This window comes from Streptomyces sp. NPDC085944, from assembly GCF_040686295.1.
Taxonomy (GTDB): Bacteria; Actinomycetota; Actinomycetes; order Streptomycetales; family Streptomycetaceae; genus Streptomyces; species Streptomyces salinarius.
In genome coordinates this window covers 336119-392448 of record NZ_JBFBJX010000002.1, presented here as the reverse complement: position 1 = coordinate 392448, position 56330 = coordinate 336119, and the positions used below count along the sequence as shown (strand labels likewise).

Sequence of the window (56330 nt, the reverse complement as noted above, 5' to 3'; positions counted from 1 at the left end):
CCTGGAGGACGACGGCCCCCGCGTTCCCGTCGAGCGCTCGCCGGGCCGGCTGGAAGGGGCGGCGGAGGCCCGGCGGCGCGGTGGTCCTCCGCGCCGCCGGGCGGGCGACTGCTGACCCGCCGCCGCGGGCCGGCTCCTACTGGCTGATCCTGAACTGGGAGCCGGGTTCGATCCGGATGTCCTCCTTGGCCGAGTTGGTGATCGTGACGTCGGTCAGGGTGGCGCTGCCGCGGGCGCCGCCCATCGCGAGGATGCCGGAGCCGTTGTTCGACTTGTCGATGCGGACGTTCTCGATCTTCACGTCCGGCATCGCACCGCCTCCCGTCTTGAACTGGATGCCGTCGTAGGTCGAGTCGAGGATCTCGGTGTCCCGGACGGTCACGCCCGGGATGTCCTGCCCCTGCGCGAAGAGGGTGATGGCGCCGAACTCCTGCGCTTCGCCCCAGAACGCGCCGCCCGTGCGGTGCAGGGCGTTGCCCGCGACGAGGGTCTGCCCGGAGAAGGGCAGCGGGTCGTGGTCGGTGGCGAGCATGATGCCGGGGTAGTTCATGGTGTCGGAGACGACGTTGTTCTCGATGGTGTTGCCGTAACCGCCGTACACCGCGATGCCGTTGGCCCGCCACGGCAGCTGGATCGTGTTGTTGCGGAAGTGGTTGTCGTGGCCGATGTCCACGGCCGGGTCCTTCACGTACTTGTTGGCCCAGACCGCGAGCGAGTCGTCGCCGGTGGTGCGGAAGGAGGAGTTGTAGACGGTGGAGTTGCGGGTTCCGTTGGAGAAGTTGATGCCGTCCGCGTAGGTGTCGCGGATGCGCATGCCGGTGAACTCCAGACCGTCGGCGGGGCCCCACAGTTCGGGGATGTTCGAGTAGTCGCGGCCGACCCAGACGCCGACGTTGGCGTGCTCGATCCACACGTTGCTGATCCTGGTGTCCTTGCCGAAGCGGCCGTTGAGCCCGACACCGCCCTCCGCGTTGCCGTCACCGCCGCGGATGGTGCCCGAGCCGAAGATGGCGAGGTCGGAGATCTGCGTGTTGTCGTCGATGTCGAAGCCGAAGTTGCCCTCGTGCGGGTGGTTGATGCCGCCGGCCTCCTGCGGCGGGGTCAGCGTGTAGAGCTGGGAGTGCCACATGCCGGCGCCCCGGATCGTGACGTCGCTGATACCGACCTGGTTGTACTGGCCGCGGTCGAGCGGGTCGTCGGTGAGGATCTTCTGCTCCTGGCGCCACTGTCCGGCGGGGATCCACACGCAGTCGATCCTGCCGTTCTGGTCGTCGGTGACGGCGCGCTGGATGGCGTCGGTGTCGTCGAGTCCGTCGCCGGGGACGGCCCCGTACTCGGTGATGGAGGTGCACTCGGCGGGCTTGGTCTTGGCGGGCGCGACCTGCTCCAGGTCGATCAGGTCGATGACGTAGAAGGCGGCCGCGTCGCCCGCGTCGCGCTGGAGGCGGAACTCGGTGCCCTGCGGGAAGGTCCGGTCGAGCAGCGCGTGGGACTCGTCGAAGAGGCGCCGGGCGTCGCCGCCGGGCCGGTTGGTGAGGCCCTCGGGGTCGTCGGTGCTGCCGTAGAGCCAGCTGTGCTTGGACGAGAGGGTGAGCTTCTGCACGAACTCGCCGTCGGCGTAGAGGCTGATGGTGGCCTCGGCTCCGCCGCCGCCGGGGGCGTCGGGGACGGAGTTGCGCACCACGATGGAGTTGGTGGGCGTGGTGGAGGTGAACTCGACGTACTGGCCGGTCGAGTCGAGCCGGACGGACTTGCGGCCCGAGGACTCGGTGCCGAAGTTGGTGTGCCCGAAGGTGCGCTTGGCGTCGGTGGTGAGCAGGGTGCCGGTGTAGCGGCCGTCCTCCGCCTCGTACTCCGTGTACGGGACGGCGGCGCCGCGTCCGACGACGAGGGACTTGGCGAGCACGTTGTTGTTCTCGTTGGTCTCGGTGATCCGGGCGGTGGCGTCGGCGGTGGCGGTGAGGGTGACGCCGCCACCGGTCGCCTTCCAGGTGCCGCCGATCGGCACGTTCACCGTGGCGCCGGCCTCGACCCGCCCGGTGGTGCCGTCCAGGGTGGTGGAGCCGGCCTGGACCCGGGTCACCGAGCCGGCCTCGACGGCGCTGGTGCCGCGGTTGTGCACGGCGACGGTGAAGGAGACCGCGGCGCCCACCGCCGGGTTGGCCGGGTTGGTGGTGAGGGAGCGCACTTCGAGGTCGGGTCCGGGTGCCCGGTCGACGACGAGGCGGTCGGCGGCGGAGCGGCTGTTGTTGGTGTCGTCCAGTTCGGCGACGGTGTCCTTCGGGTCGGCCACGGCGGCGACCGCGTAGCTGCCGGCCGCGTGGGTGCCGGTGGTGACGGCGACCTCGGCGGACTCGCCGGGGTCGAGGGCGGGGACCGCGGCGCTCCCGGCCGTCTGCCCCTCGACGGTGACCTCGGTGGTGGTCGCGGCCGAGGCGGCGGTGCCGGCGTTGCGGACCGTGGCGTTCACGGTGACCTCGTCGCGCTCGTTCGGTGCGGCGGGCGTCCAGTCGAGGCCGGTGACGGTGAGGTCGGGGGCGGGTGCCGCGGTGCCGAGGACCTGGAACTCTGCGACCTGTCCGCCGCCGGCGCCGGTGTTGGAGAAGAACCTCAGCCGTACGTCGGAGACCCGGCCGCCGACCGGGATGGTCACCGTGTTGTCCTGGCCGGGGCTGAAGGCGTAGTCGGCGCGGTCGCGCAGCGAGGTGAAGTCGCTCTCGCCCTGGGCCCGTCCGAACACCTGGATGCTCTGGGTGCGGGCGGACCACACCGGGTCGGGGTTGAGCTTGACGACGACACCGCTGACGTCGGCGTCGGCGCCGAGCGCGACGGTGAGGTCGGCCGGGTTCCCCGCGGCCTCCCAGTACGTGGAGGTGGAGTCGTCGGTGGCGTTGGCGGCGACGTAGTTCTGGGTCGTCGAGGTGGCCTCGACCGGCTTGTTGCGGGCGAGGTTGGTGCCGGTGGGCGGCGGGCCGGTGTCCACGTCGCCGCCGTAGACCTCCAGCTCGGCCAGTTGCGCGGCGTTCCAGCCGGTGTTGCCGGTGATGTCGACGCGGACGTAGCGCGCCTCGGCGGGCGAGTCGAGGTCGACGGTGACGGTGCCTGCCTGCGCCGGGCCGAACGCCCGTCCGTCCGAGGCGTCGAGGGTGCGGAAGGTGGTGCCGTCGGTGCTGCCCCGCAGGGAGAGCGTCTGGGTCCGGCTCTCCCAGCCCGCGGGCAGTTTGAGGACCACCCGGTCGACGTCGCGGGCGGTACCGAGGTCGACCTGGAGCCACTCGGGGAAGGTGCCGGCCGGTCCCTCCCAGTAGGTGGCCTGCTGCCCGTCGGTGGCGTTGCCGGCCGGATAGGCGCCGTGCGAGCCGCCCGCCCTGGCCGGGCGGCCGAGGGCCAGATTGACGTCGGCGGCGGCCGTCACCGGCGCCGGCGCCGCCTGCGCGGTGGCGGCGAGGGGCAGTGGCAGCAGCCCGGCCGTCAGCAGCCCGGCGACGGCGGCGCCCGTGAGCGTCCGCCGGCCGAGGGATCTCCGTCTCATGGGGTCCTCTGTTCGGTGGGGAGTCGGGGAGGGCGCGACGGTCCGGCAGTTGAGGGGGAGCACCGAATCTGCGCGCCAATTGAGCAAGACAGTCGATTCTTTGCGGAAACTGCGTCATCAGGTTTCTAGCGCGTCACCTGTTTGTCAACGGTCGCGGTTGGGGCCGAAGTTGGAACGCAAACCGCTTGCTCTGCTTGCGATGCCATTGCGTAGCGCTTGAACTGGCAGTCAGACCTATGAGGAGGTGGACCGAGTCGCGGAAAGCTCGCAACACACGCAAGTCATGCACGGTGAAGAGAAAACAGAAGGGCCGGCCCGGCGCCCTGAGGCGTCGGGCCGGCCCTTGCCGGTGTGCCGTCCCCTCGGAGCGGGGACGAAGGGGATCAGTCCGTGCCGGACTCCATCGCGGCGCGGTCCAGCAGCTCGTCGTCGCCGGAGACCTCGCCGCGGGAGGCGATGGCCTGGGCGCCACCCTCGGGCATGGCGCCGATCAGCCCGGTCGCGGCGGCCTGCGCGGCGCCGATGGCGGGGTTGGCGGTGCCGATGAGGCCGAGACCCGCGTACTGCTCCAGCTTGGCGCGGGAGTCGGCGATGTCCAGGTTGCGCATGGTCAGCTGGCCGATCCGGTCCACCGGGCCGAACGCGGAGTCCTCGGTGCGCTCCATGGAGAGCTTGTCCGGGTGGTAGCTGAACGCCGGGCCGGTGGTGTCGAGGATCGAGTAGTCCTCGCCGCGCCGCAGCCGCAGCGTGACCTCGCCGGTGACCGCCGAGCCGACCCAGCGCTGCAGCGACTCCCGGATCATCAGCGACTGGGGGTCGAGCCAGCGGCCCTCGTACATCAGCCGGCCGAGCCGCCGTCCCTCGGTGTGGTACTGGGCGAGCGTGTCCTCGTTGTGAATCGCGTTGACCAGGCGCTCGTAGGCGGCGTGCAGCAGGGCCATGCCGGGGGCCTCGTAGATGCCGCGGCTCTTGGCCTCGATGATCCGGTTCTCGATCTGGTCGGACATGCCCAGGCCGTGCCGGCCACCGATGGCGTTGGCCTCCATCACCAGGTCGACGGCGGAGGCGAACTCCTTGCCGTTGATCGTCACCGGGCGGCCCTGGTCGAAGCCGATGGTCACGTCCTCCGGCGCGATCTCGACCGACGGGTCCCAGAACCGCACGCCCATGATGGGCTCCACGGTCTCCACGCCGGTGTCGAGGTGCTCCAGCGTCTTGGCCTCGTGGGTGGCGCCCCAGATGTTGGCGTCGGTGGAGTACGCCTTCTCCGTGGAGTCCCGGTAGGGCAGGTCGTGGGCGACCAGCCACTCCGACATCTCCTTGCGGCCGCCGAGCTCCGTCACGAAGTCCGCGTCGAGCCAGGGCTTGTAGATCCGCAGCTGCGGGTTGGCGAGCAGGCCGTAACGGTAGAACCGCTCGATGTCGTTGCCCTTGAACGTGGAGCCGTCGCCCCAGATCTGGACGTCGTCCTCGAGCATCGCCCGGACGAGGAGGGTGCCCGTGACGGCACGGCCCAGCGGCGTGGTGTTGAAGTAGGCACGCCCGCCCGAGCGGATGTGGAACGCGCCGCAGGTGAGCGCGGCCAGCCCCTCCTCGACCAGCGCCGCCCGGCAGTCGACCAGGCGCGCGACCTCGGCGCCGTACGTCTTGGCACGGTCGGGCACCGAGGCGATGTCGGGCTCGTCGTACTGGCCGATGTCGGCGGTGTACGTACAGGGGACGGCGCCCTTGTCACGCATCCACGCGACCGCGACCGAGGTGTCGAGGCCGCCCGAGAAGGCGATACCGACGCGCTCGCCGGCGGGGAGGGAGGTGAGGACCTTGGACATAGGAAGAGTATGCATGATTACGCATGACCATGCAAAGCCTCGTCCGGCGTCGCCCGCGTCACCCGGTCGGCAGCGCCACGTACTGGTACTCCAGGAACTCCTCGATCCCGACCCGGCCGCCCTCCCGGCCGAGCCCCGACTGCTTGACGCCGCCGAAGGGTGCGGCGGGGTTGGAGACCAGGCCGGTGTTGAGCCCGACCATGCCGACCTCCAGGCGCTCGCTGACCCGCAGGGCGCGGTCCAGGCCCTCGGTGAAGACGTAGCCGACCAGCCCCCAGGGGGTGTCGTTGGCCCGGCGGACCACCTCGTCCTCGTCGTCGAAGGTGAGGATCGCGGCGACCGGGCCGAAGATCTCCGTCGCCATCAGGCGGCTGTCCGGGGCGACGTCGGTGAGCACCGTGGGCGGGTAGAAGCAGCCGGGGCCGTCCGGCGTGGTGCCGCCGACCAGTACCCGGGCGCCGCGCTCCACGGCGTCGGCGACCAGTTCCTCGACCTTGGCCCGTCCGGCGGCGTCGATGAGCGGGCCGACGTCGACGCCGTCGCCGGTGCCGGGGCCCACGACCAGCGCGCCCATCCGGCGGGCCAGCCGGTCGGCGAACTCCCCCGCCACCGAGCGGTGCACGAAGAAGCGGTTGGCTGCGGTGCACGCCTCGCCCATGTTGCGCATCTTGGCGACCATCGCGCCGTCCACGGCCGCGTCGAGGTTCGCGTCGTCGAAGACCACGAACGGCGCGTTGCCGCCCAGCTCCATCGAGGTCCGCACGACGGTGTCCGCGCACTGTGCCAGGAGCAGCCGCCCCACGGCCGTCGAACCGGTGAAGGACAGCTTGCGGATGCGCCCGCCGCGCAGGAGCGGTTCGCACACCTCCCCCGCCCGCGAGGTCGTGACGACGTTCAGCACCCCGTCGGGCAGCCCCGCCTCCTTGAGGATCGCGGCCAGGGCCAGGCTGGAGAGCGGGGTCTGCGGGGCCGGCTTGAGCACCATGGTGCAGCCGGCCGCGATCGCCGGGCCGATCTTGCGGGTGCCCATGGCGAGCGGGAAGTTCCACGGAGTGATCAGCAGGCAGGGGCCGACCGGGCGCCGGGAGAGCAGCATGCGGTTGCGGCCGTCGGGCAGGACGCCGTGGCCGCCGTCGATCCGGACGGCCTCCTCGGAGAACCAGCGGAAGAACTCCGCCGCGTAGGCCACCTCGCCGCGGGCCTCGGCCAGCGGCTTGCCCATCTCGGAGGTCATCAGTCGGGCCAGCGCGTCCGTGCGCTCCAGGACGATCTCGTAGGCGCGGCGCAGGATCTCGCTGCGTGCCCTCGGTGCCGTACGGGCCCACTCCTCCTGCGTCTGGACCGCCGCCTCCTCGGCGAGCCGGGCGTCCTTGGGGCCCGCGTCGGCGACGTGGGCCAGGATCTCGCCGGTCGCGGGGTCGTCCACGGGCATGACGGCGCCGTCCGCGGCGTCCACCCAGGCACCGCCGAGGAAGAGCCGCGTGGGGGTGTCGGTCATGGGGTCCCTCCTGAGTGCCTGTGTGTCGTCCCCGCTGGGCGGGTCGTGAAGCGGTGCGCGGCGGCCGTCATCGGCCCGCCGCTCCCGACGTACCGGCCTCGACGGCGGCGGCCCACGCCCGCAGGCCCTCGTCGACGGCCGTCTCGTCGATCACCAGGGCCGGGATCATGCGCACCACCTGGTTCCACGCCCCGCACAGCAGCAGGAGCAGCCCCTCGTCGACGGCGGCCCGCTGCACCCGGGCGGCGGTCTCCGGGTCCGGCTCGCCGCCGGCGGTGACGAACTCGCTGGCCAGCATCAGTCCCATGCCCCGTACGTCGCCGACGGCCGGGTTCCGCGACGCCACCGCCTCCAGGCCGTGGCGCAGCCGGGCGCCCATCGTCTCGGCGTTCTCGACGAGCTTCTCGTCGCGTACGACGTCCAGCGTGGCGCAGGCCGCCGCGCACGCGACCGCGTTGGCGCCGTACGTCCCGCCCTGCGAGCCCGCCCAGGCCCTGCGCATCAGCTCCTCGGGGGCGGCGATGCCGGACAGCGGGAAGCCGCTGGCCAGCCCCTTGGCGGTGACCAGGATGTCGGGGGTGACGCCGAAGTGCTCGTGGCCCCAGAACCGGCCGGTGCGGCCCACGCCGGTCTGCACCTCGTCCAGGATCAGCAGGAAGCCGTGCCGGTCGGCGCGTTCGCGCAGGCCCTCGACGAAGGCGCGGTTCGCGGGCACGTACCCGCCCTCGCCCAGGACCGGCTCGACGATGACGGCGGCGGTGTCGGCGGGCGAGGAGATCGTCTGAAGGGTGTAGTCCAGCTCCTGGAGCGCGAAGCGGGTGGCGGTCTCCTCGTCCCAGCCGTAGCGGAAGGCCGTCGGGAAAGGGGTGACGACCACGCCGCTCATCAGCGGTGAGAACCCGGACCGGAAGCGGGTGCCGGAGGTGGTCATGGAGGCGGCGGCCACCGTACGGCCGTGGAAGCCGCCGTGGCAGACCAGCACGTTGGGCCGTCCGGTGGCCTGGCGGGCCAGGCGCAGCGCGGCCTCGACCGCCTCGCTGCCGGAGTTGGTGAAGAAGAGGCTGTCCAGGCTCTGGGGCAGCACCTCGCCGAGCCTGTCGACCAGGCGCCGCAGCGGCGGGTGCATGACGGTGGTGTACTGCCCGTGGACCAGGGTGGCGACCTGCTCCTGGGCGGCGGCCACGACCCGGGGGTGGCAGTGGCCGGTGCTGGTGACGCCGATGCCGGCGGTGAAGTCCAGATAGCGGCGGCCGTCCTCGCCCTCGATGTGGACCCCCTCGCCCCGGACCGCCACCACGGGGGTGGCCTGGCGAAGGTGCGGCGACAGTGCGGTCATGCTCGTCTCCCGGCCTGCTCGTCGGTCTCCTGCGGTCTTGCGAGCCTTCCCGTCCCGGCGGGCGCGGCAACGCGTGATGTGTCCGGCCGGGGCAGCGTGTCCGGACGATGTGTCAGGCGTTCGGCGTAACGTGAGTTCCCATGGAGGCACAGTGAGCGAGAACCCGGAGCCGGGCCCGGCGGGCCGGTCGCCCACCGTGGCCGACGTACTGGCGCTGCCCGTACTGGCGGGGGGCGAGCCGCGGGTCGTCGCCGGCGAGGAGCACGTGGACCGTGCGGTCCGCTGGGTCCACATCACCGAACTGACGGACCCCGCCTCCTTCCTCAAGGGCGGCGAACTCGTCCTCACCACCGGCATGCCGCTGCCCGACGACCCCGCCGGGGTGCGCCGCTACGTCGACGAACTCGCCGCCGTCGGTGCCGCCGCCCTGGTCATCGAGCTGGTCCGCCGCTATCACCGGCCGCCCGACGTCCTGGTGGGAGCCTGCCGTGCGCGCGGTCTGCCGCTCGTCACGCTGGGCAAGGACGTCAACTTCCTGGAGGTCACCCAGGTGGTCCACACCCTGATCCTCGGCCACCAGGCGGAGGCGATGCGCCGGACGCAGGGGGTCCACGAGGCGTTCACCGCCCTCACCCTGCGCGGCGCGGGCCCGGAGGAGGTGCTGCGGGCCGCGGCCGGGATGAGCGGCCGCACGGTCGTGCTGGAGGACCTGGTGCACCGGGCGCTGGTCTGCGAGGCCCCGGGGTCCGCGGCCGGGGCCGCGCTCACGGACTGGGAACGGCGCTCACGCACCACTCCGGTCACCGACCGCGCGGGGGTCTCGGGCCCCGAGGGGTGGCTCACGGCTCCCGTGGAGTACCAGGGCGAGCGGTGGGGGCGGGTGGTCATGCTGCCCGCCGTGCCGTCCGGCCGCGCCTTCGGCCCCGAGGACGTCACGGTGCTGGAGCGGACCGCGATGGCGCTCACCATCGCCCGTCTCACCCGCCCCACGCCGTGGGAACGCACCGCCCACCGCAACGTCCTGCGCGACCTGGTGGAGCAGCGCCACCGCTCTCCCGGGGAGGCGCGGGCCCGGGTCGCGGCCCTCGGGCTGCCCGTGGGGGACGCCCGCTTCGTCGCCGTCCTGGCGGACCTGCTCGCCCAGGAGGACACCGGGGCGGCCGAGACACGGCTCTCCGGGGCACTGAGCGCGACGGGGGCGCGGGTCCTGGTCGGCCTGCTCTCGCCCACCCGGCTCGGCGTGCTGCTGGCGCTTCGCCCGTCCCGGCCGTGGCGCGAGGCCGTGGAGCAGGTGAGCCGCACCGTCCTGGACGCGGCCCCGGGCGCGACGGTGTGCGTGGGCTCACCGGCCGGCGACCTGGCCGACGTGGCCCGGTCGTTCCGCGAGGCGGCCCGGGTGGCCGAGGCCACCGCACCCGGCCTGCCCCTCCCCTTTGGCCGCTCCTTCCACGAGCGGTCCGACATCGGCCTGCGCGGCCTGCTGTTCGCGCTGCGCGACGACCTCCGCGTCCAGGACTACGCGGAACGGCAGCTGGGCCCGCTCCTCGACCACGACGCCCGGCACGGCACCGATCTCGTGCCGACCCTGCGGGGCTACCTGGAGGCGGCGGGCAACAAGACGGTCGCCGCCCGCGCGACGGGGCTTTCCCGGGAGACCGTCTACCAGCGGCTGCGCACCATCGAGCGGCTGCTCGGCCATGACCTGGAGTCCGGCGAGCAGCGCACCGAACTCCACGCGGCCCTGCACGCGGTCGACGCGCTGCGGGCCCGCCCGCACCCCGGCGACCGCGACCGATGAGTTTTCCACCGGCCACCGGTCGTAAGGGTGGACCGACCGCACACGAGACATCGAGGAACCCCGCATGCGCACTCTGATCAGCACCGCCTTCGTCTCGCTCGACGGTGTCGTGGAGGCCCCGGGCGGCGAGCCCGGCTACCGGAACACCGGCTGGACCGTCAAGCTGGTGGACTTCCTCCCCGAGGCGTACGAGATCAAGGGCCGGGAGCAGGAGGAGGCGGCGGCGCTGCTCCTGGGCCGGGTCAGTTACGAGGCGTTCAGCCCGGTGTGGCCGGACATGGCGGAGTTCCCCGGGTACCGGGCGATGCCGAAGTACGTCGTCTCCACCACGCTCGCCGAGGACGACCTGGTCACGAACTGGGGCGAGACGACGATCCTGCGCTCGCTCGACGAGGTCGCCGCCCTGAAGGAGACCGAGGGCGGTCCGATCATCGTCCACGGCAGCGCCGCCCTGAACCGGAGCCTGTCGGACGCCGGTCTGATCGACCGCTACCACCTGCTGGTCTTCCCGCTGCTGCTCGGCGCGGGCAAGCGGCTGTTCAGCGACTCGGACACGGACGCCCGGAAGCTGAGGCTCGTCGAGCACGAGGTGTACGCCAACGGCATCCAGAAGAACGTCTTCGACGTCGTCCGCTGAGCCGGCGGCGGGCGGTGGTGCCGCGACCACCGCTCGCCACCGGTGGTGGCTCAGACGCCTTCGACAGCCTCCTGGGTGAACACCGCGTGCAGCTGCCGTGTGTGGTCGACCTGCCGCACCGCTCCGGTGAGCGCGACCGTCGCCGCCAGGCGCGGCTCGGTGCTGGACGCCGCGAACCGCAGCTCCAGGTCGCCCGGTTCGACGACGCGGCGGCCGTCGCGGCCGGTGAAGGAGGCGAGGTCGGCGGGGACCTCGACCCGCACCCTGCGGGCCTCGCCGGGGGCCAGCGGCACCCGGGTGTAGCCGATGAGGCGCTGTACCGGCTGGACGACGGAGGCGACCGGGTCGTGCAGGTAGAGCTGCACCACCTCGGTGCCGTGCCGTTCGCCGGTGTTGCGGACGGTCAGTTCCAGCGCGAACGCGCCGTCGGTCGGCGCCTCCTTGGCGTGCGCGACGAGATCGCTCCAGGCGAACGTGGTGTACGTGAGCCCGTGCCCGAAGCCGAAGGCCGGTGTCGGGTCGATGTTGGACACCTCGCTGGCCTGGGCGAGCCGCGCCCCGAGGTAGGTGGTCGGCTGGGCACCCGCGCTGCCGGGCACGCTGACGGGCAGCCTGCCGGTGGGGCTGGTGCGTCCGCTGAGCACGCCGGCGAGCGCCGCGGTGCCTTCCTCGCCGGGGAAGAACGACTGCACGATCGCGGCGGACTCGGCGGTGGCGCGGCCGAGTGCGTAGGGCCGTCCGGCGAGCAGCACGGTGACCACCGGGGTGCCGGAGTCGAGCAGCGCGTCGAGGAGCTGCTGCTGGGCGCCGGGCAGGGTGAGGGACTCGGCGTCGCAGCCCTCGCCGCTGGTGCCGCGGCCGAACAGGCCCGCGCGGTCGCCGAGTACGGCGACGACGACGTCCGCGCCCCGGGCCGCGTCCACGGCCTCGCCGATGCCGGCGACCTCGCCGTCGTCGACGCCGGTGCCGCGGGCGACGGTGATGTCGGCGTCGGGGAACTCGGCGGTCAGGGTGTCGTACAGGGTGGGCAGGTCGATGCCGACCGGGACCTCCGGGTGCCGCACCCCGACGTGGCGCGGGAAGGAGTAGCAGCCGAGTACGGCGGTCGCCTCGGTGGCGTTGGGGCCGATCAGGGCGATGCGGCGGGGCCGGGCGAGCGGCAGGGTGCCGTCGTTGGTGAGCAGGACGACCGCCTTCTCGGCGATCTCGCGGGCCAGTTCCCGGTTCTCGGGCCGGTCCAGGTCGATCCGGCCGCGCAGCGCCTCCGGGTCCGAGACGTCCACCCCGTCGAGCGCGGGCGGGACCGGGCTCCAGTCCGGGTCGAGCAGTCCGAGCTCCGCCTTCTGTCCCAGGACGCGGCGCAGCGCCCGGTCGACGAGGGCCTCGGGCACCCGGCCGTCGGTGACCGCGTCGACGAGCGGGGCCCCGAAGGTCTTGACGGTGGGCAGCTCGACGTCGAGGCCCGCCTTCAGCGCGGCTCCGGCGGCGTCGGCCCAGTCGGCGGTGATGCCGTGCAGCGTCTTGAGGAAGGCGATGCCGAAGTAGTCGGCGACGACCGTTCCCTCGAAGCCCCAGGTGTCGCGCAGCAGCCCGGTCAGCAGCGCCTCGTCGGCCGCGGCGGGCACGCCGTCGATGTCGGTGTAGGCGGACATCACGGAGCGCGAGCCGCCCTCGCGGACGGCCATCTCGAACGGCGGGAGCAGGACGTCGGCCCGCTCGCGGATGCCCACGGAGGAGGGGGCGAGGTTGCGGCCGGCGCGGGAGGCGGAGTAGCCCACGAAGTGCTTGAGGGTGGCGACGATACCGGCGGACTCCAGGCCCTGCACGTACGCGGTGCCGATGGTGCCGACGAGGTAGGGGTCCTCGCCGATGGTCTCCTCGACCCTGCCCCAGCGGGCGTCGCGGACCACGTCGAGCACGGGGGCGAGGCCCTGGTGGATGCCGACGGACCGCATGTCGCGGCCGATGGCGGCGGCCATCCGGCGTACCGCGTCCGGGTCGAAGGTGGCGCCCCAGGACAGCGGGACGGGGTAGGCCGTGGCGCCCCAGGCGGCGAAGCCGGCCAAGCACTCCTCGTGGGCGACGGCGGGGATGCCGAAGCGGCCGGCCGAGGTGATGCGGGCCTGCGTGCGCATGAGCGAGAGGGCGCCGAGCGCGGGGTCGACGGGGACGGTGCCGAAGGGCCGGGTGAGCTGGCCGAGCCCGGCGGGCACGAGCGCGTCGAGGTCGACGGCCTCCTCCATGTCGTGCTGGTGCGGGGCGACTTCGCCGCCCTCGTCGGAGGCGCCCACCCACACTCCGTAGAGCTGGGCGATCTTCTCCTCCAGGGTCATCGCGGCGACGAGCGCGTCGACTCTGGTGGAGACGGGGTGGTTGGGGTCGTTCCAGAGGGGGATTTCGGGGGTGGTCTCTACAGCCACGTCGGCAGTCACTTTCCTCCGACACCCATCAGCCCCTGGACCAGGGCACGACGGGCGAACAGGTAGACGAGCAGGATGGGCACCATGGACAGCACCACGGCTCCCAGCAGACCGGGGATGTCGATGCCGTGCGCGGTCTGGAAGTTGTACAGGCCCAGGGTGACCACCTTGGTGGACTCGGACTGGGTCAGCACCAGCGGGAACAGGAAGCCGTTCCACGCCTGGAGCGCGGAGAACACCACGATCGTGGAGAGTCCCCCGCGGGACAGCGGCACGACGAGCTGGAAGAACATGCGCCGCGGGCTCGCGCCGTCCATGGCCATGGCCTCGTACAGCTCCGGGGAGATGTCCCGCATCGCGCCGCTGAGGATGAGCGCGGACATCGGCAGGCAGAACGCGGCCGTGGGCAGGATGACGCCGAGCAGGTTGTCGTACAGCCCGGCTTCGCTGATCAGGTAGAACATCGGCACGATCACGGCCTGGGCCGGGATGGCGAGGCCGAGCAGGAAGAGCCGGAAGATCGCCGACGTGGCCCGGCCGCGGCTGCGGACGATGGCGTAGGCGAGCGGCGGGACCAGCAGCAGCACGATGCCGATCACACAGGCGGTGACGACGAGCGTGTTGAAGAAGTACTGGCCGAAGCCCGAGTCGAAGGCGCCGGTGTAGTTGTCGAACGTGAAGCTGTCCGGGATGGAGACCGGGCCGTTCTCGGCGTAGTCCTGGCGGGTGCGCAGGGTCGCGGCCAGCATCACGTACAGCGGCAGGCCGACCAGGACGAGCCAGACGAGCGAGCCGGCGCCGGCCAGGTAGTTGGGGCGGCGCCTCATGACACACCCTCCATGGAGCTGCGCATCTTGTCGTAGCCGGAGACCCGGACGACGATCAGCGAGATGATCGTGGCCGCGACGACCAGGGCCAGGGCGATCGCCGAGCCGATGCCGTAGTCGAAGCTCTTGAAGGCCTTGTCGTACATGTAGTAGGCGCTGATGGTGGTGTCGGTGCCGGGGCCGCCCTGGGTCAGGATGAGGACGGTCTCGAACGTGGTCAGGCCGCCGACGATCATCAGGATCATCGAGGTGATCATGGAGGTGCGCAGCTGCGGCAGGGTGATGTGGAAGAACTGCCGGTAGCGGCCCGCCCCGTCGATCTCCGCCGCCTGGTAGAGCACCTGCGGGACGGCGCGGGCGGCGCCCTGGTAGATCAGCGTGTGGAACGGGGTGAACTGCCAGGTGCTGACGAACGCCAGCACGCCGATGGCGGTGGTCTGTTCACCGAACAGGTTGCCGTCGCCGAAGAGCCAGGTCGCCTCGGCCGGGATGCCGAAGTTCGGGTCGAGCAGCGCCCGCCAGAGCACGGACACGGCCGTCGCGGACAGCAGCAGCGGGATGAAGTAGATGACGGACAGGACGGCGCGGTTGCGCTGGTGACCGGCGGCCCAGACGCCGAGCAGGATGCTCAGCGGGGTCTGCAGGACCACGCCGAGCGCGGTCAGCAGCAGGGTCAGCCAGATGCTCTTGAGCATCACCGGGTCGTCGATGAGCCGCGACCAGTTGTCCGTGCCGACGAACTCGGGCGAGCTGATCCCGTCCCAGCTCATGAAGGACAGCACCGCCACCATGATCAGCGGGACGATCGCGAAGAGGAAGAAGAACACTGCGGCGGGCACCGCCCAGCCGAAGCCGGGGCGGCCCACCGTCGTCGCGGACGAGGCGGGCGGCCGCCGCCGGGACTCCTTGCGGGGTCCGGCGGCGGGCCGTGCGCTCGTGAGGTGTGTGGTCATGAGCCGTTCGTCACTCGGTCGGGAGGGCCTGCATGGCCTTGATGAAGCCGTCCGTGTCGAGCTGTCCGTTGAAGAACTGCTGGATGGCCTTGTGCAGGTCCGAGCTGGCCTTCTGCGGGTAGGCCTGGTCCCAGGACAGCTGGAAGTTCGGGGCGTCGGAGACCAGGTCGTACTGGAAGCGCGAGTACTCGGGGGTGCCCGAGCTGTCGATGAACTTGTCGGTGTTGGTCGTGGTCGGCAGGTTGCCGATGTCCAGCTGCGCCTTGACGAACTCGTCGGAGTACATGAGCTTCAGGAACTCGGCGACGGCCTCGGGGTGCTTGGTCTTCTTCATCACCGAGTAGTAGTTGTTCGTGTTGCCGGCCACGTTGGCCGGGTCGCCCTTGCCGCCCTCGACGCTCGGGAAGGCGGTGTAGCCGAGGTCCTTCTCGGCGAACTCCTTGTGGTCCGTGAGCTGCTGGGAGTAGTACCAGGAGCCCATCAGCTCGAAGCCGGCCTTGCCGGAGGCGACCAGCTGGACCGAACCGCCGTTGGTGTACTTGACGGAGTCGTAGTTCTTGCCGAAGGCTCCGGTGTCGACGAGGTCCTTGATCATGCCCAGGGCCTTCTTGCTGTCCGCGCTCTCCCAGGCGCTCTTGTCGCCGCCGACGGCCTTCGCGAACAGCTCGGGACCGGCTATGCGGTCGTAGAGGTACTGGAACCACATCTGGGTGGGCCAGACGTCGCCGCCGCCGAGCGCGATCGGGGTGACCCCGGCGTCCTTGAGCTTGTCCACCGCGGCGAGCAGCTCGTCCCAGGTCTTCGGCGGCTGGACGCCCGCGTCTTCGAGGACCTTCTTGTTGTGGAAGAGCAGGACGGGCTGGGTTCCGCGCATCGGGATGCCGTACGGCTTGCCGTCGACGACCGCGCTGTTGAAGACGGACGGCAGGAACTTGTCCTTCAGGTCCGGGTTCTTCTTGATGAAGTCGTCGAGCGGCAGCAGCAGGTCCGCCTTGACGAACGGCTTGATGCTGCCCCCGCCCCAGTTGAAGAAGACGTCCGGGGCCTGGGGGGTGTTGATGATCGTCTGGAGCTTCGTCTGGTAGTCGGCACCAGGGATGGTGTCGAGTACCGCCTTGACGTCGGACGTCTTGTTGAAGGTGTCGACGATCTGCTGTTCGACCTTGTTGCTGGCGTCCCCGTAGACCAGGACATGGATCTTGCCGTCGTCCGACGACGCCCCGCCGTTCCCGTCACCGCAGGCCGACAGGCTCAGCGCCAGGGCGAGCGTCGCACCGGTGGCGACCAGTCTGGGCAAGCGCGCACGTGTCTTCATCGTTCGCCTTTCGAAAGTTTCGGCACCATCGCCGAAAGTCCATGCTGGTCGGACAGTAAAGTGAGACCCGATTTCTGGTCAATGGCCGTGCGGCTGCCGACTCAAAACGTTATCGATCGCATGACCTATCCTGCCTGCATGCACGATGAAGTTGAGGTGAGCGCCAGAGTGACCCTGGCCGAGGTTGCGAAAGAGGCGGGGGTCTCCCCACCGACAGTTTCGAAGGTCCTCAACGGTCGTTCGGATGTCTCCAGCACCACGCGGGCCCGGGTGGAACGGCTGCTGGAGCTGCACGGCTACCGCCGCCGGACCGCGGGCCGGCCGCGCACGCCACTGGTCGAACTCGTCTTCCACGAGCTGGACAGCGTCTGGGCGATGGAGCTGGTACGGGGCGTGGAGGACGTCGCGAAGGCGCACCGGACCGAGGTCGTGCTCACCCGCAGCGGCACCCGGCACGCGCCCGCGCCGGACTGGATCGAGGGCGTGCTCAGGCGCAGGCCGCTGGGTGTCGTGCTGGTCTTCTCCTCGCTCCCCGGGGAGGTCAAGCAGCGGCTGCGGGCCTGGGACATCCCCTTCGTCATCGTCGACCCGGCCGGCGATCCCGACCCGGACGTCCCGTCCGTGGGCTCCGCCAACTGGGCCGGGGGCCTGGCGGCCACCCGCCACCTCACGGACCACGGACACGGACGCGTGGCGATCATCACCGGGTTCGAGGACATGCTGTGCTCGCTGGCCCGACTCGACGGATACCGCTCGGCGATGACGATGGCGGGCCTGCCGATCGACCCGGCCCTGATCCGCTACGGCGACTACAGCATGGAGAGCGGCTTCGAGCACGGCACGGACCTGCTCGCGGGTCCCGACCGGCCCACGGCGATCTTCGCCGGCAGCGACCTCCAGGCGCTCGGCGTACTGGAGGCGGCCCGCGTCGGCGGCCTGAGGGTGCCTCAGGACCTCTCGGTCGTCGGCTACGACGACGTGCCGCTGGCCCAGTGGTCCAGCCCGCCGCTCACCACCGTCCACCAGCCGCTGCGGCACATGGCGCAGGAGGCCACCCGCATGCTCTTCCGCCCGGACGACCCCGGCCGGGCGGGCCGGCGCATCGAGCTGGCGACGCACCTCGTCGTGCGGCAGAGCACGGCGCCACCGGGCGGCGCACGGCAGGCACCCGGTGGCCAGGTCGCGTGAGGGAGTCCCCGGCGGACCCCCTACCGGGCGGGGCCGGCGGGCACGTCGGTCATGCGCGCGTCGTAGCCGGTGTCGGGGTCGACGACGCGGCCGGCGGCCCACCAGTTCTCCCGCGCCGTCTCGACGACCATCAGCATGACGTCCTCCTCGGGGACGCCCGCGCGCAGCCGGAGGTTGGCCACGATCGCCCGGAAGAGTTCCGCCTTCTGCTCCGCGCCGCGCTCGTTGAAGGCCAGTTGGATGAACAGGGTGCGCCGGCTGCGCGGTATGCCGAACACCACCGGTTGCATGACGAAGTTGTCGTCCGTGACCTCGTGGAAGACGTGGAACTGGTCGTCCCGCGGGATCTTCAGGACGTCGAGCCGGCCCGTGCGGTCTCCGCCGACGTCTCAGGGGCGGACGTCGTCCGCCTGGTGGTCACGGACGCCGGGGACGGCAAGGACTACGACCACGCGGACTGGGCGGACGTGCGGGTCACCTGCGTCTGAGTCACCGGCACGGGGTGCTGCCGCCCGTGGGCACGCCCCGTGCGGTCAGGCGGAACCGGCGGGCTCGAACCACGCGGGGGCGTCGGACAGGGCCTGCTTGACCCTGGTCTGCCCGAACTCCTTGATGTCGGGCAGCGCGTCCACCGCGAACCAGCCCACCTCCAGCGACTCGTCGTCGTTGACGCGGGCCTCGCCGCCCACGGCCCGGCAGCGGAAGGTGATGTCCATGAACTGGCAGACGTCACCGTTGTCGTACGTGACCGGCTTCAGCGCCTGCACGAGGACCAGCCGCTCGACGACGCACCGGACGGCGGTCTCCTCCTCGACCTCGCGGACGGCGCAGGCGGCGGGCTGCTCCCCCGGTTCCGGGATGCCCCCGATCAGCGACCAGCGCCCGTTGTCGGACCGCCGGCCGAGCAGCACTCTGCCCTCGTCGTCGAAGACGACGGCGGTGACTCCGGGGAGCCACAGCAGCTGGTGTCCGGCCGAGGCACGCAGGTCGCGGATGAAATCGGGAGTAGCCATGGGCCCGACCCTAACGGGGCGGGCGGACCGCTCCTGCCGAAGTCACGGGGCGTGCGGCGGGCGTACGGCTACACGTCGCGGGCGCGTCGCCCGCGCACACCGGCGCCGATGGCCCAGCCCAGCCCGCCGGCGGCGACCAGCACCAGGGCGATCTCGGGGGCGATGCCGAGCCGGGTGGCGGGCGTCTCGGAGGAGCGCAGGGGCACCTCCTGGACCAGGGAGTCCGCCACGAACATGCCCGTCTTCTGGGTGATCCTGCCGTCCGGCATGATGATCGCACTGACGCCGCTGGTCACCGGGACGGTGACGGTACGGCTGTGCTCGACCGCGCGGATCCGGGACATCGCGAGCTGCTGGTAGGTCATCTCGCTGCGGTCGAACGTCGCGTTGTTGCTGGGCACGGAGATCATCTGGGCGCCGTCGGTGACCTCGGAGCGCACGGCCCAGTCGAAGGCCGCCTCGTAGCAGGTCACCAGGCCGACCTCGGTGCCGGCCATGGTGAAGACACCGGGCTCGGTGCCCCGGCTGAAGTCCCGGCTGACCATGGTGGTCCAGGTGTCGTTGATCGCTCCGATGAGCGAGCGCAGGGGAAGGTACTCGCCGAAGGGCTGGATCTGTCGCTTGTCGTACGTGTCGACGGGGCCCTTGTCCGGGTCCCAGAGGATCTGTTCGTTGAGCAGCTTCCCGTCACGTTCCACGACGCCGCCGACCGAGATGGGCACCCCGACGGCCTGGGCGGCACGGTCGACGGCCGCGCGCGCGTCCGGGTTGGCGAAGGGGTCGATGTCCGAGGAGTTCTCGGGCCACAGGACGAAGTCGGGGCGTGCCAGCTTGCCCGCCTTCACCTCGGCGGCCAGCCGCAGGGTCTCGCGCACGTGGTGGTCGAGTACGGCCCGGCGCTGGGCGTTGAAGCCGAGACCCGCGCGGGGCACATTGCCCTGGACCACGGCGACGGTCGCGGTGCCGTCCTCCGCCTCGTCGCTGACCAGCGGACGGGCGGCCACGGCGCCCACGACGGGGACGGCCAGGCCGAGCAGCGCCACCGCCGCGGCACCGCGTCGCACCTCGCCGCCCCGGCGGGCCCGGACGGCCAGGCGGACGGCGTCACAGAGGCCGAAGCCGCACAGGACGACCGCGAAGCCGAGCAGCGGGGTGCCGCCGACCGCCGCGAGCGGCAGGAAGACACCGTCCGCCTGACCGAACGCGATCTTGCCCCAGGGGAAGCCCTCGAAGGGCACACGCGCGCGTGCGGCCTCCCCCGCGATCCACAGCGTCGCCGCCCAGACCGGCCATCCGGGCAGCTTCGACACCGCGGCGACGCCGGCGCCGACCGCCGCGACGAAGAGCGCCTCGATCGCGACGAGGGCGAGCCAGGGGCCGGGTCCGACCTCCACGCCGGTCCACACCAGCAGGGGCAGCAGGAAGCCCAGGCCGAAGAGGTAGCCGAGGCCGAGGCCCGCCTTCCAGCCGCGGCCGCGCAGCACCCGGCCGAAGACGGCGAAGGCGGGCAGCGCGAGCCACCACAGGGTGCGCGGCGGGAAGCTGACGTAGAGCAGCACTCCGGAGAGCGCCGCAGCGGCGGCCGGGAGGAGGCGCAGGAGCCGCGCGGCGGCCCGGGAGGCGGGCGTGGTCTGCGGCTGCGTACGGTCCGACTCGCCGACGGAGGTTGCGGTGGCTGTCACCCCCCGGAGTGTACGGCGGGCGCCCGGCCTGCTGACAGGACGGTCCCGGGAGGTCGCGGGGGTGTGGGCGGCCCGTGCCGCGTCGTCCGCCACGCCCGCCCGCCGGCGGCCCGGGTGCGCCGGGTCAGTGGGCCGGGCCCGGTGTCTTCGGGCGCAGCCGGTCCTTGATGACCTGGACGGCGGCCTCCGCGTCGTCCACGGTGACCGTGAAGGTGTGGCCGTCCCACATCCGCAGGATCAGCCCCTCCCCGCGTCGCACGACGACGGCGGTGCCCCGCTCGGGCCGCCACCGGTAGCCCCAGCCGCCCCAGTGGCGCGGGGTGACGTGCGGGGCGAACTCGGCGCCGGCGACGTGCGAGAGGGGGATGCGGCGGCGGGGCACGCCGATGTGGCCGCAGCGCACTTCGAGACAGTCCTCGTCGACTCTCAGCGCGACGTGCACGAACGCGAGCGTGCCGAACAGGACCAGCAGTCCCGCCGCGATGCAGCCGACGACGGCCATGGCGAGCGGGGCGACGCCGGACTCCCAGGCCGATTCGACGGCCAGGGCGATGCCGAGCGCCACGCAGGCGGCGCCGATGAGCGCCAGGAACCACTGGATCCGGCTGGTGGCACGGCCGGTCCAGACGTTCGACTGGGGGACGGTCTCGCCGTGGCGATGCCTCATGGATACGAGGTTACTCATGTTTCGCTGCGCGGGTACCTCGTCGCGCAGGGTGACTGGGCCGACCGGGCGGGCGCGCCCGTCAGCGGGCCGGCGTGACCGCGTGCAGGAGCCTGCCCTCGTCGTAGGCCAGTGCCGGCGCGGGAAGGGTGCCCTCCCGTCCGCTGAGCAGCACGGTCAGGGTGCCCGCCGCCGGGGCGCCGGGGTCGGGCCGGGCACCGATGCGGCGCAGCGCCTGGGCGGCCACGGCCCCGGCGGAGCCGTGCAGGACGAGACGCGGGGCGCCGGGGCGCTGGACGGCGGCCCGGATGCGCTCGGCGACCAGTTCGTAGTGGGTGCAGCCGAGGACGACGGTCGTCACGTCGTTCGGGGTGAGGGCGGCCGCGGCGCCGACGGCCGCGGTGATCGCCGCCTCGTCCGCGTGCTCGACGGCGTCGGCGAGTCCCGGGCACGGCACCTCGGTGACCGTCGCCCCGCCCGCGAACTCCTCGATCAGCCCCCGCTGATAGGGGCTGCCGGTGGTGGCCGGCGTCGCCCAGATCGCCACGGGGCCGCCACCCGCCGCAGCGGGCTTGATCGCCGGGACGGTGCCGATGACGGGGACCCCGGGTTCGAGGTGGGCGCGCAGCGCGGGCAGCGCGTGCACCGTGGCGGTGTTGCAGCCGACGATCAGGGCGTCCGGACGGTGGGCCGCGGCGGCCTCGGCCACGGCGAGGGCGCGTCCGGTGAGGTCCTCGGGGGTACGCGGGCCCCAGGGCATGCCGTCGGGGTCCAGGGAGAGGATGAGATCGGCGTCCGGTCGCAGCCGTCGTACCGCGGCGGTGGCCGCCAGCAGACCGATTCCGGAGTCCATGAGCGCGATCTTCACCCGGCCACCATAGACGATGCGCCGCCACCGGCCGGTGCCGTGGGGCAGACTGCGCACGTGAGCGCCGATGCGTGGACTTTCGTCGTGACCGTCGTGACCTTCGGGTCAGCCCTCTCCCTCGCCGCCTGGCTGTGGCTGCTGCTCGCCCGGGGCTTCTTCTGGCGTACGGACGTCAGACTCCCGGCCCGGGAGGAGCCCGGCGTGTGGCCCCCCGTGTGCGTCGTCGTTCCGGCGCGCGACGAGGCGGCGGTGCTGCCCGCGAGCCTGCCCTCGCTGCTCGCCCAGGACTATCCGGGGCGGGCCGAGGTCTTCCTGATCGACGACGGCAGCACGGACGGCACGGGTGAGCTGGCCTGCGAGCTGGCCCGGCGGCACGGCGGACTGCCGCTCACCGTGGCCTCGCCCGGGGAGCCGCCCGCCGGCTGGACGGGGAAGCTGTGGGCGGTGCGGCACGGCATCGACCTGGCGCGCGCGCGTGAACCCGAGTACCTGCTGCTGACCGACGCCGACATCGCGCACGCGCCGGACAGTGTGCGCGCCCTGGTGTCGGCGGCCGGCACCGGAGGGTTCGACATCGTCTCCCAGATGGCCCGGCTGCGGGTGGAGAGCCTCTGGGAGCGGCTCGTGGTGCCGGCCTTCGTCTACTTCTTCGCCCAGCTGTATCCGTTCCGGTGGATCGGCGGTGGCCGCGCGGGGAGCGGGGGGAAGAAGGGGACGCGGACGGCGGCCGCGGCGGGCGGGTGCGTGCTGCTGCGGACCGAAGCCGCCGAGCGGGCGCGGATCCCGGACGCCATCCGGCAGGCCGTCATCGACGACGTGGCCCTCGCCCGCGCGGTCAAAGGCGCGGGCGGCCGGGTCTGGCTGGGCCTGGCCGACCGGGTGGACAGCGTGCGCCCCTATCCGCGGCTGCACGACCTGTGGCGGATGGTCTCGCGCAGCGCCTACGCGCAATTGCGGCACAACCCCTTGGCACTCGCCGGAACGGTGATCGGCCTCGCGCTGGTGTATCTGGTGCCGCCCGCTGCGGTGGTCGTCGGCCTGGCGGCGGGGCAGGGCACGACGGCCCTGCCGGGCGCCGCCGCCTGGCTGGTGATGGCGGGGACGTATCTGCCGATGCTCCGTTACTACCGGCAGCCCCGGTGGCTCGCGCCGCTGCTGCCCTTCACCGCGTTCCTGTACCTCCTGATGACGGTCGACTCGGCGGTGCAGCACTACCGGGGGCGCGGCGCGGCCTGGAAGGGCCGCACCTACGCCCGTCCCGACGCCGTGCCCGAGGAGGGCTGAGCGCCCGCCCCGGAGCGGGTCACTTGCGGCCGGGGGTCCAGTTCATGCCCCAGCCGTAGGCGTGGTCGACCGTCCGCTGCGGGCTCACCCCGCGATCGGGCACCAGGTAGCGGGCCTCGCGCTGGACGACGAGGTCGTTTCCGGTGTTGGTGATCAGCGCGAGGGCGCACACCGTCGAGGGCACGGTGCACTCGTCGAGCGAGAAGTCGACCGGGGCGCCGTACTGCGGCTGGAGGGTGACCGTGGCGTGCAGGTCGGCGAAGGAGCGGGCGCCCTCGTAGATGGTCACGAAGACGAGGATGCGCCGGAAGTACTGCTTGTGGTCGAGGCTGATGGTGAGGTTCTCGCCGGTCGACACGGCGCCGGTGCGGTCGTCGCCGTCGAGGTGGATGAACGGCGGCCGGTCCAGCGCCCCGAAGGCGTTGCCGAGTGCCTGGACGACGCCCTTGCTGCCGTCGCTCAGTTCGTACAGGCAGCACAGGTCGAGGTCGAGGTCGTCGTGCATCGCGACCGGGCGGCCGAGCTTGCGTCCCCAGCCCGAGAACTGCTTGCGCACCTGCCAGTTGAGGTTGACGCGCATGGCGCCCGAGGTGCCGCCCTGCTTGGTCAGCGAGACGGAGGGCGCCGACTTGGTGAGCGTGACCTTGGTCAGGCGGACCGGCGCGGCGGAGGGCGGCGCGGCGGCCGACGGCCGTGCCGCGGGTGGAGCGGAAGGCGGCATCGTGACCGGCGGAGCGGGAGGTGCGGGAGGCGGCATCGTGACCGGCGGAGCGGGGGGTGCGGGTGGTGTCACCGGCGCGGGAGGCGCGGCCGACGGTGCGTGCTGCGGCTCGTCCACGGCGATGCCGTAGTCGGTGGCCAGGCCCTCGAGTCCGCTGTCGTACCCCTGGCCCACGGCGCGGAACTTCCAGGCGCCCTGCCGGCGGTAGAACTCGCCCAGCACGAAGGCGGTCTCGACGGTCGCGCCCGGGTTGTCGAAGCGGGCGACGACGGTGTTCCGCGCGGCGTCGCGGACCTCGATGTACAGATCGGGGACCTGTCCGAACGGCCCGCCGTCCGAGGAGGCGGCGAGGATCACGGTCTCGATCGCGGGCTCCACGCGCGCGAGGTCGACGAGGAGGCTGTCGGTCACCCGGCCGCCGGCGTCCCGCTTGCCCTCGTGGCGGACCGAGCCGGAGGAGTGGGCCGGCTGGTTGTAGAAGACGAAGTCCGTGTCGGAACGGACCTTGCCGCCCACCAGGAGGAGGGCGGAGGCGTCCGCGTCGGGCACGCCCGGGCCGGATCGCCAGCCCAGTTCGACCCGCAGTGCCGTCGTCGGCACCGGGGTGTTCGATCCTTTCGGCATTGACATGCCCGCCCCCATCACGTGTCACCGAGCCGGGCCGCTTCCCGGCGAATCGTCGAGTTCTCGACGCCCAACCTATTCTCCGGGCCACCCGCCCTTGGAGAGGAGTGCCGCAGAAGGTTCGGTCAACCGCCGGTAACCCTCCCGGAACTCCGCCTTTACCGCAAAAACTCGCGGCATGACGCCCCATTTTGCCAAGTTCGCTCGCATTGAGGATGCCGGGTCACTGCGGACACGGAAAACAACCCTCTTATCGGTCTCCCCAACCAGCACATCGTGGGCTTAACTTATGGCCATGACCTCCCCCCGCTCCACTTATGGCGGCGGCTACTACTCCGCCTCCTTCCCGGACACTCCGATCTACGACTCGCTCGTGGCCGAACGGGGCACACCGCAGATCGCCCCGATCCGGGTCCCCGCCGCGTACGACATGCCGAGCAGCAGCCATCTGCCCGCGCTGCCGTCCGCCCTGCCCGCCCTCCCGGCGGGCCCCTCGCAGCCCTCCTACGGATATCCGCAGCAGGCCCCGCAGCCCGCCCCGTTGCAGCAGGCCCAGGCCGCGTACATCCCGCACCAGGCGACCGCCCCGCGCGGATACCCCGGCCCCCAGCAGCCGCAGCAGCCCCGCCCGGCCGCGCCCGGCCCGGCGGGGTACGAGGCGATGCGTCCCGCGGCTCCCCGGCCGGCCCCCGCGCCGTACCAGGATCCGTACAACCAGCAGCAGTACCGCGGTTACTGAGCCGTCCTCGGGGCTGTCGGTGCCACCTGGCACCATGACACCATGGGATACGCGCGACTGCAGTCGATCCACGTCCATCCGGTCAAGGCCTTCCGGAGCCTGCCGCTCCAGGAGGTTGTCGTGGAGCCCTGGGGGCCGGCCGGAGACCGACGCTGGATGCTGATCGACGACGGGGGAAAGGTCGTCACGCAACGCACGCAGCCGCGCCTCGCCCTGGCCGTCGCCGAGCTCCTGCCCGGCGGCGGCGTACGGCTGTCCGCGCCCGGCATGGCACCGCTCACGGTGCCGGTCCCGCGCGCGCCGGTCAGCGTGACGGTGCGGATCTTCCGCGACAAGGTCGAGGCGCTGCCCGCCGAGGACGAGGCCGCGCACGCCTGGTGCAGCGCACTGCTCGGAGCCGACGTCCGGCTGGTGCACCTCGACGATCCGGCCACCCGCCGCCCCGTGGACCCGGAGTACGCCCTGCCGGGCGAGACCGTCTCCTTCGCGGACGGCTTCCCGCTGCTGCTGACCACCACGGCCTCGCTCGACGCGCTCAACTCACTGATCGCACGGGGCGAGCACGCGGACGAGGGCCCGCTGCCCATGAACCGCTTCCGGCCGAACCTGGTCGTGTCCGGCACCGAGCCCTGGGCCGAGGACACCTGGTCGCGCGTCGCCGTCGGCGAGGTCGTCCTGCGGGTGGCCAAGCCGTGCGGGCGGTGCGTGGTGACCACCACCGACCAGGAGACCGCCGGCCGCGGCGCCGAGCCGCTGCGCAGCCTCGGCCGGCACCGGCGCGTCGACGGCAGGCTGGTCTTCGGGCAGAGCCTGGTCCCCCTCGGCGGCGGCACGGTCAGGGTGGGCGATCCCGTGCGGATCGTCGAGTGACGTGCGGCCGTTCGCGCCGGACGCACGGCACCGGACCACGTTTCGGACGAACGGCCCTGTGACGGGAACCCGTTGCGGGATCGGCGCGTTGGGCTTGATGAGAGGTCCATGAGAACCGGTCCGGCCCGGGCCGGCGAGCGGGGGCGGCACGTTCCCGCGGCCCACCGGTCCGGCCGGGGTCGGCGTGGACGGCTCGGCGGGGGGGATGCGGAGCAGAGCGGGAAGAGGGCGTGGGCGTGCGAGCGATCAGGGGTCTCTGGCGCTGGCGAGGCAATCCCCTGTGCCGCGCGAGCGACCTGGCCGAGGCCTGGGTGGCGCTGACGGCGCTGCTGCTGATGCTGTCCGTGGCCCCTCTGATCGGCGCCCTCGTGGGCGGCGCCGCGCAGCACGCGCTGCAGCGGTCGGTGCGCGAACAGCACGAGTCCCGGCACCGGGTGACGGCCACCGTGGTCCGTGCCCTGGAGCGTTCGCCCCTGAGTGTCGACCCGGAGGGCAGTTCGGGGGAAGGCCTGCGCAGCCGTGTCCTGGCCGGCTGGACGGGGCCGGACGGCTCACGGCACGAGGCCCCCGTCCTGGTGGGCCTCGACGACCCGCGCAGCGGCGACCGGTTCGCGCTCTGGACGGACGCGCGGGGCCGTGAGGTGGCCCGCCCGCTGGACTCCGCCACCGCGACCACCCACGCCGTGCTTGCCGGGTTCGGCACCGCGGTGGCGGCCGCGGCCCTCGTGGAGGCCGTCCGGCGGATCGTGGTCTGGCGCCTGGTCCGCCGCCGGTACGCACGCCTTGAGCGGGAGTGGGAGCGGGCGGGCCCGGACTGGGGCAGGACCGGCGCGGGCAGTTGACGGGCTTGAGCCTCCGGTCAACTCACCGCCTGCGCGCACGCTACGGTGGACCGGCCGAACCGAATCGGCGACGACCCGCGTACGACGAGGTGGGGGCACAGCAACGCCATGGCACAGGGCACGGTCCAGGTGACGCACACCGGCACCTCGCGGTGGCGGCGCCGCACGGGTGAGTACGCATCGCTCGCCGCCGCCCTGGAGGCAGCGGCCGACGGTGACGTGCTCACCGTCGCCCCCGGGACCTACCGGGAGAACCTCGTCGTCCAGCGGGCGGTGACCCTGCGCGGGCCCGACGGCGCCCAGGGCTCGGTGCGCATCGCGCCCACCGACGGTGTCCCGCTGACCGTGCGCGCCTCGGCGGTGATCCAGGACCTGCACGTCGAGGGCCAGGACGCGGCGGCCCCCGCGGTGCTGGTCGAGGACGGAACGCCGGAGCTGCTGGGTCTGCGCGTCGTCGCGCGTTCCGCCTCCGGGATAGAGGTGCGCGGCAGCGCGCGTCCCACGGTGCGGCGCTGCTCGGTCGACAATCCGGCCGGTGTCGGCATCGCCGTCCTGGACGGCGGCGGCGGCGTGTTCGAGGAGTGCGAGGTGGTGGCGGCCGGGCAGGCGGGCGTCGCCGTGCGCTCCGGCGCCCACCCCCGGCTGGACCGCTGCCGGGTGCACCACGCGGCGGGTTCCGGACTGACGGCGACGGGCGAGGGCTCCGCCCTGGAGGCGGTGGGCTGCGAGGTCTACGAGGTCCGGGGCAGCGGCGTCCAGGTGACCGGCCGGGCCACGGCGCACCTGACCGACTGCGACGTGCACCGCACCACCGGCGACGGGGTCACGCTGGACACGGACGCGGTGCTCACCCTCGCCGACTGCCGCATCCACGACATCCCGGAGAACGCGGTCGACCTCAGGTCCCGCTCGGTCCTCACCCTGACCCGCACCAGCGTGCGGCAGTTCGGGCGCAACGGCCTGTCGGTGTGGGACCCGGGCACGCGCGTGGACGCCAACCAGTGCGAGATCTTCGACAGCACCGGCGACTACCCGGCGGTCTGGGTCTCCGACGGTGCCACCGCGGTGCTCGACTCCTGCCGGGTGCACGACGTGCCGGACGCGTTGTTCGTCCTGGACCGGGGCTCGCGCGCGGACGTCGTCGACAGCGACCTCTCCCAGGTGCGCAACACCGCCGTCTCGGTGAGCGACGGCGCCACCGCGCAGCTCGACGACTGCCGCATCCGGGACGCCGCCACCGGCGCCTGGTTCCGCGACCACGGCAGCGGCGGCACCCTGAACAACTGCACCCTGGACGGCAATCGCACCGGTGTGATCGTCACCAAGGGTGCCGACCCCACCATCGAGCGCTGCACGGTCGACTCCCCCTCCGAGGCGGGCGTCTACGTGTCGGCCGGCGGCCGCGGCAGCTTCCTGAACTGCCGGGTCACCGGCAGCGCGGGGTACGGCTTCCACGTGATCGACGGGTGCCGTACGACGCTGCGCAAGTGCCGTACGGAGCGGTGCGCGCGCGGTGGGTTCGAATTCGCGGAGGGCGGCCCCGACGCGGCGTACGACTCCGGGCCGCTGGTCGAGGACTGCACCAGCGACGAGAGCACCGGTCTGACGACGCCCGCCGCGGCGCCCGAGCCGGTGGTGCAGACGGCGGCCCAGTCCCCCGGTCTGCTGGGCTCGATCCCCGGGCAGCGCACCACCGAGCAGGAGCCCCTGGTCGCGGCCGCCGCCTCGCCGGAGCCTGCCCGCACCTCGAAGGCCGTGCTGGGAGAACTGGACGCCCTGGTGGGCCTGGACAGCGTCAAGCGCGAGGTGCGGGCGCTGACCGACATGATCGAGGTGGGCCGGCGCCGGCAGCGGGCGGGCCTGAAGGCCGCGTCGGTCAAACGGCACCTGGTCTTCACCGGCTCCCCCGGCACCGGCAAGACGACCGTCGCCCGGCTGTACGGCGAGATCCTCGCCTCGCTCGGCGTACTGGACAAGGGCCACCTGGTCGAGGTGTCCCGGGTGGACCTGGTGGGCGAGCACATCGGCTCGACGGCGATCCGCACCCAGGAGGCGTTCCAGCGGGCGCACGGCGGCGTGCTGTTCATCGACGAGGCGTACGCCCTCTCCCCCGAGGACGCTGGCCGGGACTTCGGCAAGGAGGCCATCGACACGCTGGTCAAGCTGATGGAGGACCAGCGGGAGGCGGTCGTGGTGATCGTCGCCGGGTACACGACGGAGATGGAGCGCTTCCTGTCCGTCAACCCCGGTGTGGCTTCCCGTTTCTCACGCACCATCACCTTCGGCGACTACGGCCCCGGGGAACTGCTGCGAATCGTGGAGCAGCAGGCCGACGAGCACGAGTACCGGCTGGGACCGGGCACGTCGGAGGCACTGACGAAGTACTTCACGGAGATCCCCAAGGGCCCGGCCTTCGGCAACGGCCGCACCGCCCGCCAGACCTTCGAGGCGATGGTGGAGCGGCACGCGAGCCGGGTCGCCCAGTTGTCCGACCCCAGCACGGACGACCTGACGCTGCTGTACCCCGAGGACCTGCCCGAGCTGCCGTAGCGGAACCGACGGCGGGACCCGGCGGGTCTCAGCAGTTCCCGGTCGCGTCGTCCGCGGCCGGGACGGACGTCGCCGCTCCGCCCGTGTGGCGCGGCGCCGGCACCTCCGGGCGCAGCCGGGCCAGCAGCCGCGCGCGTTCCTCGGCGAAGGCGGGGTCTGCCTGGTAGTCGGAGTGGCCGAGGATCGGCGCGGGCAGCGGGTGGAGTTCGGTGCGGCCGTACGTCAACGGGTCCTTGAGGGGTGCGCGGTCCACTGCGGGGCCCGCGTCGCCCGGCAGCCGCATCGGGCCGCCGATGGGGTCGGTGCGCCGGTACAGGTTGCGCCAGCAGTCGACCTCCTCGTGCAGCGAGGCGAGCGCGTCGGGACCGAAGTGGGCCGGGAACCAGCGGCCGTACAGCCGCTCCAGCGGGGAGCCGTAGGTGAGCAGGGCGACCCGCTTGCGGGCGGACGGCTCGAGCTGCCAGGACGCGGCGGCGGCGAGGACGCTGCCCTGCGAGTGCCCGGAGATGACCAGCCGCCCGCCGGTGACGCGGGTCCAGGTCGCCATGCGCCAGGTCAGGTCGGGCACCGCGCGCTCGGCGTAGCAGGGCGGTGCGAAGGGGTGCGCGGCGCGCGGCCAGAAGGTACCGACGTCCCACAGGATGCCGATGGTGCGCCGCGCGGAGGCGTCCTTGTAGGCGCGCCGGCCCCAGGTGACGAACAGTATGAAGCCGAGGCCGATCAGCCAGGAGCCCAGTTCCTGTGCGGTCTGCGCGGCGCCCTGGACGACGGCGTACGTGCCGCGCGCGGCCTCGCCGGGCACCTGGTCGGTCGCCAGGGCGCCCACCAGGGCTCCGGCGCCGAGCAGCAGGGTCGCGGTGGAGGTGAGGGCGACGAGGAGGGGCGCCCGGTCGGTGAGCGTGGCCGTGGCCCGGGTCAGCGCGATGCGCCGGGTGCGCGCCGGGTCCCCGGTCTGCCCCGGGTGGTCGTGTTCCACCGCGTCCCGTTCCGCGTGGGCCAGGCGCAGCGTGTGCCGGGCCAGCGCGGCGCACATCAGCAGCAGCACGAGAAGCAGCGGCGGGATGACGGACGCCTGCCAGGTCAGCAGGACGGGCGGGCCTTCGAGGAACGTGCCGGTTCCGTCCATCCAGTCGGAGACGCGCTGGGCGACGCCGCCGGACATGACCCCGCCCAGCGCGCAGGCCAGCATGGCCACGGCGGGACCGCCCAGGCCCCGGACGGCGGCCCGGGCGTCGGGGCGGCTGCGGTGGAGCAGGTGGGCGACCACGGCCAGCGCGATGACGAGCAGCCCCTGCACCAGGGCGACGCTGCCGAAGGCCAGGTCCCCCGAGAGCCGCCCGTGCGACGTCCATCCGGGGCGGGCCCAGCCGCCGTACAGCAGGGCGAGGACGAACAGGAGGAGGGCGGCGAGCGGCAGGCTGCGCACGAGGCGGGCGTCGAGTTCCCGGTCGAGGCGCCGCTCGCTGCGGCCCCGGCGGCACACCACCGCCACCACGGCGACCGCCCCCGTGACCAGTGCCCCCAGCAGCACCCATCCCAGTGTGTCGAGCAGCGCGGGTCCGCCCGGCCGGCGGTCGAAGCGGGCCGCCGGAACGCCGACCCCCGCGGCGACGGTCAGCAGCCCGGCGGCGGTGTGGGCGGCACGCAGCCGGGCCACCAGGCGGCGCCCGTACCAGAACCCGGGCCGGCTCAGCGCGCCGCCGCGGGGGTTCTCCTCCGGGTCGTTCTCGCGGGCCATGGGCTGCTGGGACTCGTACGCGCGCCAGGTGCGCAGCGACAGGTACCACAGCAGCCCGGTCAGCGCGGCGGGCACCGCGGCCGCGAGGGCGAGCCTGCGGCCGGGCGGGCTCCACCAGCCGCCGTCCGACATCACCGGCGACAGGAAGCCCAGCCAGGAGTGCCGTTCCACGCACGCGTGCGTGCCCGCGCACTGCCAGGCGACGAGGTCGAGGGCGACCTCGCAGGCGGCGCCGACCAGGAGCACCGTCAGGGTGAGGCCGGTGAGGCGCAGCAGCAGCCCGTAGAGGCGGACCGTGCGGATCCGGCCGTCGGCGGCGGGCCGCATCCAGTGGGCGAGGTTGACCACCATGAAGGGCAGGAGCAGCAGCCACAGGGCGCGGGTGCCGTTGCCGGAGGTGAGGTTGCACCAGACGTAGGCCTCGGGCACCGGTCGGCCGCGGTAGTCCCCGGGCCGGGACTCGGCGTCGGCGTCCTCGCTGCGCCGGAAGACGGCCGCGACGTGGTCGCCGGTGATCCGCACGGTGCGCGGGTCGTCCAGCATCTCGGCGGGTGTCGTGCCGCCCACTCCGTGCACCAGGAGTTCCAGGGCGGTGCCGCTTCTGTCGCCCCTCCCGCCCCTCCCGCCCCTCCTGCCCTTCCCGGCCCTTTCCTGCGCCTCTTTCACTGTCCGCACTCCCCCGTGACGCGCCGTCGGCTGTGTCCGTGCGGGCACAAGGATCTCCACTCCGCGGGCGTCCTACACCCCTCGGCACGCAATCTCCCCGATCCGTGTGACCGGTGCGGCCGGGCAGGCGGTGGCGCGGGCCGTCGCGGGGCGTGCGAGGATGGGACGTCCGCGCACGGGTGCGGGGAGAAGTCCTCATCGGAGCGAGTGCGTCGGCGTGTCGGACGGTTTTGCGGCGAAAGGACCGGAGCGTACGTGAGTGAGAATCCGAACCTCCTCGCGGAGCAGCGACGCGCCCTGATCCTCGACGAGGTGCGCCGCCGGGGCGGGGTCCGGGTCAACGAGCTGACCCGCAAGCTCGGCGTGTCGGACATGACGGTCCGCCGCGACCTGGACGCGCTGTCCCGGCAGGGCGTCCTGGAGAAGGTGCACGGGGGCGCGGTCCCGGTGGCCGAGGCGAGCACCCACGAGCCCGGGTTCGAGGCCAAGTCGGGTCTGGAGCCGACCGCCAAGGAGGACATCGCGCGGGCCGCCGCGGAACTGGTCGCGCCGGGCGCCGCGATCGCCCTGTCGGGCGGCACGACGACGTACGCCCTGGCGCACCGGCTGGTGGACGTGCCGGATCTGACGGTGGTCACCAACTCGGTGCGGGTGGCCGACGTGTTCCACGTGGCGCAGCGCACCTCGGGGGCGCGGCAGGGCGCGGCGACGGTGGTGCTCACCGGCGGGGTGCGCACGCCCTCCGACTCGCTGGTGGGCCCGGTGGCCGACCAGGCGATCGCGACCCTCCACTTCGACGTGCTGTTCCTGGGTGTGCACGGCATATCGACCGAGGCCGGCCTGTCCACGCCGAACCTCGCGGAGGCCGAGACCAACCGGCGGCTCGTGCAGTCGGCACGGCGTGTCGTGGTGGTGGCGGACCACACCAAGTGGGGCGTGGTGGGCCTGAGTTCGTTCGCGACGCTGGAGCAGGTGGACACGCTGGTGACCGACTCCGGCCTGTCGGCGGGGGCTCGCGCGGAGGTCGCCGAGCACCTCGGGCTGGTCGTGGCGGGCGAGCCGGAGCCCGCGGCCGACTGACGTCGGCGGGAGCGGGGGCTTCGGCTTCGGCGTACGCAAGGTCCCCTGCCGTGTGCGGCAGCTCGCGGGCCTGTCCCTGCGATGCGCGGCGCCGGCATTCCGTGTGGCCCCCGCCACGCTGACACTCGACGCGCCCGGGGCTATGGTGGCGCCACCCGGCCGAACGTCCGCACGCGCGGCTTCGCACAAGGGGGTGGTGGTCATGGCGCGCCGACTGCGTCCGGTGGGTCTCGACTTCGTCGAGACGGCGCCGGTACGCCTGGTCTTCGCCCGGGAGATCTCCGCCGCTCCCGACGCGGTCTTCCGCGCCCTGGCCGAGGACGTGCCCGGCTGGACGGCGTGGTTCTCGGCGGTGACGTTCGCCCGGCCCATCGGTGAGGGCGCGGGGCGCGAGATCCGGCTCAGAGGCGGTACGCGCTTCGTGGAGACGGTGCTGGCGGCCGAGCGTCCCGAGGTGTACGCCTACCGGGTCGACGTCACCAACGCACCGGGTGCCCGGGCGATGCTGGAGGAGTGGCGGCTGACACCGGCCGGTACCGGCACACGGGTGCGGTGGACGTTCGCGGCGGACGGCACCGCGCTGTTCCGTTTCGTGCTCGACCGGGCGCGTCCCGGGCTGGGACGCGCCTTCCGGGGCGCGGTGACATCGCTGGACCGGCGGCTGCGGCGTCCGTAGCCCGGCACGGGCCGTGGTCGGTCAGTGGGGCCAGGCGCCCGTGCGCAGCAGGGACCCGATCGCCGCGGTGTACGGCCCGATGTCGAGGCCCTGCTCGGCGAGCCAGTCGTCCGAGTAGTACTTGTCGAGGTACCGGTCCCCCGGATCGCACAGCAGCGTCACGACGCTGCCCCGCTCCCCCGCGGCCACCATCTCGGCGACGATCTTCAGCGCGCTCCACAGCCCGGTGCCCGTGGAACCGCCCGCCTTCAGCCCGATCGCCCGCTCCAGGGCGCGCACCGCCGCGACGCTCGCCGCGTCCGGCACCTTCATCATGCGGTCGATCGCGCCCGGCACGAAGCTCGGCTCCATCCGGGGCCGGCCGATGCCCTCGATGCGGGAACCGTGGTCGCAGGCCACCTCGGGGTCCCCGGTGGTCCAGCCCTCGAAGAAGCAGGAGTTGTCCGGGTCGGCGACGCAGACCCGGGTGTCGTACTGCATGTAGTGGACGTAGCGGGCGAGGGTCGCGGAGGTGCCGCCGGTACCGGCCGTGGCGACGATCCAGGACGGCTCGGGATACCGTTCCAGCCGCAGCTGACGGAAGATCGACTCGGCGATGTTGTTGTTGCCGCGCCAGTCGGTGGCGCGTTCGGCGTAGGTGAACTGGTCCATGTAGTGGCCGCCGGTCTCCGCCGCGAGGCGGGCCGACTCCTCGTACATTCGCCGGGAGTCGTCCACGAAGTGGCACCGTCCGCCGTGGAACTCGATCAGGCGGATCTTCTCGGTGCTCGTCGTGCGGGGCATGACGGCGATGAACGGCACGCCGATCAGCTTCGCGAAGTACGCCTCGGAGACGGCCGTCGAGCCGCTGGACGCCTCGATCACCGGTCGGTCCGGCCGGACCCAGCCGTTGCACAGGCCGTAGAGGAACAGGGAGCGGGCGAGGCGGTGCTTGAGGCTGCCCGTCGGGTGGGTCGACTCGTCCTTCAGGTACAGGTCGATGCCCCAGCGCTCGGGGAGCGGGAACAGGAGCAGGTGGGTGTCGGCCGAGCGGTTGGCGTCGGCCTGGACCTTGCGGACGGCCTCTTTCAGCCAGGCGCGGTAGGCGGCGTCGCTGCGGTCGACGTCGAGGGTTGCGCCGGGGGCGGTCTGCCGGTCAGTGCTCACTTCGGGGCTCCTTACGCTGCGCGCCGACGGCGGACAGCGCGGCCGACAACTCGATCATAAACACCTTCCGCACGCTTCTCACCTGCATAAACACCTCTTTGGGAGCCCCAAAGACACCCCTGGGGCGGCGCGGTGGACGCGGCGGGGGCGCATTCGTGCGAGTGCTCCGGTCTCTTCCGGAAAGGGGCGGCGCGTACTGGTGCTCGGGGCGCGGTGCGGGCAGACTGCCAGCGGCGGGACCGGATTCCCGTCGCGGGCGCACACCGGAGCACGACACGAGCCGGTACCGGGAGCATCGCGGTCGGTGCACGGGCCGACAACCGACGGGCACGAGGGGGCGACGGCCATGGCGGAGCCGGAGTTCAGGGCCACGGGGGTGCGGATCGGCAAACGGCTGCGGTCACTCACCCGGGCCGGGACGGTCCGGATCAGCGGTGGCCGGGTCGAGTTGCTCACCAGCTACGGCAGCGAGATAGACAGCGCGCCGGTGCAGGCGGTGCGCGCCTCCCGCCCGTGGTTCGGCCCCGAGGACCGTGCGCTCGCCGACCTCAACGGCAAGCGGTACCTGCTGACCCTCGGCGAGCGTGACCCCGCCCCCGGCGAGCCGGGTCCGCCCGCGGCCCGCCGCTTCATCGAGGCGGTGCGCAGTGCGGCCGGACGCCGCGTCTGAGAGATGTCCGTAAGTTGCGGTGCCTCGCCCCTTGCGTCACGCTGGTCTCACGTCACTCTGGGTTTACCGGCGATAACGCTGCGAACCAGCCCGCCGGCCATGACAGCGGGCGGCGTGCGCCGTGTGCGCCTCGCTGGATCCGAACTCCGTGTTCTTCCGGACCTCTATGTCGGGGAGTCGCAGCCGTGATCAGTCACCCAAGCAGACATTGCACGGTGGAGCTGCAAGCCCTGCCGTCGCGGATCGGCCAGGTCCGCAGAATCGTATCTGCGCAATTGCGCTACTGGCATATGGATCTCCTGATCGACCGGGCGGTGCTCGGCGTGACGGAGTTGTTGACCAACGTCCACCTGCACGCCCGGCCGGACAAGACGTGCACCGTGGAAATAGCACTGCTCCTGGACCGGCTGACGGTCTCCGTGCGCGACCACGATCCGCGGCTGCCCGTCGTGGACGACGCCGAGCCCTTGGCCACGTGCGGGCGCGGGCTCGCCATGGTGGCCGCGATGAGCGAGAGCTGGGGCGCACGGCCGGAGGGCGAATCGGGCAAGGTCGTCTGGTTCACGCTCCCGACGGCCGTCACCGCCCGCCCACCCGCCGCGCCACCCGTGTCGGCCCGCCCGCCGCGTCGTCTGGTCGAAGAGGTGCCGGCCGCCGCGTTCGCCGAGGTCGAGCACGCGGTCGGACTCGGCAGTCCCCAACCCGCTCCCGCCCGGTCGGCCGCTGTCGGCTGACCGGGCGGTGACCGTCCGCTGCCGCGGACCGTGCGTCGCGGTTCCGGCGCCGCCCGGAAGGCGGGTGCGCGTCCGCGGCGGTCGGCGACCGGCGGGGACGGCACCGACCCTGACGGCGCGTCGGCCGCCCGGGGAACGCGGGACGGACGGCGAGCGGCGGCACGATACGCGGCGGCAAGCGGCAGCGGGCCCGGTCGAGGCGGACGCGCTCCCTCCTGCCGAACCGCCTTGCCGGGCAAGGAAGGTGAGGCGTGTGGTGTCGCCGGTGGTCAGGCCCAACTCGTCCGCCTCGCTGGCGGTGACCGCGATGCCGTCGGTGCCCAGGTCGTCGAGCGAGCCGTGGACGGTGCCCAGGTCCAAGGTGCGGTCCAGGGCGAGCGGGTCGGTGACGGGTCACCTATGCCATGCCGTCCTCGCCGCCGAAGGTGGCGAGTCCGACAACGGTGACCCGAACCGGGTCGGGGGTGCGCAGGGTCGTGATGTCGCCGATCGCCAGGCCGCCCTTCTCGGCGGTGCCGCGGTTGACGACGACTTCGCCGGACTTCTGTGGGGCGTGCCCCTCGGCGAGGCGGTACGGGTTCAGCTCCGGTTCGGTGATCCGGTTGCCGGCCACGGTGGGTGGGCCCTGGCCGCCGCTCGGCTCGCCGTTCGCGCCGACGAGCTGGCCGGCGCCCTGGATGCTGGGGGCCGCTGCGGCGACGCCGGGCACCCGCTCGATCGTCCGGACCGGGTCGGTGCCGACGGGCCGCCGTACGCCCTGGCTCTCGCCCGGCGTGGTGATGGCGTCGGTGCCGCCGACGGCGTCGCCGAACATGGTGTCGAAGCTCGCGCGGAGCGTGTCACCCATGACCAGGGTGCCGGGCAGGAAGGCGGCGCCGAGGACCACGGCGAGGAAGGTCCCGGCGAAGCGGCGTTTGTGGGCCCTGAGCAAGGAGACGCTCAGACGGACGGGGACGGGGGCGTTCATGACGGCGCCTCGAAGGCTTTCATCCGGTCCAGGACCTTGTCGGCACTCGGCGCGTCCATGCGGTCGACGAGGCGTCCGTCGGCGAGGAAGACGACCTCGTCCGCGTGGGCGGCGGCGACGGGGTCGTGGGTGACCATGACGACCGTGCGCCCGGTCTGCCGCACGGTGCGGCCGAGGAGGCCGAGCACCTCGCCGCCGGAGCGGGAGTCGAGGTTGCCGGTGGGCTCGTCGGCGAAGACGACGTCCGGCTGCCCGGCGAAGGCGCGGGCGACGGCGACGCGCTGCTGCTGGCCGCCGGAGAGTTCGGCGGGCCGGTGGTGGAGGCGGTCGCGCAGTCCGACGACGTCGATCAGCGCGTCGACCCACTCGGTGTCGCCGCGGCGGCCCGCCAGGTCGAGGGGGAGGGTGATGTTCTCGGCGACGGTCAGCGTCGGCACCGGGTTGAAGGCCTGGAGGACGAAGCCGACGCGGTCGCGGCGCAGCAGGGTGAGCCGCCGGTCGTCGAGGGCGCTCAGGTCGGTGTCGCCGATGCGGGCGGCGCCCGTGGTGAGCGTGTCGAGTCCGGCGGCGCAGTGCATCAGGGTGGACTTGCCGGAGCCGGAGGGCCCCATGACGGCGGTGAAGCGGCCGGCCGGGAAGTCGTCGCTCACGCCGTCGAGGGCGTGTACGGCGGTGTCGCCACCGCCGTACGCCTTCACGGCGTCCACGACCCGGGCCGCGGCCCGGGTGTCGGTCGTCGTGGTCATGCCGCACCGCCCTTGCCCGTCCGGCCGAACTGCTCGTCCAGCACGGACAGCCGGCGCCAGTACTCGTCCTCGTCGATCTCGCCGGAGGCGAAGCGGTGGCCGAGCACGGTGATGGGCGAGTTGTCCTCGACGGCGCCGAGCCGCCCGGGTCCGCGGCGCCCGCGCCACACCGTGCGGCGCAGCAGGGTGATGCCGCCGCCGATGAGCAGTGCCCAGATCACCGGGAAGAGCAGGATCCACGGGCCGGGCCCGCCGTCGCCGAACTGTGCCAGGGTCTCCATGTCGTCCAACTCCTCGGTCGCGATGTCTCTCGTGTCGCTTCCGAGCCTGGCTCCGGGAGGGGGTCCGGGGCGTCGTACGGCCAGCGGCAGTGTGCGTACCCTGCGGGGAGTACGCCGGAGGTCCGCGGCTGCTTCCTCCGGCTTCGCCTCCCCCCGTTCCCGTCGAACGCCCGATTCTGTAACTACTAGTATGTACAGTGAGTGCATGAGCACCTCGGAACGACTGATCGAGTCCACACGCGAGCTGCTGTGGGAGCGCGGGTACGTGGGGACCAGCCCCAAGGCGATCCTCGAGCGGGCCGGGGCCGGGCAGGGCAGCATGTACCACCACTTCACGGGCAAGCCCGATCTCGCGCTCGCCGCGATCCGGCGCACGGCCCAGGAGATGCGCGCCGCCGCCGGTGCCGTGCTCGCCGGTCCGGGGACACCGTACGAGCGCATCGAGGCGTATCTGCGGCGCGAGCGCGACGTGCTGCGCGGGTGCCCGGTCGGGCGTCTGACGATGGACCCGGACGTGATCGCCGACGACGCCCTGCGCGCCCCCGTGGACGAGACCCTCGACTGGCTGCGCGAGCAGATCGCGCAGCTGGTGGAGGAGGGCCGGGAGCAGGGCGAGTTCGCGCCCTCGCTGGACGGCGAGGAGATCGCGGCGGCGGTCGTCGCGACCGTCCAGGGCGGCTACGTCCTGGCCCGCGCCTCCGGCTCGCCCGCCGCCTTCGACGCGGGGGTCCGGGGACTGCTCTCGCTGCTCGCGCCGTCGAACGCCCGTGCGCGGTAGCGGACTTCACGCCCATCCGATTCGACCGGAGGATTCACGACCCGTGCATGCCATGCAGTACGGCTTCACCCTGCCCGCCGACTACTCGATGGACGTCATCAGGGAGCGTGTGGCCCGCACCGGGCACCTGCTGGACGACTGGCCCGGGCTCGGCCTCAAGGCGTATCTGATCCGCGAGCGCGGGAAGGACGGCTCGCCGGTCAACCGGTACGCGCCGTTCTACCTGTGGCACACGGTGGAAGGCATGAACTCCTTCCTCTGGAACGGCGCCTTCCAGCGGCCCACCGACGACTTCGGCCGGCCCTCGGTCCGGCAGTGGACGGGCCTGGCGTACGAGGAGGGCGGTGCCGCCGACTCGCCCGCGCGGGTGGCGGTCCTGCGGCGGCGACCGGTGCCGGACGGGGTGCCGCCGGCGGAGGTGGCGGCGGGGGCGGTGCGGGAGACCGGACGGCTCGCGGCCGTGGAGGGGGCGCTGCTCGCGGCGGCGGTCGTGGACACCGGGCGCTGGGAGCTGGTGCACTTCTCGCTCCACGCGGGCGAGGCGCCGGACGGGGCCGAGGGTGAGGTCTTCCGGGTGCTGCACCTCTCCGCGCCCGGGCGGGGGCTGCTGCCGAGGGGACGCCAGTGGTGAGGGCCGTCCGCACGGTCCTCGGGGACGTGCCCGGCGAGGAGTTGGGGGTGTGCGACGCGCACGACCATCTGTTCTTCGCCAGTCCCCGGCCGCCCGGCGAGGAACTCGACGACGCGGCGGCGGCCCGGGCGGAGCCGGCCGCGTTCCGGGAGCGGGGCGGCGGCGCGGTGGTGCAGTGGACGCCGTAGGGACTGGGCCGGCGGGCCGCCGGTCTCCCGGGCCTCTCCCGCAAGACCGGCGTGCACGTGGTGGCCGCGACGGGACTCCACCAGGACGTCCACTACGACGAGGACACGCTCGCGGCGCTGCGGGGCCGGGCCGCCGGGGTCTTCGTCGCCGAACTGACGCGGGGCATCGGGACGTCGGGCGTGCGCGCCGGGCTGATCAAGGTGGCCGGCGGCTTCCACGGGCTCGACGCGCACGCGCGGTGGACCCTGTCTGCGGCGGCCGAGGCGCACCACGCGACGGGGGCGCCGATCGCGGTGCACCTGGAGCTGGGCACCGGCGCCCTGGACGTCCTGGAGTCCCTGTGCGGCGAGTGGGGTGTACCGCCGGACCGGGTGATCCTCGGCCACCTCAACCGCTCCCCCGACGCCGCCGTGCACCGGCAGGCCGCCGGGTCGGGCTGCTGGCCGGCCTTCGACGGGCCGTCGCGAGCCCATCACGCCACCGACCGGCGGACGCCGGAGGCCCTGCGGGAACTCGCCGAAACGGGGTTCGGCGACCGGCTGCTGCTCGGCGGCGACACGACGACCGCGGCCGCCCGCTCGGTCGACGGCGGTCCGGGGATGCCGTACCCGCTGCGCCGTGTGGCTCCGCGGCCGGCGCTCGCCGTGGGCGAGGAACTGGTGCGGAGGATCCTCACCGAGAACCCGGCGCGGGCGTTCGCCGTCGAGTGGCGCTGACGCCCCCCGTTCCGCGCCCCATGCCGCGGCCCCGCCCGACAAGAGGAGCGCTCATGCCCTTCGTCCGCATCGACGCGTACGGCGGGCGACGACGACGACCGTCTCGACGCGCTCGGGCGGGTCGTCCACGACGCCCTGGGCGAGACGCTCGGCATTCCGTCCGACGACCGCTTCCAGGTCCTGACCGCCCACGACCCCGCCCGCGGCACCCTGCGCTACGACGGACACCTAGGCGTGCGCCGGGACGAGGGCATCGTCTTCGTGGCGATCGCGCTGCGGGCGGGGCGGACGACCGACCGGAAGCAGGCGCTGTACCGCAGGATCGCCCGGCTCTCCGAGGAGTACGCGGGCACGGACCCCGCAACGTCGTCGTCACGCTGACCGAGAACACCTCCGCCGACTGGTCGCCGGGCAACGGACTCGCGCAGTACGTAGGGTCGGGATCATGCTGAGACTCGGAATCCCCGTCATCGGTGTCACGGACCTCGCCCGCGCCGTCGCGTTCTGGACGCAGGCGCTGCCCCTGGTCGCCGCGGAGGAGTGGAGCAGCGAGACCTGGCGCACGCTGGAGTACGCCGACGGTTCCGGGCACGCCCTCGGTCTGATGCGCAGCGACTCCCGGCCCGAACCCCGGCCCCGGCTCCATCTCGACCTGTACACGGACTCGGCCGAGGAGCAGCAGGCGGAGGTGCGGCGGCTGATCGGCCTCGGGGCGCGGGACGTCGAGTGGGACCTGTACCCGCCCGGCCCCGACTTCGTCGTCCTGGCCGACCCGGACGACAACATCTTCTGCGTCGTCGACCTCGGCCACGCCCCGAGCGGGGGCGACGCGCCCGCCGCATGAGGCGCACGCCGTGCTACGCCGGTACGCCCAGCGGGTCGTCCAGGACCGGCTGCCAGGCCAGCTCGGCGGCGCCGACCAGACTGTTGTGGTCCAGCCCGCAGGGCAGGATCGGGACGCCGCCGCTCTGACCCCACAGGCTGCGCCCGGCGACCACCGCGCGCAGCCGCTCCGGGTCGGCGTCCAGGAGCGCCCGGTGCAGTCCGCCGAGGATGATGCGGTCCGGGTTGAGGATGTTCACCAGACCCGCGAGACCCAGGCCCAGGCGGTCGATGAGGGTCTCGGCGGCGGTGCGGACGGCCGGGTCGGCGTAGTGCTCGCGGATCAGGTCGTAGGACTGCTGGAGCAGGGACACCTCGGGTCCCGGTTCGCGCCCGGCAGCCGTGAGGAAGGCCAGCGGGTCGGTCTCGACGTCCAGGCAGCCGCGGCTGCCGCAGTGGCAGGGGCGGCCCTCGGGGTTGACGGCGAGGTGACCGACCTCCAGGGCGAGCCCCGAACTGCCGGTGTGCAGACGGCCGTCGAGGACCAGGGCGCCGCCGACCCCGCGATGACCGGTGGCCACGCACAGCAGGTCGCGGGCGCCGCGTCCGGCGCCGTGGCGGTGCTCGGCGAGGGCGGCGAGGTTGACGTCGTTGGCGGCGAACGCCGGCCCCTCGATCCCGGCGGCGCGCACCTGCCGCGCGAAGATCTCCCGGACGGGCGCGCCCGCGGGCCAGGCCAGGTGCAGCGGGTTCAGGGCCAGACCCTCCGGTTCCGCGACGGCGGACGGCACGGCGAGTCCGGCACCGACGCAGCGCCGCCCGGTCTCCCGCAGGAGTTCCGTACCCGCCTCGACGACGGAACCCAGCACCTTCGCCGGGTCGGCGTCGACGACCTCGCAGCCGGGCGCGGTGGCGACGATCCGGCCGCCGAGACCGACCAGGGCCGCGCGGAAACCGTCGGCGTGGATCTGGGCGGCGAGGGCGACGGGCCCGTCCTCGGCGACCGAGAGGCGGTGCGAAGGGCGGCCCTGGGAGCCGGCCGCCGCGCCGGGCCGGGCGTCCACCCTGATCAGGCCGAGCGCCTCCAGTTCGGCGGCGACCGCACCGGCCGTGGCCCGGGTCACGCCCAGTTCGGCGGTGAGGACGGCCCGGGTGGGGGCGCGTCCGGTGTGCACGAGCTCCAACGCGGGTCCCAGCGCGCCGCGCCCCCGGTCCAGCCGCGTCCTCGAGGTGGTCCCTTCCCCCGCCGCCCGGGGGTCCGCCTTGCCGCTCATGAGGGGGAGTCTCCCATGATCCGTCCGTGGCGCGGGCCTAGAGGCCGCTGACCCGGAGCGTGATGTTCAGCCGCCCGGTGAGTCCCAACTCGGGCGGCGCGGTGCCCGGGTGCACCCTCGGCACCCCGTGGTACGCGAGCCGGGACGGGCCGCCGAAGACGAACAGGTCGCCGCTGCGCAGCTCGACGTCGGTGTGGGGGCGGGCGCGGGTCTCGGGGTTGCCGAAGCGGAAGACGCAGGTGTCGCCGAGGCTCAGGGAGACCACGGGGGCGTCGGAGCGCTCGTCCGCGTCGCGGTGCATGCCCATGCGGGCGTCGGCGTCGTAGAAGTTGATCAGCGCGATGTCGTACGGCGCCGGTGTCGGCGCGTCGGGGCCGAGCGCGTCGGTCACCGCCCGGCGGGCGAGGGCGTCGAGCCACGCCGGGAACGGCTTGACCGGGGCGCCGTCCCCGTCGACGGCGGTGGGGGCGTAGCCGTACGGGTACCAGTGCCGGCCGAGGCAGACCTGCCGGGCGGTCATGGTGCCGCCGCCGGGGGTGCGCACCGTGCGCAGTCCGGCGGGCGGGCGCGCCCAGCCGCGGCAGGCGTCCAGCAGCTCGCGCTGCCGTTCCGGGGCCAGCCAGTCCGGCACGTGCACGGCGCCGGGCGCGGTCTCGGTACGGCCCCTGGGAAACAGCTCGGCGTCCATGCCGCCCATCATGCCCCCGGTCCCCGCCGCCCTGCCGGGCGCGACCGGCGCTGAGCGGGGACTGGGCTAGCCTGGGCACACGATGAACGACCGCAGCACGCACGACCGCCGCACGAACGACCCCGGCGCGTACGGCCCCGGCGCGAACGACCGCCGCTCGAACGACCGCAGCGACGGCGGCGGCGACCGGATGACCACGCCGTGGGGCGAGCACGTGCTGTCCCGCTACCCCGAGGACGCGCGCGACCGGCTCCGTGCCTGGGACGCCTCCGACGAGTACCTCCTCGGCCACCTCGCGGAGCGAGAGGTGCCTCTGGACGGCAGGGTCGTGGTCGTCGGCGACCGCTGGGGAGCCCTGGTGACGGCGCTGGCGGCGCACCGTCCGGTGCAGATCACCGACTCGCACCTCGCCCGGGAGGCGACGCGGGCCAATCTGGAGCGCGGCGGCGTCGAGCCGGGCTCGGTCGGCCTGCTCACCACGCAGGACCCGCCGCCGGACCGCGTGGACGTGCTGCTCGTGCGGGTGCCGAAGAGCCTGGCACTGCTGGAGGACCAGTTGCTGCGGCTGGCACCCGCGCTGCACGAGGGCACGGTCGTGGTCGGCACCGGGATGGTGAAGGAGATCCACACCTCGACGCTCCGGGTGTTCGAGCGGATCGTCGGCCCGACCCGGACGTCCCTGGCCGTGAAGAAGGCCCGGCTGATCTTCGCGGAGCCCGATCCGGCGCTGAAGCGGCCCGCCAACCCCTGGCCGCTCGGCTACCGGCTCCCCGACGACGTCGGACCGCTCCTCTCCGGCCGGCCCGTCGTCAACCACGCCGGTGTCTTCTGCGCCGACCGCCTCGACATCGGCACCCGCTTCTTCCTCCGGCACCTGCCGGACACCGGTGGCTTCGGGCGGGTGGTGGACCTCGGCTGCGGCAACGGTGTGGTCGGTACGGCGGTGGCGCTGGCCGACCCGGACGCCGAGGTGCTGTTCACCGACGAGTCGTTCCAGGCCGTGGCCTCGGCCGAGGCGACGTACCGGGCCAACGAGGTGGCCGGCCAGGCGGAGTTCCGGGTCGGCGACGGGCTGGCCGGAGTGCCGGACGGCAGTGTCGACCTGGTGCTGAACAACCCTCCCTTCCATTCCCACCAGGCGACGACCGACGCCACGGCGTGGCGGATGTTCACCGGGGCGCGGCGGGTGCTGCGCCCCGGCGGCGAACTGTGGGTGGTCGGCAACCGGCACCTGGGCTACCACGTCAAGCTGCGGCGCCTGTTCGGCAACAGCCGGCTGGTGGCGGGCGACCGGAAGTTCGTGGTGCTGAAGGCGGTCAAGGAGTAGCGGGAGGCGGCGGTACGGGCGCGGTACGGGCCACCACCCGCAGGAGTGTCGCCACCGTCCGGACCATGGCCTCCCGCCCCGCGGTGAGGTAGCCGCGCGAGTCGACCGCCTCCGGACGGGCGGCGAGGTGCTCCCTGATCGCGCCGGTCATGGCGATGTTGAGCGCGGTGCCGACGTTGACCTTGGCGATGCCGCCCGCGACGGCCGCCGCGAGTTCGCCGTCGGGGACACCCGAGGAGCCGTGCAGCACGAGCGGCACGTCCAGGGCGCCGGACAGCTCCTTGAGCAGGTCGTGGTCGAGGACCGCGGTGCGCGTGGTCATGGCGTGCGAGCTGCCGACGGCGACGGCCAGGGCGTCCACGCCGGAGTCGGCGACGTAGGCGTGTGCCTCGGCGGGGTCGGTGCGGGCGCCGGGGGCGTGCGCGTCGAGCGGCGGGGCGCCGTCCTTGCCGCCGACCTCCCCCAACTCGGCCTCGATCCACAGCCCCTGGGCGTGCGCCCAGTCGGCGGCGGCCCGGGTCGCCGCGAGGTTGTCGGCGTACGGCAGCCGGGCGGCGTCGTACATCACGGAGCTGAACCCGGCGTCCGGGGCCTGGCGCAGCAGGCCGTCGCTCTGGACGTGGTCGAGGTGCAGGGCGACGGGGACCGCGGCACCCTCGGCGGCGGCGACGGCCGCGCGGGCCAGGGGCAGCAGGCGGCCGTAGCGGTACTTCACGGCGTTCTCGCTGACCTGGAGGATCACGGGCATCCGCACGGACTCGGCGCCGGCGACGACTGCCTCGATGTGCTCCAGGGTGATGACGTTGAAGGCGGCGACGGCCGAGCGGCCGGCCGCGGCACGGCCGACCAGGTCGCCGGTGGTGGCGAGGGGCACGGTCTGGTTCCTTCCCGGGCGTCGGGCGGCGGGCGTCAGGGGGCGAGGATCACCGAACGGGTCAGGTGGCGCGGCCGGTCCGGGTCGAGCCCCCGGGCGGCGGCGACGGCGACGGCCAGCCGCTGGGCGCGGACCAGTTCGGCCAGCGGGTCCAGCTCGCCCGGCACCCACATCGCACCGGTGTCGCGGACCTGCTCGGCCAGACCGTCCGGCGCCTCGCCGAACATCCAGGTCGCCGTGCCCGCGGTGCTGATGCTGATGGGGCCGTGCCGGTACTCCATCGCCGGGTAGGCCTCGGTCCAGGACAGGGAGGCCTCGCGCATCTTCAGGCCCGCCTCGTTGGCCAGTCCGACGGTCCAGCCCCGGCCGAGGAAGGTGAACTCGGTGCGCTCCACGAGCCCTTCGGGCAGCCCGGCCGCGAGGGCGGCGCGGGCGTCGGCGACGACCGCGTCGGTGTGCAGGCCGAAGTGGGCGCGGAGCAGCGTGAGCGCGGTCGTCGCGAACCGCGTCTGCACCACGGACCGTTCGTCGGCGAAGTCGAGGACGACCACGTCGTCGGCGGCGCTCATGACCGGCGTCCGAGGATCGGCGGTGAGCGCGACGGTGCGCGTGCGGCCCTTCAACTCCGTGAGCAGTTCCAGTACTTCGGTGGTGGTACCCGAGCGGGTGAGGGCCACGACCCGGTCGTACGCCCGCCCGCGCGGGAACTCGGAGGCGGCGAAGGCGTCCGTCTCGCCGAGGCCCGCGTCCTCGCGCAGGGCCGCGGCCGACTGCGCCATGAAGTACGAGGTGCCGCACCCCACGATCGCCACCCGCTCCCCCGCCGTCGGCAGCGCCGCCCTGTGGCGCGCCGCTTCCTCGGCGGCGCGCGTCCAGCACTCGGGCTGGCTGTTGAGCTCGTCGTCGACGTACGTCATGTCGCACACTCCCGGAACACGTGGTGATTGTTCCTGCAAGATATAGCGATCTTTCAAGCACAATCAAGCAATCTGAGGGAATGCTGCGGTGCGCTAGGGTCGGCGGAGATCGAGGAACGGAGGCGCGGATGTCGCGCGACGCCCGCTGGAAGGCGCTGCTGGAGCTGCTCGTCGAGCGCGGCCGGCTGGACGTCGAGGAGGCGGCGACGGAGCTGGAGGTGTCGGCCGCAACGATCCGCCGCGACTTCGACCGGCTCGCCGAGCAGCAGATGCTCGTGCGCACGCGCGGGGGCGCGGTGGTGCACGGGGTGTCGTACGAACTGCCGCTGCGCTACAAGACCGCCCGCCGCGCCTCGGAGAAGCAGCGCGTCGCACAGGCGGTCGCCGCCCTGGTGGCGCCCGGCGAGGCGGTGGGACTGACCGGGGGCACCACCACCACCGAGGTGGCGCGCGCCCTGGCCGTGCGTTCCGACCTGGCTTCCGGCACCCCCGCGCTGACCGTGGTCACCAACGCGCTCAACATCGCCAACGAGCTGGCCGTCCGGCCGCAGTTCAAGATCGTGGTGACCGGCGGGGTGGCCCGGGCGCAGTCGTACGAGCTCATCGGGCCGCTCGCGGACGGGGTACTGGGTCAGGTGACGCTCGACGTGGCGGTGCTGGGCGTCGTCGCCGTCGACGTCGCGCACGGCGCCGCGGCGCACGACGAGGCGGAGGCCGCGATCAACCGGCTGCTCTGCGAGCGCGCCGAGCGGGTGGTCGTGGCCGCCGACTCCAGCAAACTGGGCCGACGGGCGTTCGCCCGGATCTGCGCGACCGAGTCGGTCGACACGCTGGTGACGGACGGGGCGGCCGACCCGGAGCTGGTGCGGGGGTTCGAGGAGGCGGGAGTGCGGGTCGTCACGGCCTGAGGGATTCCCCGGGTGACGGCGCCGCCGGTCAGTGCCCGTGGCCGCCGGAGTGCTCCGGCGCGGTGTTCGGGGCGGACTCCGGCACCCCCGGAGCCGATCCGACGCGCACGGTGAACGCCGCGGTGTGGACCTCGCCCCCGTGCCGGAAGTCGAGGAAGAGGCGGTAGGTGCCTGCGCTGGGCGCGGTGGCCGTGAAGGAGATCTCCGGGCCGGGCGCGGTGGTGCCGTCATCGGGTTCGCCGTTCGGGTGGACGTGGAGGTAGGCGAGGTCGCCGGAGCGCAGGGCGACCAGGTGGCCGTAGGCGCCCAGGTGGGGCTGGAGGTCGTCGACGGGCTCGCCGGCGCGGGACACCTTCAGCTTCAGCTCGCTCGCCTCGCCGGGGCGCAGGGCGCCGGCGACTTCGACCTGGTAGCCGTCGGTTCCGGCGGTGCTGCCGGGGGCCGGCGGCCGAGCGGGCTCGTAGGGTCCGGCGGCGGCGAGGTCGGCGCCCAGGGTGAGGTTCTCCGCACCCTTGCCCGCCGGGGTGAAGTCGGCGAAGACGCGGTAGCCGCCCGCCTCGGGAAGTTCGACGGGGGTGCTCCAGGTGCCGTCGGCGGCGCGAGTGGGGTGCAGGTGGCGGTAGGTGACCAGGTCGCGCGAGGCGATGACGAGGTGGAGTTCCTTGTCGTGCTCCCGCTGGTACGCGGTCAGCGCCGTGCCGCTCGCGTCCCGGACGGTGAAGCGCAGTTCGGTGTGCCGACCGGCGGTGACGCGCGGGGTGGCGAGGTCGAGGGTGTAGCCGTTCGCGGAGATCTCCAGGCCACCGACCGGGCTGCTCCCACGCCCTGCGTGCCGCTCGCTCTGCTGCTGTCGCCCCGATGACTCGCCGTGCTCGTCGTGCGGCGCCGGTTCGCTCCGCGCGACGATCGGGTCCACTCCCCCGCCCACGCCGTAGGCGGTGCCGAAAGTCGCGGCCAGCGCGGCGGCGAAGGCGGTGATCCTCAGTCCGGTGTGCATGGCGGTCGTCTCCTCGCATTCCGGGTCTCCGGCTCAGTCGGAGGCCCCTCCATACACGTCACCATACCCCCAGGGGGTACCCAGTCAAGCGAGTGACGGCTTGCCGTTCGGTACCCCCTAGGGGTATACATGGAAGCCGGACGGGAGATACCCCCGCCCCGTATTCATCGACTGCCGGAGGAAGCCATGTCCTCGAACACCACCGCCCCCGCCACCACCACGTACGCCGTCGCCGGCATGACCTGCGGTCACTGCAGCGCGACGCTCACCCGGGTCGTCGGCGAGCTGGACGGTGTCACCGGCGTCGACGTCGCGCTCGACACCGGCCGCGTCACCGTGACCTCCGCCGCCGAGCCGGACGACGCCGCGATCGCCGAGGTCGTCGACGAGGCCGGCTACGAGCTGACCGGCCGCGTCTGACCCGGCCCGCACTCCCCGGTCGACCCGATTCGCACGGCCGGGACCCGCACGCCGGGCCCCGGCCGACGCCCCCCGTCAGGAGCAGCCATGACCACCACCCGTACGACCGGCGCACCGGCCGAGGTCGAACTCGCCATCGGCGGCATGACCTGTGCCTCGTGCGCCGCCCGGATCGAGAAGAGGCTCAACCGGATGGACGGGGTCACCGCCACCGTCAACTACGCGACGGAGAAGGCCAAGGTCAGCTACGCCGGTGACGTCTCGGTCCCGGAGCTGATCGCCACCGTCGAGGCGACCGGGTACGCGGCCCGTGAGCCCGAGCCGGTCCGGACCGGGCCCGCGCCCGGCGCGGAGGGCGCCGAGCCCGCCGACGATCTGCGGCCCCTGCGGGAGCGGCTGGTCACGGCCGTGGTGCTGGCGGTTCCGGTCATCGCGATGGCGATGGTGCCGGCGCTGCAGTTCGAGTACTGGCAGTGGCTGTCGCTGACCCTCGCGGCACCCGTGGTGACCTACGCCGCCTGGCCCTTCCACAAGGCCGCGTTCACCAACGCCCGGCACGGTGCGGCCACCATGGACACCCTGATCTCGGTCGGCACGTCGGCGGCGTTCCTGTGGTCGCTGTGGGCGCTGTTCTTCGGCAGCGCGGGCACGCCCGGCATGACGCACCCCTTCGAGCTGACCATCGCCCGCGGTGACGGCGCGGGGAACATCTACCTGGAGGCCGCCGCCGGGGTGACCGCGTTCATCCTGGCCGGCCGCTACTTCGAGGCGCGTTCCAAGCGCAAGGCCGGGGCCGCGCTCAAGGCCCTGCTGGAGCTCGGCGCCAAGGACGTGACGGTGCTGCGGGACGGGCGTGAGGAGCGCGTTGCGGTCGGCGAGCTGAGGGCCGGGGACCGTTTCCTGGTCCGTCCCGGCGAGAAGATCGCCACCGACGGCACGGTCGTCGAGGGCACCTCGGCCGTCGACGCCTCGATGCTCACCGGCGAGTCCGTCCCGGTCGAGGTGGGCGTGGGCGACGGCGTCACCGGGGCCACCCTGAACGCGGGCGGCCGGCTGGTGGTCGAGGCGACGCGGGTCGGCGCGGACACCCAGCTGGCGCGGATGGCGAGGCTGGTCGAGGACGCGCAGAACGGCAAGGCCGCCGCCCAGCGGCTCGCCGACCGCATCTCCGGCGTCTTCGTCCCCGTCGTCATCGCCCTGGCGCTGGCGACCCTGGGCTTCTGGATCGGCAACGGCTCCGGACTGACCGCCGCGTTCACCGCCGCCGTGGCCGTCCTGATCATCGCCTGCCCCTGCGCCCTGGGCCTCGCCACCCCGACCGCGCTGATGGTCGGCACCGGGCGCGGCGCCCAGCTCGGCATCCTCATCAAGGGCCCCGAGGTCCTGGAGTCCACCCGCAAGGTCGACACCGTCGTCCTCGACAAGACCGGCACCGTCACCACCGGCCGCATGACGCTGCTCGCCGTGCACACCACCGGCAGCGCCGAGGAGAGCGAAGTGCTGCGGCTGGCGGGCGCGTTGGAGCACGCCTCCGAGCACCCGATCGCCCGGGCGGTGGCCGCGGGAGCCGCCGAACGGGTCGGCGCTCTGCCCGCCCCCGAGGACTTCGCCAACGTTCCCGGTCTCGGTGTCCAGGGCGTCGTCGAGGGCCACGCGGTCCTGGTCGGGCGCGAGAAGCTGCTCGCCGAGTGGGCCATGGAACTGCCCGCCGCCCTGGCCCGCGCCAGGACCGAGGCGGAGGCGGCCGGCCGCACCGCGATCACCGTCGCCTGGGACGGCGAGGCCCGTGCGGTCCTGGAGGTCGCCGACGCGGTCAAGGACACCAGCGCCGAGGCGATCGCCCGGCTGCGCGCCCTGGGCCTGACGCCGGTCCTGCTGACCGGTGACAACGAGGCGGTGGCCCACTCGGTCGCCCGCGAGGTCGGCATCGACGCCGAGCACGTCGTCGCCGAGGTCATGCCCGAGGACAAGGTCGACGTCGTCAAGCGCCTCCAGGCCGAGGGACGTTCGGTCGCGATGGTCGGCGACGGAGTCAACGACGCCGCGGCGCTCGCCCAGGCCGACCTGGGCCTCGCCATGGGGACCGGCACCGACGCCGCCATCGAGGCCGGCGACCTCACCCTCGTCCGCGGCGACCTGCGCGCCGCCGCGGACGCCATCCGGCTCGCCCGCAGGACCCTCGGCACCATCAGGTCCAACCTGTTCTGGGCCTTCGCCTACAACGTCGCCGCCCTGCCGCTCGCCGCGGCCGGACTCCTCAACCCGATGATCGCCGGAGCCGCCATGGCCTTCTCCTCCGTCTTCGTCGTCGGCAACAGCCTGCGGCTGCGGGGCTTCAGGGCCGCGGACTGACCCGCCGCCACGGCGCCGAGCCGCCGGCCGACCCGCACGGAGTCGGCCGGCGGCTCGGCGCCGTGTGCCCGCCCGGACCGCACCGCCCGACCGGGAACCCCACCGCACGACCGGAACCCCACCGCCCGACCGAGACCTCACCGCACAACCGGAACCCCACCGCCCGACCGGGACCGCTCCCGCCGCCGTCCCCCGGACGGGTCCCGCCCACGGGCCGTCGGGTCCTGGCGCGACCAGCATGGTCAAGGTCCCGTCTCCCCGCGGAGCAGGAGCCCATGACCGAACCGACCAACGCCGACGGCGACACCCGCGGCCCGCTCGCGCCGGCTCCCACCCCCGGGCCTGCGCGCAGGCGGACCGTCGCGGCCGTGCTCGCCGATCTGCGTGCCGTGGACGGCGCGCTGTACGCGGCGGTGGCCGGCACGCCCACGCCCACGCTCGACCGGACGCTGCGGCACCTGTCCCACGCCGCGGACCGCTCGAAGGTCTCGCTGGGGATCGCGGCCGCGCTCGCGCTGGGCGGGGACCGGGCGCGGCGGGCCGCCCTCGTCGGGGTGGGCGCGGTCGCCGTGGCCTCGGCCTCGACGAACCTGCTGGGCAAGCACCTGGTGCGCCGGGCGCGGCCGGACCGGGAGGCGGCGCGGGTGACGGTGGACCGGTACGTGCCCATGCCCGCGTCGGCGTCGTTCCCCTCGGGACACACGGCCGCGGCGGTCGCGTTCGCCACGGCCGTCGGCGTCGTCCTGCCCGAGGCCGCCGTGCCGCTCGGCGCGCTGGCGAGCGCCGTCGGCTACTCGCGGGTGCACACCGGCGTGCACTACCCCGGTGACGTCGCGGCGGGTGCCGTCCTGGGCATCGCCAGCGCGGCGGCCGCGCTGGCGGCGGCGCCCCGTCAGCCGAACACCTTCACCGCCTGGTAGTACGTCCAGGCCGTGCTGTTGCAGGCGGTCTTGGTGGCGCCGCCGTAGCGGGCGCAGACCCGCTTGAGGTCCTCGTAGAAGGCGCTGTCGAGACGGGACTTGTTGGCGTTGAAGGTGCCCGCGTCCTTGTAGTTGCGGTAGCCGAAGTCGTGCCGTGCGCAGGAGGTGCTGAAGGGGAAGCCGAACGGGTTGTCCGGCGAGGAGGAGCAGTAGTCGGTGGTCCAGTCGAACCCGTAGGCGGACCAGGCGGACTTGTTGGCCCGCGCCGCGGTCCAGGCGTTGTAGCTGGACGCGCTGGTCTGCGTCCAGCTGGCGAGCACCTGGGCCTTGTCGGCGGGAGCGGCGTCGGCGGCCGCGGCGGTGGCGACGACGGTGGTCACGGCCAGCGTGGCGGCGGTGAGTCCGGTGGCGAGTCTGCGGTGCATCCCACACCTCCATGAGGCTGCGGCCCGCCCCTCGGGCCGCAGGTTCATGTCAAGATGATGCGCACCTGTACCACCTGTTCACACCTCAGGTGGCCCAACTCCCTGTGAACATCCCGGTTTTCGTGCGCTACGCGCGTCCTCCCGGCGCCCAGTCGGGGTGATCACCGTGCATGGCGGCGTGGAACGGGTCACCGGGGACGATCTCACCGGCCCGCACCGGCCGCCCACTGAACGCCGCCTTGTACAGGGCCGCGGCGAACTCCAGCGTGGCTCGGGCCTCCTGGCCGCTGCCGGGCGGCCGGGCCCCGGCGTCCCAGGCGTCCAGTACGGCGCCGAGCTGCGCCGTGTGGGAGCTGGGCAGGTCGGCGGGAGGGGTGCGCCAGGCCGCGGCGCGTTCGGGGGCGACGTGCCGGGCCGGGGTGTAGGCCCAGTCGTCGTTGCGATGCCCGTACAGGTGGGTCAACTCGACCGTCGCGTCGGCGCAGTCGACGCGTACCCGGCTGGTCTCGTCCGGGGAGAGCACGCTGTTGACGACGGTGGCGAGGGCCCCGTTCTCGAAGCGCACCAGGGCGGTGGAGACGTCCTCGCTCTCGGTGTCGTGCACCAGGCGCGACGCCATGGCCCGTATCTCCGCCCAGGGGCCCAGCAGATGGAGCAGCAGGTCGTACTGGTGGATGCCGTGGCCCATGGTCGGGCCGCCGCCCTCGGTGGACCAGCGTCCGCGCCACGGCACCGCGTAGTAGGCGGCGTCGCGGTGCCAGGTCGTCTGGCAGTGGGCGACCAGCGGGGCGCCCAGCTCACCGCTCGCGATCAGTTGGCGGGCGTGCGCGGCGCCGGAGCCGTACCGGTGCTGGAAGACCACGGACGCGTACGCCCCGGACGCCTCCTCGGCCGCCGCGATGTCGTCGTACTCGGCGAGGGAGAGACACAGCGGCTTCTCGCACAGCGCCCAGGCACCGGCCTTCAGCGCGGCCACCGTCTGCTCCCGGTGCAGCGACGGCGGCGTGCCGACCAGGACGAGGTCGGGGCGTACGGCGTCCAGCATGGCGTCCGTCGACGCGTACCCGGCGACGTCGCCGGGCGCCTGCGCGCGGAAGGCGTCGAGCCGCGAGGGGTCCACGTCGACGGCGGCGACCAGCTCGACGCGGTCGGCGTGGGCGGCGAGAGCGGGCAGGTGGCCGCCGGTGACGATGGCACCGGTGCCGATCACCGCGACCCGGCGGCGGGCGGGGCGTGGGGACATGCGGTCCTCCTCGGAGTGCGAGGCGCACGCGCACGCCGTGCCGCGCGGCGCCACGTCGAATAGAAAGCGCTTTCAAACAGGGTCGACCATAGGCGGACGGCGATGGCCCGGACAACCCCCACCGTTTGCGGGCCGGGCGCACGGCTGGTCGACTGTCGCGGGGGGAACCGGGGCCGGCGGTATCGCGCCGGCCCGCCCTTCAGTCATCTCCGGAAGGAGTCCAGGCGTGAGTTCCCCGAAGCCGAATCCCTCGTCGTCCGCGGAGCAGCGGTCGGACGGCAGCCAGCCCTGGCTGCACCAGAAGGGCCGGACCATTCAGGAGTTCGGCACCGTCAAGCAGTTCCCCGTGGCCCTCACCATGGAGACCCGTCTCTACTCCTGCCAGCGGCTCAACAAGGTCCTGGCGGACACCCGGATCCTGCACGACCTGTACAAGAAGTACCACTGGCTGATGCGCGGGGCGACGTTCTACCAACTGCACCTGCTGCTGGACAAGCACGCCGGCGAACAGCTGGAGCTGATCGACACCGTCGCCGAACGCGTCCAGACGCTCGGCGGCGTCGCGGTGGGCGACCCCCGGCACGTCGCGGAGATCACCACCGTGCCGCGTCCGCCGGACGGGGTGGAGGAGGTGCCGTCGATGCTCTCGCGGCTGCTGGAGGCGCACGAGCTGATCCTGACCGAGTGCCACGACGCGGCGGCCCGCACCCAGGAGTACGGGGACGACGGCACCAACGACCTCCTGGTCTCCGAGGTCGTGCGGACCAACGAACTCCAGGCGTGGTTCGTGGCGGAGCACCTCGTGGACACGCCGCTGATCCACGCCTGACCGTCGGACATGGCGCACACGTCCCAGGACGCCGACGGGGGTCCCCCGGTGCGCGGACGATGGTCCGCGTTCCGGCGGACGCCGTTCTGGCCGGCCACCGTCCTGGTGCTGATCCTCGCGGCCTCGGCGGGTCTCTTCGCGGGCTCGTACACCTACTCCATGGCGAACCCGACGCCGCGCCTGATCCCCACGGCCGTGGTCGGCTCGTACGAGAAGGCGGGCGCGCAGGCCTACCTTCGCGGTCTGGAGAAGGCACTGAACACCTCGGTGAAGGTGCATCCCTACGAGACCCGCGCAGCCGCCCGCGAGGCGATCGAGCAGCAGGAGGTCTTCGCGGTCTTCGAGCTGCGCGACGACGGGCGCACCGCCGCTCTCGAGGTGTCCAGCGCGTCCGGCGCCTCGGTTGCGGAACTGCTCTCGCAAACGGCGCCCGCCGTGGGGAAGAAGCTCGGCGTCCGGGTCACCGTCCGGGACGTCAATCCGTTGCAGGAGGGCGACCCGCGCGGGCTGGCGATCTTCTACATCTCGCTGGCCGCCGTGATCATCGGTTTCGTCGGGGCGATCCAGCTGAGCGTGCACGCGCGCTCGCTCACGCCGTTCGAGCGCATCCTGTTCACGGCCGCCTACGCGCTGCTCGGCGGCTTCGTCATCGCCGCCACGGTGGACTGGCTGCTGGGTGCGCTGAACCTTCCGTTCGCCGAGTCGTGGCTCATCCTGGCGCTCACCATGTTCGTGTCCGGCATGGTCTTCACCATGTTCAACACCCTGTTCGGCCGCTGGGCGATGCTGCCCACCTGGGGTCTCATGGTGATCATCGGCAACCCCTCCTCCGGCGGCGCGGTGTCCTGGCCGCTGCTGCCGTCGCCGCTGGGGACGATCGGCCGGTGGCTGCCGCCCGGCGGCTCGGTCAACGCGCAGCACACCGCGGTGTACTTCCAGGGTCACCAGCACGCGTTCCCGTTCCTGGTGCTGGGCGGGTGGGCGCTGCTGTCCTGCACGGTCTTCTGGATCTGGCGGCACCGGCACCCCGGTGGCCGCGACGAGGATCCGACGGGGGCGCAGGAGTCCTGACCGGACCGTCGCGGACATCTGTCCCGATCGGCGGCCTGCTGCGATCATGAGGCGACATTCCCCGCTTCCGGGGGTCCCGGGCCCGGGAGCCCCTGCTTCCGGGAGCTCCCGCCTTCGTTTGGAGTGCGTACATGGCCCTCGACGTCGACGCGATCCGCGCGCAGATACCCGCCCTGAAGTCCGGCTCCGCCCGCTTCGACGCGCCCGGCGGCACCCAGACCCCGCAGCCCGTCATCGACGCGATCGCCGAGGCACTGTCCAACCCGCTGGCCAACCGCGGCCGGACGACCGAGGGCGAGCGCAACGCGGACGGCATCGTCGCGGACGCCCGCGACGCGCTGGCCGACCTGCTGGGCACCGAGCCGCAGGGGATCGTGCTGGGCCGCAGCGCGACCCAGCTCGCCTACGACCTGTCCCGGACGCTCGCCAAGTCCTGGGGCCCCGGGGACGAGGTGGTCGTCACCCGGCTGGACCACGATTCCAACATCCGGCCCTGGATCCAGGCGGCGGAGGCGGTCGGCGCGACCGTGCGGTGGGCCGACTTCGACCCGGCCACCGGTGAACTGCGCCCCGAGCACGTCGAGGCGGTGCTCTCCCCGCGTACCAGGCTGGTGGCGGTGACGGCCGCCTCCAACCTGATCGGCACGATGCCCGACCTGCCGGCGATCGCCCGGCTGGCGCACGGCGTGGGCGCGCTGTGCCACGTCGACGCGGTGCACTACGCCTCGCACGCCGTCGTCGACCCGTCGGCCCTCGGCGCGGACACCCTGGTGTGCTCGCCGTACAAGTTCCTCGGGCCGCACCTCGGAGTGCTGGCGGCCCGGCCGGAGTTCCTCCAGACCCTGCGGCCGGACAAGCTGCTGCCCTCCAGCGACGCCGTGCCGGAGCGGTTCGAGCTGGGCACGCTGCCGTACGAGCTGCTGGCCGGTGCCCGTGCCGCGGTGGACTTCCTGGCCGGGCTGGAGCCGGAGGCGCGCGGCACGCGCCGGGACCGGCTCGTCGCCTCGTTCGCCGCGCTGGAGGCCCACGAGCAGGTGCTGCGCGAGCGGATCGAG

General features: G+C 73.2%; 49 protein-coding genes and 4 pseudogenes (2 of these 53 running past the window's edge). 27 read left to right on the top strand and 26 right to left on the bottom strand.

Annotation, left to right across the window (positions count from 1 at the left end):
* Positions 1-115: the 3' end of a PI-PLC domain-containing protein gene (locus AB0P07_RS05520; RefSeq protein WP_365545449.1), read on the top strand. 2171 nt of this gene lie to the left of the window's left edge; only the last 115 of its 2286 coding nucleotides appear in the window; the start codon falls outside the window, past its left edge; its stop codon occupies positions 113-115.
* A 21-nt stretch (positions 116-136) separates the two neighbouring features.
* Here the strand turns inward: AB0P07_RS05520 and AB0P07_RS05515 are convergent, their stop codons facing one another.
* The 4 genes from AB0P07_RS05515 to AB0P07_RS05500 form a co-directional block, all read right to left on the bottom strand.
* Entirely contained in the window at positions 137-3532 is a 3396-nt protein-coding gene (locus AB0P07_RS05515) for a CARDB domain-containing protein (protein ID WP_365545446.1), read from the bottom strand.
* Positions 3533-3915: 383 nt separating this feature from the next.
* Positions 3916-5361, bottom strand: a complete 1446-nt coding sequence (gene argG, locus AB0P07_RS05510) for an argininosuccinate synthase (RefSeq protein WP_365545443.1) — start codon at positions 5359-5361, stop codon at positions 3916-3918.
* 58 nt (positions 5362-5419) lie between these two features.
* Positions 5420-6859: an NAD-dependent succinate-semialdehyde dehydrogenase gene (locus AB0P07_RS05505; RefSeq protein ID WP_365545440.1), complete on the bottom strand. Its 1440-nt coding sequence runs from the start codon at positions 6857-6859 to the stop codon at positions 5420-5422.
* A 67-nt stretch (positions 6860-6926) separates the two neighbouring features.
* Positions 6927-8195 (bottom strand): aminotransferase class III-fold pyridoxal phosphate-dependent enzyme, encoded by a 1269-nt coding sequence (locus tag AB0P07_RS05500; protein WP_365545438.1) that lies wholly within the window; start codon positions 8193-8195, stop codon positions 6927-6929.
* Between the two features lie 151 nt (positions 8196-8346).
* Between AB0P07_RS05500 and AB0P07_RS05495 the strand changes: the two genes are divergently transcribed.
* A complete protein-coding gene (locus tag AB0P07_RS05495; protein ID WP_365545435.1) occupies positions 8347-9993 on the top strand; it encodes a PucR family transcriptional regulator ligand-binding domain-containing protein in 1647 nt (548 codons plus the stop codon).
* A gap of 64 nt (positions 9994-10057) precedes the next feature.
* On the top strand, positions 10058-10630 hold the full coding sequence (locus AB0P07_RS05490) for a dihydrofolate reductase family protein (protein ID WP_365545432.1): 573 nt from the start codon (positions 10058-10060) through the stop codon (positions 10628-10630).
* A 50-nt stretch (positions 10631-10680) separates the two neighbouring features.
* Here the strand turns inward: AB0P07_RS05490 and AB0P07_RS05485 are convergent, their stop codons facing one another.
* Genes AB0P07_RS05485 through AB0P07_RS05470 form a run of 4 tightly spaced genes read right to left on the bottom strand, consistent with a single transcriptional unit; the run spans position 10681 to position 16145 of the window.
* On the bottom strand, positions 10681-13062 hold the full coding sequence (locus AB0P07_RS05485; RefSeq protein ID WP_365545429.1) for a glycoside hydrolase family 3 N-terminal domain-containing protein: 2382 nt from the start codon (positions 13060-13062) through the stop codon (positions 10681-10683).
* Positions 13059-13877 carry a carbohydrate ABC transporter permease gene (locus AB0P07_RS05480; protein ID WP_102928865.1) on the bottom strand — a complete coding sequence of 273 codons (819 nt, stop codon included), beginning with the start codon at positions 13875-13877 and terminating at the stop codon, positions 13059-13061. The genes AB0P07_RS05485 and AB0P07_RS05480 overlap by 4 nt, the downstream gene beginning before the upstream one ends.
* Entirely contained in the window at positions 13874-14830 is a 957-nt protein-coding gene (locus AB0P07_RS05475; protein ID WP_102928864.1) for a sugar ABC transporter permease, read from the bottom strand. The genes AB0P07_RS05480 and AB0P07_RS05475 overlap by 4 nt, the downstream gene beginning before the upstream one ends.
* 10 nt (positions 14831-14840) lie before the next feature.
* Positions 14841-16145: an extracellular solute-binding protein gene (locus tag AB0P07_RS05470; protein ID WP_365545426.1), complete on the bottom strand. Its 1305-nt coding sequence runs from the start codon at positions 16143-16145 to the stop codon at positions 14841-14843.
* 138 nt (positions 16146-16283) lie between these two features.
* Between AB0P07_RS05470 and AB0P07_RS05465 the strand changes: the two genes are divergently transcribed.
* Positions 16284-17333 carry a LacI family DNA-binding transcriptional regulator gene (locus tag AB0P07_RS05465; RefSeq protein ID WP_365545423.1) on the top strand — a complete coding sequence of 350 codons (1050 nt, stop codon included), beginning with the start codon at positions 16284-16286 and terminating at the stop codon, positions 17331-17333.
* A 20-nt stretch (positions 17334-17353) separates the two neighbouring features.
* On the opposite strand, the gene AB0P07_RS05460 is transcribed toward AB0P07_RS05465, so the two are convergent.
* Positions 17354-17623: a tautomerase family protein gene (locus AB0P07_RS05460; protein WP_365545420.1), complete on the bottom strand. Its 270-nt coding sequence runs from the start codon at positions 17621-17623 to the stop codon at positions 17354-17356.
* 69 nt (positions 17624-17692) lie between these two features.
* Here AB0P07_RS05460 and AB0P07_RS05455 point away from each other — a divergent pair.
* Positions 17693-17821, top strand: a pseudogene (locus tag AB0P07_RS05455) (NPCBM/NEW2 domain-containing protein); the annotation flags it as partial.
* 45 nt (positions 17822-17866) lie between these two features.
* Here the strand turns inward: AB0P07_RS05455 and AB0P07_RS05450 are convergent.
* The 4 genes from AB0P07_RS05450 to AB0P07_RS05435 form a co-directional block, all read right to left on the bottom strand.
* Positions 17867-18346, bottom strand: a complete 480-nt coding sequence (locus AB0P07_RS05450; protein WP_365545417.1) for an NUDIX domain-containing protein — start codon at positions 18344-18346, stop codon at positions 17867-17869.
* A gap of 68 nt (positions 18347-18414) precedes the next feature.
* On the bottom strand, positions 18415-20028 hold the full coding sequence (gene lnt, locus AB0P07_RS05445) for an apolipoprotein N-acyltransferase (protein WP_365545414.1): 1614 nt from the start codon (positions 20026-20028) through the stop codon (positions 18415-18417).
* 124 nt (positions 20029-20152) lie between these two features.
* A complete protein-coding gene (locus AB0P07_RS05440; protein WP_102931861.1) occupies positions 20153-20695 on the bottom strand; it encodes a hypothetical protein in 543 nt (180 codons plus the stop codon).
* Between the two features lie 79 nt (positions 20696-20774).
* Positions 20775-21560 (bottom strand): aspartate/glutamate racemase family protein, encoded by a 786-nt coding sequence (locus AB0P07_RS05435; RefSeq protein WP_365545411.1) that lies wholly within the window; start codon positions 21558-21560, stop codon positions 20775-20777.
* 39 nt (positions 21561-21599) lie between these two features.
* Between AB0P07_RS05435 and AB0P07_RS05430 the strand changes: the two genes are divergently transcribed.
* Complete coding sequence (locus AB0P07_RS05430) at positions 21600-22844, top strand: glycosyltransferase (protein WP_365545408.1); 1245 nt, start codon at positions 21600-21602, stop codon at positions 22842-22844.
* Between the two features lie 19 nt (positions 22845-22863).
* Here the strand turns inward: AB0P07_RS05430 and AB0P07_RS05425 are convergent, their stop codons facing one another.
* Complete coding sequence (locus AB0P07_RS05425; protein ID WP_365545871.1) at positions 22864-24189, bottom strand: TerD family protein; 1326 nt, start codon at positions 24187-24189, stop codon at positions 22864-22866.
* A gap of 295 nt (positions 24190-24484) precedes the next feature.
* On the opposite strand from AB0P07_RS05425, the gene AB0P07_RS05420 reads away from it, so the two are divergent.
* The 4 genes from AB0P07_RS05420 (at position 24485) to AB0P07_RS05405 (ending at position 29190) form a co-directional block, all read left to right on the top strand.
* Positions 24485-24928, top strand: coding sequence for a DUF6643 family protein (locus AB0P07_RS05420; protein ID WP_365545406.1), 444 nt, complete (start codon positions 24485-24487; stop codon positions 24926-24928).
* A 42-nt stretch (positions 24929-24970) separates the two neighbouring features.
* A complete protein-coding gene (locus AB0P07_RS05415) occupies positions 24971-25798 on the top strand; it encodes an MOSC N-terminal beta barrel domain-containing protein (RefSeq protein WP_365545404.1) in 828 nt (275 codons plus the stop codon).
* 236 nt (positions 25799-26034) lie between these two features.
* Positions 26035-26640 (top strand): hypothetical protein, encoded by a 606-nt coding sequence (locus AB0P07_RS05410; protein ID WP_365545401.1) that lies wholly within the window; start codon positions 26035-26037, stop codon positions 26638-26640.
* A 108-nt stretch (positions 26641-26748) separates the two neighbouring features.
* Positions 26749-29190: a right-handed parallel beta-helix repeat-containing protein gene (locus tag AB0P07_RS05405; RefSeq protein ID WP_365545398.1), complete on the top strand. Its 2442-nt coding sequence runs from the start codon at positions 26749-26751 to the stop codon at positions 29188-29190.
* Between the two features lie 28 nt (positions 29191-29218).
* Here AB0P07_RS05405 and AB0P07_RS05400 read toward each other — a convergent pair whose 3' ends face one another.
* Positions 29219-31594 (bottom strand): hypothetical protein, encoded by a 2376-nt coding sequence (locus AB0P07_RS05400; protein WP_365545395.1) that lies wholly within the window; start codon positions 31592-31594, stop codon positions 29219-29221.
* 255 nt (positions 31595-31849) lie between these two features.
* Here AB0P07_RS05400 and AB0P07_RS05395 point away from each other — a divergent pair, with 255 nt between their 5' ends.
* Positions 31850-32674: a DeoR/GlpR family DNA-binding transcription regulator gene (locus tag AB0P07_RS05395; protein ID WP_365545392.1), complete on the top strand. Its 825-nt coding sequence runs from the start codon at positions 31850-31852 to the stop codon at positions 32672-32674.
* Between the two features lie 202 nt (positions 32675-32876).
* Positions 32877-33350, top strand: coding sequence for an SRPBCC family protein (locus AB0P07_RS05390; protein ID WP_102931852.1), 474 nt, complete (start codon positions 32877-32879; stop codon positions 33348-33350).
* Between the two features lie 21 nt (positions 33351-33371).
* Here AB0P07_RS05390 and AB0P07_RS05385 read toward each other — a convergent pair whose 3' ends face one another.
* Positions 33372-34496: a PLP-dependent cysteine synthase family protein gene (locus tag AB0P07_RS05385; protein ID WP_365545389.1), complete on the bottom strand. Its 1125-nt coding sequence runs from the start codon at positions 34494-34496 to the stop codon at positions 33372-33374.
* Between the two features lie 346 nt (positions 34497-34842).
* Here AB0P07_RS05385 and AB0P07_RS05380 point away from each other — a divergent pair, with 346 nt between their 5' ends.
* Both AB0P07_RS05380 and AB0P07_RS05375 read left to right on the top strand, forming a co-directional pair.
* Positions 34843-35166, top strand: a complete 324-nt coding sequence (locus AB0P07_RS05380) for a hypothetical protein (RefSeq protein WP_365545869.1) — start codon at positions 34843-34845, stop codon at positions 35164-35166.
* Positions 35167-35351: 185 nt separating this feature from the next.
* The gene (locus AB0P07_RS05375) at positions 35352-35900 is read left to right on the top strand and encodes an ATP-binding protein (protein WP_365545386.1); all 549 of its coding nucleotides are present in this window, start codon (positions 35352-35354) and stop codon (positions 35898-35900) included.
* A 400-nt stretch (positions 35901-36300) separates the two neighbouring features.
* Here the strand turns inward: AB0P07_RS05375 and AB0P07_RS05370 are convergent.
* From AB0P07_RS05370 to AB0P07_RS05360, 3 genes and pseudogenes are all read right to left on the bottom strand, one after another.
* Positions 36301-36867 (bottom strand): annotated as a pseudogene (locus tag AB0P07_RS05370) (ABC transporter permease); the annotation flags it as partial.
* Positions 36864-37613, bottom strand: coding sequence for an ABC transporter ATP-binding protein (locus AB0P07_RS05365; RefSeq protein WP_365545384.1), 750 nt, complete (start codon positions 37611-37613; stop codon positions 36864-36866). The gene AB0P07_RS05365 and the pseudogene AB0P07_RS05370, both read right to left, overlap by 4 nt.
* On the bottom strand, positions 37610-37894 hold the full coding sequence (locus tag AB0P07_RS05360) for an SHOCT domain-containing protein (RefSeq protein ID WP_365545382.1): 285 nt from the start codon (positions 37892-37894) through the stop codon (positions 37610-37612). Before AB0P07_RS05360 ends, AB0P07_RS05365 begins: the two co-directional genes overlap by 4 nt.
* Before the next feature lie 190 nt (positions 37895-38084).
* Between AB0P07_RS05360 and AB0P07_RS05355 the strand changes: the two genes are divergently transcribed.
* The 5 genes and pseudogenes from AB0P07_RS05355 to AB0P07_RS05335 all read left to right on the top strand — a co-directional run bounded on the left by AB0P07_RS05355 (position 38085) and on the right by AB0P07_RS05335 (position 41052).
* Positions 38085-38672 carry a TetR/AcrR family transcriptional regulator gene (locus AB0P07_RS05355; protein WP_365545379.1) on the top strand — a complete coding sequence of 196 codons (588 nt, stop codon included), beginning with the start codon at positions 38085-38087 and terminating at the stop codon, positions 38670-38672.
* 43 nt (positions 38673-38715) lie between these two features.
* Entirely contained in the window at positions 38716-39303 is a 588-nt protein-coding gene (locus tag AB0P07_RS05350) for a DUF4865 family protein (protein WP_365545376.1), read from the top strand.
* Positions 39300-40208 (top strand): annotated as a pseudogene (locus AB0P07_RS05345) (phosphotriesterase). Before AB0P07_RS05350 ends, AB0P07_RS05345 begins: the two are co-directional and overlap by 4 nt.
* A 53-nt stretch (positions 40209-40261) precedes the next feature.
* Positions 40262-40660 (top strand): annotated as a pseudogene (locus tag AB0P07_RS05340) (tautomerase family protein).
* Entirely contained in the window at positions 40654-41052 is a 399-nt protein-coding gene (locus AB0P07_RS05335; protein ID WP_365545373.1) for a VOC family protein, read from the top strand. Before AB0P07_RS05340 ends, AB0P07_RS05335 begins: the two are co-directional and overlap by 7 nt.
* A 13-nt stretch (positions 41053-41065) precedes the next feature.
* Here the strand turns inward: AB0P07_RS05335 and AB0P07_RS05330 are convergent, their stop codons facing one another.
* Both AB0P07_RS05330 and AB0P07_RS05325 read right to left on the bottom strand, forming a co-directional pair.
* Positions 41066-42304: an ROK family protein gene (locus AB0P07_RS05330; protein ID WP_125633908.1), complete on the bottom strand. Its 1239-nt coding sequence runs from the start codon at positions 42302-42304 to the stop codon at positions 41066-41068.
* A 37-nt stretch (positions 42305-42341) separates the two neighbouring features.
* Complete coding sequence (locus AB0P07_RS05325) at positions 42342-42992, bottom strand: alpha-ketoglutarate-dependent dioxygenase AlkB (protein WP_365545370.1); 651 nt, start codon at positions 42990-42992, stop codon at positions 42342-42344.
* A gap of 190 nt (positions 42993-43182) precedes the next feature.
* On the opposite strand from AB0P07_RS05325, the gene AB0P07_RS05320 reads away from it, so the two are divergent.
* Positions 43183-44319: a methyltransferase gene (locus tag AB0P07_RS05320; protein WP_365545866.1), complete on the top strand. Its 1137-nt coding sequence runs from the start codon at positions 43183-43185 to the stop codon at positions 44317-44319.
* Here the strand turns inward: AB0P07_RS05320 and AB0P07_RS05315 are convergent.
* Complete coding sequence (locus tag AB0P07_RS05315; protein WP_365545368.1) at positions 44309-45193, bottom strand: ketose-bisphosphate aldolase; 885 nt, start codon at positions 45191-45193, stop codon at positions 44309-44311. The two genes, AB0P07_RS05320 and AB0P07_RS05315, sit on opposite strands and share 11 nt — an antisense overlap.
* A gap of 35 nt (positions 45194-45228) precedes the next feature.
* Positions 45229-46110, bottom strand: a complete 882-nt coding sequence (locus AB0P07_RS05310; RefSeq protein WP_365545365.1) for a sugar isomerase — start codon at positions 46108-46110, stop codon at positions 45229-45231.
* A 128-nt stretch (positions 46111-46238) separates the two neighbouring features.
* On the opposite strand from AB0P07_RS05310, the gene AB0P07_RS05305 reads away from it, so the two are divergent.
* A complete protein-coding gene (locus AB0P07_RS05305) occupies positions 46239-47018 on the top strand; it encodes a DeoR/GlpR family DNA-binding transcription regulator (protein WP_365545362.1) in 780 nt (259 codons plus the stop codon).
* A 28-nt stretch (positions 47019-47046) separates the two neighbouring features.
* On the opposite strand, the gene AB0P07_RS05300 is transcribed toward AB0P07_RS05305, so the two are convergent.
* On the bottom strand, positions 47047-48015 hold the full coding sequence (locus AB0P07_RS05300) for a hypothetical protein (protein ID WP_365545359.1): 969 nt from the start codon (positions 48013-48015) through the stop codon (positions 47047-47049).
* A 186-nt stretch (positions 48016-48201) separates the two neighbouring features.
* On the opposite strand from AB0P07_RS05300, the gene AB0P07_RS05295 reads away from it, so the two are divergent.
* From AB0P07_RS05295 to AB0P07_RS05285, 3 genes are all read left to right on the top strand, one after another.
* Complete coding sequence (locus AB0P07_RS05295) at positions 48202-48435, top strand: heavy-metal-associated domain-containing protein (RefSeq protein ID WP_365545356.1); 234 nt, start codon at positions 48202-48204, stop codon at positions 48433-48435.
* Positions 48436-48522: 87 nt separating this feature from the next.
* Complete coding sequence (locus AB0P07_RS05290; protein ID WP_365545354.1) at positions 48523-50787, top strand: heavy metal translocating P-type ATPase; 2265 nt, start codon at positions 48523-48525, stop codon at positions 50785-50787.
* A gap of 275 nt (positions 50788-51062) precedes the next feature.
* Complete coding sequence (locus tag AB0P07_RS05285) at positions 51063-51707, top strand: phosphatase PAP2 family protein (protein ID WP_365545351.1); 645 nt, start codon at positions 51063-51065, stop codon at positions 51705-51707.
* Here AB0P07_RS05285 and AB0P07_RS05280 read toward each other — a convergent pair.
* Positions 51680-52132: a phospholipase gene (locus AB0P07_RS05280; protein ID WP_365545348.1), complete on the bottom strand. Its 453-nt coding sequence runs from the start codon at positions 52130-52132 to the stop codon at positions 51680-51682. The two genes, AB0P07_RS05285 and AB0P07_RS05280, sit on opposite strands and share 28 nt — an antisense overlap.
* Positions 52133-52259: 127 nt before the next feature.
* Entirely contained in the window at positions 52260-53375 is a 1116-nt protein-coding gene (locus AB0P07_RS05275) for a Gfo/Idh/MocA family oxidoreductase (protein WP_365545345.1), read from the bottom strand.
* A gap of 226 nt (positions 53376-53601) precedes the next feature.
* On the opposite strand from AB0P07_RS05275, the gene AB0P07_RS05270 reads away from it, so the two are divergent.
* From AB0P07_RS05270 to AB0P07_RS05260, 3 genes are all read left to right on the top strand, one after another.
* On the top strand, positions 53602-54204 hold the full coding sequence (locus AB0P07_RS05270; RefSeq protein WP_102931557.1) for a DNA starvation/stationary phase protection protein: 603 nt from the start codon (positions 53602-53604) through the stop codon (positions 54202-54204).
* Between the two features lie 9 nt (positions 54205-54213).
* Positions 54214-55275, top strand: a complete 1062-nt coding sequence (locus tag AB0P07_RS05265) for an ABC transporter permease (RefSeq protein ID WP_365545342.1) — start codon at positions 54214-54216, stop codon at positions 55273-55275.
* A gap of 131 nt (positions 55276-55406) precedes the next feature.
* On the top strand, positions 55407-56330 hold the 5' portion of the coding sequence (locus tag AB0P07_RS05260; protein WP_365545339.1) for a cysteine desulfurase-like protein. It continues 279 nt past the right edge of the window; 924 of the gene's 1203 nt are visible here — the first part of the coding sequence; its start codon is at positions 55407-55409; its stop codon lies off the right edge, out of view.

Coding starts and splice junctions, on each gene's coding strand:
- AB0P07_RS05290 (WP_365545354.1), top strand. CDS start 48,523: ATGACCACCACCCGTACGACCGGCGCACCGGCCGAGGTCGAACTCGCC.
- AB0P07_RS05300 (WP_365545359.1), bottom strand. CDS start 48,015: ATGCACACCGGACTGAGGATCACCGCCTTCGCCGCCGCGCTGGCCGCG.
- AB0P07_RS05335 (WP_365545373.1), top strand. CDS start 40,654: ATGCTGAGACTCGGAATCCCCGTCATCGGTGTCACGGACCTCGCCCGC.
- AB0P07_RS05465 (WP_365545423.1), top strand. CDS start 16,284: ATGCACGATGAAGTTGAGGTGAGCGCCAGAGTGACCCTGGCCGAGGTT.
- AB0P07_RS05360 (WP_365545382.1), bottom strand. CDS start 37,894: ATGGAGACCCTGGCACAGTTCGGCGACGGCGGGCCCGGCCCGTGGATC.
- AB0P07_RS05355 (WP_365545379.1), top strand. CDS start 38,085: ATGTACAGTGAGTGCATGAGCACCTCGGAACGACTGATCGAGTCCACA.
- AB0P07_RS05325 (WP_365545370.1), bottom strand. CDS start 42,992: ATGGACGCCGAGCTGTTTCCCAGGGGCCGTACCGAGACCGCGCCCGGC.
- AB0P07_RS05505 (WP_365545440.1), bottom strand. CDS start 6,859: ATGACCGACACCCCCACGCGGCTCTTCCTCGGCGGTGCCTGGGTGGAC.
- argG (WP_365545443.1), bottom strand. CDS start 5,361: ATGTCCAAGGTCCTCACCTCCCTCCCCGCCGGCGAGCGCGTCGGTATC.
- AB0P07_RS05425 (WP_365545871.1), bottom strand. CDS start 24,189: ATGCCGAAAGGATCGAACACCCCGGTGCCGACGACGGCACTGCGGGTC.
- AB0P07_RS05440 (WP_102931861.1), bottom strand. CDS start 20,695: ATGAGGCATCGCCACGGCGAGACCGTCCCCCAGTCGAACGTCTGGACC.
- AB0P07_RS05310 (WP_365545365.1), bottom strand. CDS start 46,110: ATGACGTACGTCGACGACGAGCTCAACAGCCAGCCCGAGTGCTGGACG.
- AB0P07_RS05420 (WP_365545406.1), top strand. CDS start 24,485: ATGACCTCCCCCCGCTCCACTTATGGCGGCGGCTACTACTCCGCCTCC.
- AB0P07_RS05415 (WP_365545404.1), top strand. CDS start 24,971: ATGGGATACGCGCGACTGCAGTCGATCCACGTCCATCCGGTCAAGGCC.
- AB0P07_RS05320 (WP_365545866.1), top strand. CDS start 43,183: ATGACCACGCCGTGGGGCGAGCACGTGCTGTCCCGCTACCCCGAGGAC.
- AB0P07_RS05390 (WP_102931852.1), top strand. CDS start 32,877: ATGGCGCGCCGACTGCGTCCGGTGGGTCTCGACTTCGTCGAGACGGCG.
- AB0P07_RS05275 (WP_365545345.1), bottom strand. CDS start 53,375: ATGTCCCCACGCCCCGCCCGCCGCCGGGTCGCGGTGATCGGCACCGGT.
- AB0P07_RS05460 (WP_365545420.1), bottom strand. CDS start 17,623: ATGCAACCGGTGGTGTTCGGCATACCGCGCAGCCGGCGCACCCTGTTC.
- AB0P07_RS05285 (WP_365545351.1), top strand. CDS start 51,063: ATGACCGAACCGACCAACGCCGACGGCGACACCCGCGGCCCGCTCGCG.
- AB0P07_RS05405 (WP_365545398.1), top strand. CDS start 26,749: ATGGCACAGGGCACGGTCCAGGTGACGCACACCGGCACCTCGCGGTGG.
- AB0P07_RS05380 (WP_365545869.1), top strand. CDS start 34,843: ATGGCGGAGCCGGAGTTCAGGGCCACGGGGGTGCGGATCGGCAAACGG.
- AB0P07_RS05480 (WP_102928865.1), bottom strand. CDS start 13,877: ATGAGGCGCCGCCCCAACTACCTGGCCGGCGCCGGCTCGCTCGTCTGG.
- AB0P07_RS05295 (WP_365545356.1), top strand. CDS start 48,202: ATGTCCTCGAACACCACCGCCCCCGCCACCACCACGTACGCCGTCGCC.
- AB0P07_RS05280 (WP_365545348.1), bottom strand. CDS start 52,132: ATGCACCGCAGACTCGCCACCGGACTCACCGCCGCCACGCTGGCCGTG.
- AB0P07_RS05265 (WP_365545342.1), top strand. CDS start 54,214: ATGGCGCACACGTCCCAGGACGCCGACGGGGGTCCCCCGGTGCGCGGA.
- AB0P07_RS05515 (WP_365545446.1), bottom strand. CDS start 3,532: ATGAGACGGAGATCCCTCGGCCGGCGGACGCTCACGGGCGCCGCCGTC.
- AB0P07_RS05500 (WP_365545438.1), bottom strand. CDS start 8,195: ATGACCGCACTGTCGCCGCACCTTCGCCAGGCCACCCCCGTGGTGGCG.
- AB0P07_RS05450 (WP_365545417.1), bottom strand. CDS start 18,346: ATGGCTACTCCCGATTTCATCCGCGACCTGCGTGCCTCGGCCGGACAC.
- AB0P07_RS05305 (WP_365545362.1), top strand. CDS start 46,239: ATGTCGCGCGACGCCCGCTGGAAGGCGCTGCTGGAGCTGCTCGTCGAG.
- AB0P07_RS05490 (WP_365545432.1), top strand. CDS start 10,058: ATGCGCACTCTGATCAGCACCGCCTTCGTCTCGCTCGACGGTGTCGTG.
- AB0P07_RS05365 (WP_365545384.1), bottom strand. CDS start 37,613: ATGACCACGACGACCGACACCCGGGCCGCGGCCCGGGTCGTGGACGCC.
- AB0P07_RS05470 (WP_365545426.1), bottom strand. CDS start 16,145: ATGAAGACACGTGCGCGCTTGCCCAGACTGGTCGCCACCGGTGCGACG.
- AB0P07_RS05330 (WP_125633908.1), bottom strand. CDS start 42,304: ATGAGCGGCAAGGCGGACCCCCGGGCGGCGGGGGAAGGGACCACCTCG.
- AB0P07_RS05475 (WP_102928864.1), bottom strand. CDS start 14,830: ATGACCACACACCTCACGAGCGCACGGCCCGCCGCCGGACCCCGCAAG.